We start from the raw sequence: 49724 nt of genomic DNA, 5'->3' as shown, positions 1-49724 counted from the left end.
GTTCAAGGATTATCGTACTTAATTTCGAATATTCCCGGTTAAGTTGACGATACCCTCAATGCCTGCCTTCACCACAAAAACTGGCTACGATTCGCAAGCTATGAACGATCGCCTTGCAGAAGAGTCACAACTTGATAGGAGTGCAACATAAAGCCTAGCTTTTATTACACCCTGTAGAAATCGTTAAAGCCTTCAAATTGCGGCGTTTCAGACATGGGTGCCTGGTCGGAGGGAACATCTGCGGCATTAGCCTTTCTCTCAGCCTGAAGATTGCGATCGACAGGAGCAATAGGGGTGAAAATCTGAGTTGCTTCTTCCTCTTCTACAGGACTGAGCCAAACGATGCGATCGCTGACCTGCAACATCAACTCATCGGTTTCCAGTTGAACAAAAAAGTTCTCCTGACTAAATGCGATCGTCCGAACCGCTTCCCACCCTTGCGACGTTAGGACGAGCAGTGGAGCTTGATCCTTTTTTTTGCTGTAATAAATGCGCCAAATCTTCCAGAGTTGTCTCACTTCTGTACTGTTTAGCTCATATCCAGGCGGAATCGGGCGACGCTCATATTCCACAAAGCCCTTTTCGTTCACACTGATGGGAATGTAGCGATGTTCGACTAGAATTCGATTGATTAGCTCTTGATAGGTAGAAGATTGGCGAACTAACACTGAGCGAATTTGACCGACAAGCTTCGCGGTTGCTAAAAGTCCGCCTTTCTTGGACAACAGTTGCGCCGTATCAAAAGCTGGCTCCACTCGTAGATTTTGATTAGCCAGTAGCGAGAGTTCTCCTTGAACAAACTTTTGAATTAATGCGATGTCATTATCTGGATTCATAAATTATTCCCGTTAGTCGCTAGTCCAGCTTGAGAGGCTGGTGATATTACGGTATAAAGCCGCTGATTGATATCCTTATTATTACTTAGATGCTTTGCAGCAATTTGTTGTTTCTAGGTATTTTCATTAAAGATTTTGTGTTGTTTGCAGCCAAAGCTTAGTCCCACTTCGACACCAGGGCATGTTACCTAGCTAGTACATTTACTTAAATGACAAATTTGATGAAGAATAGAAGAAGCGAATGAGAGGTGAATGAATGGGACAGTATGACCGCTTGATTCTAATGGCAGAAGATGAGCTGACGCAGTACAGCACCGATGCCCGCAAAATCGAGAAGCTACGGCGCAAAATTGGGCTTTCGGTGTCGGCGAAGGAACAACAGCAGGTGAAAGAGCAACTACTGGCTGAAATGCCGACCGATTCGTTTAATAAAATTGTAGAAACCCAACGTCAAAGCGTTGCCCTTCCGTTTTGGGGAATCGCCGGATTGGGGCTGCTGCTCGGTATTTCGTTTTCGCAACCAATCGATTTTGCAGCAACGATCGTAGGCGGCGCGATCGCAATCTACGTTCAAAGACTCGGCTGGAAGCTGCAAGCCAAACGACTCGTCATTCAGACGCTAGAAGACATCGAAGAACGAGTGCGTAAGCCAGACTGAACGACGAGACTCTCTATCGATCGCTAAGCGACGGCTTGTCCTAACTGAGTCAGGAATTGCAGTGCTTTTGCCACATATCTTGCACAGTCGTAAGGCGACGTTTCATAGAAGGATCGCCATGCAGAACCTTTAAATTCATCATACCGATCGGCGTGATCGGCATGATTTTCCAGCCAAGCGAGACGAACCGCGTGACCGACCAGAACGTCCATCACGATGTACTCTTCAACTTTAAAGTCTGGGTTTTGGGCTGAGATCGCGGCAAGTTCCATCAGCGCTTCGACATTAACTTGGCGATATTCTGGCGCTTGCATTTTGTTCAACAGGTGTTCCACTTTCAGCGCAAAATTCTTCTCTCCTGCTGTCATTTCAGTGATTAACGATTCACTATCTAATCTATTGCGTCGTTCGAGCTTGTCACCAATCACTAACCCTTTGCAATGATGAAGTAACTTCCATACACCCGGATAGAAATCTTTAGGGACACGATTGACGGCTCCTTCTAGTTGTCGTTTGCGTCGCCAATTTTGATTGGCGGGTTCAATCTCTGTTTGTTCATCTGAAACGACAACCCAATCGATGCCGCGATCGGGAAGTTTTACTTTCAGCGATTCTTGTTTAAATAACGCTTGATTCAAATCGGCGTATCCAACCAAAATTTCATGCAGTCGGGTTTTGATCTCAAATGGACTCAATCGCATCAACCGTTCGTAAGCTTCGTCTTGCGTCACGTCTAACTCACGGGCAAGATCGCTGGTCATGAGCAAGATCAGATAGCCAACCCGCAGGGTCAGCAAGCCTTTGAATAATTGGGGTTCGGCTTTAATGAGCAAACTGAGATAGACGAGGATTTCTTGAGTCAGGACGCGATCGCCATTATCTTCACGGCAAAAGTTGCGAATTTTTTCTAAAACTTCTGTGTGTGGCAACGGCTGCACAATTAGCGAAGCCTCGCTGTAGGCACGACCCACCGAAATTTGTTTCTGACGCACGAGAATGTCAGTGACGGCATCTGACAACCCGACATCCACTTTGTCGAGCAATCCTGCAACCCGACGAACAATGCTCCAGTAAGGCGAGCGTGCAGCGTTTCCTTTACTCGCTCTGGTATAGATTTCATTCAATAGATCGTGCACGGTTACAGGCGCACCCAAGTCTACCGTTGAGTCCAATCCTCTAAGACGGACTAGCGTGCTGAGAATTTCCACTTGTTCATAGAGGTTCTCTGACTCGCGCAGATTTTGAATTAGCAAGGGAAAATCCGCTTCGTAGTCTAGCCGAAACTCCTGCATAAAGTTCAACGGCTGCGTCTTCTGAGGATCGTGAGCTAGATAAAATTTTGAAATTCCAACTTCAGCCACAGAAGTCGATTCAAATTGGAAATCGTGAAGATAATCGATCCGCTCTGTACTGGCAGTGAGAATAAATTGTCGAAGTTGTCCTAACTGAACCGGGATGTCTCCACAGCGCCCTCCATGCAAATCTTGAACGAGATCTAAGAGCGCCTCTCGACCCAGTTCTAACATGTCTTTTGTGAGCAGCAGCGTTACCGTTGGTCTGCCCAAATGCTGCCAATGACGATGAATGTGCGCCATCTCGCTTTTGATGTTGGAAACCAAGAAGTGATAGTCCAACGTCAGATAAAACCGCTCAGGCTCCAGAAATGACGGCAGAAACACGATCGTTTCTCCCCGAACTTTATAGACGCGAGAGGTTGTTAAACTTCGCATTCGTCGCTGAGGACGACCCGTTAACCCAAGTTTGTCATTTCGCCCAATTTGCGTATAGGCGGCTGCGAGTTCTCTAGCGTGGCGAACTTGAATTGGTGCGACTTGTTCTAGCGTTTGCGTTTCTATATTATTTGCAGCAAGTCTTGCCTGTAATGCTTCATCTTCAGCAATCAGTACGACTTGTATTGTAGCTTTACGGCGTTGTCCTAGCCGCAGATGCCGTCCGCATGGATCAATATCGCCCACCGAAATTAGACTGTCTTGCAGCAGTTGAGCGAGAATATAAAGGCTCTGCGCCCATACAAGTGGAACGTTGTCGTTTGGGAGGCGCGTTTGAGTGTGAGGATGTTGTTTTTCGGCTGCGATCGCGCTCTCCGGCACGTAATATAATTCGGGCACCAAATCCAGTCCATCTCGATGCACCGTGATTTTAGCGAGACGATCGAGATAATCTTGCGCCTGAGTGCGGTCGCCCCGAAAAATTCCGTCTAATGCCAAATACGTAAAAAACAAAGGCCATTCGCACTCAATATGCTCAAACTGCTTCAACTCCCACGGTTCGTAGTGCAAGCGAGTGTGATCTTCTAGTACCGCTTGGTGTCCATCGCGGAGAAACCGTTTGCAGCCGTAGTTGCCTTGAAGTAAATCGATAATTTTAGTTCGGGTGCGATCGACGAGTTCAGTATCTTCGATCGCAAAGGCTGGAAACCCAATGACGCTGAGCAGCGCTGCGTCTACTTCTTTAGAGCTTGATTCTCGTGGCAGCAGTGAATCTAGCGTGACTCGGCAGCGGGCGATTTCATCGGGCAACACATGAATGACGGAAGCGCGATCGCCATGCACCCCATAAAGATCTAATCCATTCATGGCTTCCAGCGCTGCTTTCGCCATTCCAACGGAACTCCCGTTCAGTTCAGGGTTGCCGTGATTGATTTTGTTTCCCCGTTCCCATATTCCGTAATCGGGAGTGCGATAGGTTCTGCCAATGTAGTAGACAAGGTTCTGAATAAAATTAACTTCGTCGTTTGTATAGATGATTGATAGCCCAGAATTGATCATCTGTGCCAACATTAAGAGAAACAGTGAAGTGGCATCAAGCTGCAAATGTCCCCACTGATCGTCTGCTACCACAGTTGACCCGGTTGCAGTGTCGTATTTGGCATGAAGCGCATCCAAGGCGACTTGATTTTCTTTAAATTTTTCGACTTTATCGGCTTGCCGCATCATCGCAAATAACAAACCGCGCATCAGTTTAATAACGCTGTGTTCTAGCTCGTACGTGCGTCCTCGGTCGTCCCGTTTTCGGTACGCTAACGCCAAGCCCCAAACCGCCAAAATGCTATACACATTGTCTCTCACCCAAGCATCGGTATAATCGCCGTGAGCATTAACCGCCGTGCTGGCAGGCAGCAATCCTGAAATCGGATTTTGCCGGCTCAGGATCACAGAATGCACTTGCTGATAGTAGCGATCGAGCCGGTTCGCTACGTTTAAAGCTTGGTTGGTCATATTTCACCTCAAAGCGAGACGCTGAAGAACGCCTTAAACAGGTTGCCCCAAAAAATTGTCTTACGTCCAAATCTCAAAGTGCTTAGGTTTAGAATTGGTTAGGGTGGTGCATAAATATAAGAACTCTAGTTCAATCACTTGTGTAGTGGAGTTTAATAAGAACATTTCAAGTAGAGATTTTAGATTCTACCTTGAAGATGTCTGGCTTTAGCCTAGGACCGAAAATTGTAAACTGAAACTCATTGAATTTCAGAATAGATGCAGTGAATCAGCATGAAGAAAATCTGTGATCAAGATAACCCTAATTAAGTTCTGGTAGCACGAGTCGGTAGTGAGCTTCGATTTTGCCACTGTATGCGATCGCTGTTTGGCGCCTCACTTGATTTGATTAAATAATTCTTGTCTCTGGCTATTATAACCAGTGTTTACAATATTGTTGCTTATAAATCAACGTTCTATTTACCCAAACGTAGCTTACCTTATTAACAAAGCAACCTAGAATCAGTAACCCAATTGGCTCAGTCTTGTGAGATTTACCACTAAAGTCCAAAGACAACAAATCAATCGCGCCGTTGTTTAAACCACTGCTTAATTAGGTCATTGGAGCGAATTCTCCAATCGACGATCGACAGCAGCAGCAGTGGCACTCCGCCTACTTTTAAGCCCATCAGCACATGTAACACAAGAGCAATCACAATCGTTGCCCAAGCCAGCAGATGCAGTGAGTAGATGGGATGAAGTAAATCACCACTCAATAGCCAGTCTGCCTGCGTTCGGTTTCCGGTCGCGGTTCCTGCGGAGTTGCGCTTTGCGCTAATCGCAACGAGTGGCGCTAGGAGAAGCACAGTGTTTACCAGTCGGTGCAGGGTGTACCACCAAATCGGCTTCCCAACTTTGGTTAACTTCTCTAGAGAATTTCGTTGAATGAGGCGTTTGTTCCCGAAGGCTAGGCCGTAAAGCGCAAACGCTAGAACGATCGCAAATAAACCCCATCCAAGATTCGCGTGAATGCTAATAATCGTGTCAATCCTGGATAAAGGAAGTTTTCCAAAGCGGTAATCAAATGTGTTGTAGATTAGAAAACCCGATGCGATTAGCGCAAAGCGCAACTCCGCAGGAACCGCGGCAAAAACCAGCACTCCATTCGCGCTATGAAGAATTCGCAAAAATACTGGCTGATAGGGCTTAATGAGAGGCATCGTCGGGTAATTCTAAGCGGCTGATTTAGTTTAGCGTGTGGTTCTTCTAGAGCTAAGCATATTCGCTATTTGGAAGATATACAGAATACTGTCCAGAAAGAAATATATGCTGATTTAGTACAATCAGGGTACTTGCTCACAAAGCCAAACGAAACTTGAGGCGAAGCGCACAAGGTGCAAACTCTCTATTAGATTAATTTCTTAACGATCGCTGTCCCCACTTCACTGACCTATTTCTCATCTCACCAGAACGGATCAAAACATTACGTCCTACAGCTATCTCTAAAAAGTGCGGTAACGTGTTTAGAAATCTGAAAAAGATTTGTTTCCCACTGAGTAGATTTAGGTACCAAGTTTTAGGAGCAGTCACTATGACTACCGTTAAGGTAGGAATCAACGGATTTGGTCGGATTGGCCGATTGGTGTTTCGGGCAGGACTTGCCAATCCCAACATCGAATTTGTCGGCATCAACGATTTGGTTCCTCCAGACAATCTAGCTTACTTGCTGAAATACGACTCAACTCACGGCATATACAAGGGTAAAGTCGAAGCGAAAGCAGATGGCATCGTGGTGGATGATAAATTCATTCCTTGCATGGCTATCCGCAATCCGGCAGAGTTGCCGTGGGATCAATTGGGCGCAGATTATGTGGTCGAAGCAACGGGGTTTTTCACCGATTTTGAAGGGGCATCAAACCATGTCAAAGCCGGTGCAAAGCGTGTTGTGATTTCGGCTCCGACCAAAGATCCAGAGCATGTCAAAACGCTATTGATGGGCGTGAATCATCACGAATTTGATCCTGACACCCATACGATCGTATCCAACGCCAGCTGTACGACGAATTGCCTCGCGCCGATCGCGAAAGTTCTGAATGATAACTTTGGGCTGAGTGAAGGGTTGATGACCACGGTTCATGCGATGACAGCAACGCAACCCACGGTCGATGGCCCCAGCAAAAAAGACTGGCGCGGCGGACGCGGTGCATCGCAAAACATCATTCCTGCTGCAACAGGTGCCGCAAAAGCTGTGACATTGGTGCTGCCTGAACTGAAAGGCAGACTGACAGGCATGGCGTTTCGCGTTCCGACTCCCGATGTGTCTGTGGTGGATCTCACGTTCAAAACCGAGAAGGCGACGAGCTACAAAGATATCTGCGCCGCGATGAAGGAAGCCTCGGAATCCTCGCTAAAGGGCGTTTTGGGATATACAGAAGATGAGGTGGTTTCAACTGATTTCCAGGGCGATCTGCACTCTAGTATTTTTGATGCGGGCGCAGGGATGGAACTCAACTCCAATTTCTTCAAAGTCGTGTCATGGTATGACAATGAATGGGGTTACTCCAATCGAGTGATTGATCTGATGATGACGATCGCACAAAAAGACGGCATCTTGAACTAAGTAAATGCGCGATCGCTCTCGAAATGAAGGTGCGATCGCGCGTTTACAAACACGATCAGAAAAATTTTGGATAAGTAATTGAGCATCTAAACTCAAGCTCTAATCCGACAACCACCCGAACACTTCTCCGACTGTGAGACGAAACTCATTGGCAAAATCAGGCACAGGAATTTGCTGTTCTGCCACATCAAAAAATTGAGTCGGGCGATCAGCATGATAAACAAATACAATTTTTTCATATAGATCGATCATCCAACCGAGTTGAGTTCCCTGTTCAAGGCAGTGCAGAATGTTTTTAATGACTCTGGTTGGGCTTTGATCGGGAGATAAAATTTCAATTGTCCAATCAGGCGCAATTTCAAACGAGTTGGCAATTTCGCCGTTCTCATCACGCGGCAGCCTATCCCAAACGAATACTGTCACGTCTGGAACCGTTGAGCGCCCACCAAAGGTACATCGCAACTCAGGATAAGCTCGCGCAATGCGTTTCGGCTTTAACTTCAACTCCATTGCAACTGGTAAGATCCCGTTGAACTGTGCTGTGTTTTCCTTGTGGCATTGGCTTCTGGCTAATTCGACCATCAAAATATTCGCTGGCGGGTTTCGTTTCCGGCAACGCCAAAAATTCTTCTAACGTGAGAGATTTAGCGGGAGTCTGAACCATATCTATCGCCTCTCAAAGATTCTCTAGAACTCTACGTTATCATCTTCATCCGAGCCGCCAATCACCGAGAGCGGAAAGCGTTCTTTTAATGCAGGAATAACGGGACACGGTTTACGCTCGTCCAAATTCTCTGGTTTGCTCCAAGCGAAAGGAGCTTGTTTTGCCGCCGACATCCACAGCAATCGTTTGGCGCGAGTCATCGCGACGTAGAGCAAGCGAAATTCCTCTGCTGTTTTGAGATAGCCTGCGCGTTCCCAAGCTTCTTCCGTGCCGGGAATGGGGTAGTTGTGAACGATCGCTCGGATCTGCGATCTCGCTACTTCTGACAGGGTAAAATCTCCCAAAAACTGCATGAGCGGCGGCACGTAGAGCGATCCCGGAATCGTGTTTTCATGCAAAAACGGCAGAAACACATAATCCCAATCTAACCCTTTGGCTTTGTGCATTGTAATAATTGTGATCTGTGCGGGACGAATATAGCGATCGTCATCTTCCGCCTCAACGGGTTCAAACCGTTCGGAACTAACAATTTCGTTTAGCACCTCTAGCATTGCTCCTAGCGAACTCTGTTGAGTTTGCTGCATGATTCGCTCAGTCAATTTATCTGCTGTTGCTAATTCTGTTTGATCATAGTCAAGCGTGTAAGCGAGAAAGGGAATCAGTTGATAGAGCGGAAGTTCTATTCTGGCTCTCAGTAAATTGATGCAATAACGACTAGACTGTTGAACAGTCGGGGATTGTGGTGGATCGAGTGGAGAGGGATACAAAAACTGTTCGGGGAACAGAATCAGCGCGTTGAGATCTTGGTTAGGGATAAGTCGCCGTCCAACTAATACTGACAATGCTGCTTTGAGATTGTCGGACGAATGAGGACGATCGAGAAACTGCAAGAGAGACAGAATTTCGCCCGGAATGTGAGATTGGCGATCGCGCTGTCCGACTTCAAACACGCTCAATTTTTCGTCATACCACCGAGCAAGCTGTTGAGCGACAAATCGCCCTTGTTCGTTCGTTCTCACGAGCACCGCTACCGAGGTGTTGGGGTTTTGTTGAAAGAGCGCGATCGCCCTTTGCCCAATCATTTCCACGGTTTGATACACGTTATCTGGCGTGTGCAGTTCGAGTCCCAATCCTTCAGGAGCAGGATTAGCATCTTTTTGCGGATCGTTTGCGGAAACTGGATGGATCGCCTGTGGACGGAATGGTGCTTCTGCCTCGGTAGCAGAATCGGAAGGTTTGCCGTACTTACGATTAATCCAGGTGAGAACAAAATTTGCAGCGTTGATGATCGCGCGGCTGCTACGACCCGCTTGGTTCATTTCAGCGAGTCGATTTTCAGTGGCACAAGTTTGGCAGAAATCACGGAAGAAAACCGGATCGGCAGGCGTAAAGGTCGAGTTAATCGCTTGGTTTGGATCGCCAACGCGCACTAAGTTTTGAATAGAAGAATTCGTGGGATCAGCGGATAGAATTTCTAGTAATTTCGTTTGTAATGGACTTGAATCTTGAGCTTCATCTTCAAACACCGCAAAGACTTGAGTTTGCCAACGATGCTTTGGAGTTTCGTGAAGCGAATCGCGCACATTTGAATACTCTAATACTCGCAATGCTCCTAAAATCATCTCATCATAATCAATCAAATTTCTTGCTTTCAGTTGAGTTTGATATTGCTCATAGAGTCCTGCTGCGATCGCGAGAATTGAATACTCATCATCTACCTCGCAATTTCGCAAATCTTGCGGCGTCAATCCAGAACTCTTTGCTTCTCGAATCACTGTTGCGGCTAAATCGGGCAGCACTTCTGTTCGCAGAACTGATTGCCGTCGTAATCGCTCGGTTTCTTCTCCATCAAACTGTCTGCCTTCAAGCAACCGTTGATACAACGCTGGATTCAGGCCTAACCATTGCTCAACGCTAGTACGAATTAACCGATGTCCTTGAGTCGGCGTAATCAAGACTGCATCTGGATTTAAGCCCGATAGTTCTGGGTAGCTTCGGGCGATCGCCCATGCCAATCCATGCAGGGTGTGAACGACAAAGCCCCCTTGGGGCAGCGCTAATTCCTTTAGATGTTTGCGAATTTTGGCTTTGATGTTTGCGGCAGCAGATCGCGTGAAGGTGACGACGACTAATTGGTGGCGCGGATGCAGTTGATGACGCGCGATCGCAAAGGCGGCAGCAACAGCCATTCCGGTTGATTTTCCGGCTCCAGGCACGGCAGAGACAGCTAAGCGCCCGCTTTGCCAATCGGCAATCTCGCGCTGTCCAGGACGCAATGTGTTACGAAGCGATCGCAGCAGATCGTCGCGTCTAGTTGATGGAGCATCTGAGGTGAGCCAAGTATCAGCAGACATAAGCACAATAGATCACTTGCACTAATCCTACTAGACTTCCTGCAAAACTGTTTTAGCAGATGTAGCGACTGAATGGATGAAAACTAAGGTTGAGTGATTCTTGTAGGCTTAATTCATTGGAGAAAACTAGAAGCGTTATTATCTAGGAGAGCAGATTTCAGTGTTCAGCAGCGCTACTGATTTGCAAATCGCTCCCTATTTTTGTTGTGCCTTCACACTATGATTCAAGCTCTTGCACAATCGATTGCGTTTGATGAGTTTATCGCTTGGTATCCAGAAAACTCAGAGACTCGCTACGAATTGCATCGTGGGGTAATTGTTGAAATGCCAAAACCAAGAGGCAAACATTCTGATGTTGCAGGGTTCTTAAGCGGATCGCTGTTTGTTGAAATAGGGCGAATGAACCTTTCCTACTTCATTCCTAGAGAGTGCATCGTTAGAACAATTGATGGAGAATCGGGCTATGAACCCGATGTGATTGTGTTGGACAGACAGACGATCGCAGACGATCCGCAGTGGGAGAAAGAATCGGTTATTACCAAAGGGAAGTCTGCACGACTGATCATCGAAGTGGTTAGCACCAATTGGCGAGATGATTATGCCCACAAATTCACAGATTACGAAGCGCTAGAGATCCTTGAATATTGGCAGGTTGATTATTTGGGTTTAGGCGGTAGACGTTATATCGGCAATCCTAAGCAACCGACCCTCTCGGTTTGTGAACTAGTCGATGGAGAATATGAAATCCGTCAGTTTCGAGGCAGCGATCGTATCATTTCTCCAACATTCCCAGATCTGCAACTGACCGCAGAACAGGTTTTCGCGGCAGGACAATGAAATGGGCACCACGACTTTTTGATAGGTCAGGCTCAGATACCAACCTGATTAAAGTGCCAAGCCGCGCTTTTGCCTGCTGGTTGAAGCCGCTTTGCTATGCCGCCTAATGGACTAAGTCGAGCTCAGCCCTTTTTGGCTTAAAGTAGCTACATTCCGTCTTGACTAAATTCCGGCTTGACTAAGAATCATCTCTATTTCGTCTAAAGAACTTCCAATTGAAGGCGCGCGATCGCATTCGTCGCTGCTGACGATAGCGCAAGGCAGAAGCCTCTCGGCGGCGCCTACGATTGGCTCTGTCGGAAGGATCGCGAGTCATCGCTTCGGTTCCTTCTTCGTCGATGAGTTTCGGATCGGGTTCTGTTCTTTCGTCTTTGCTGAGCCACCAGTCTACAATCAAGCCGCTCGCTAAGCCGCCTAGCGCTCCTAACGCAATGCTGAGCAGCGCAGAATAACCACTCCAATATAGGCTAAGCAAAAACAAAAGCCAGATCTGCAACCCGGCTGAAAACCCTTTAGAGATGGGCTGTCTACGCACGATCGTTACCTTTGCGACTTTAGACAGGATACAGCGAATTTCAAGCCTCAGACAGGAGATTCGATGAGGGAAGAGGGATGAAAGATAATCTGCTTATCCATCCCTCATCCCTTATCCCTCCTTCCTAGCCGTATCGATCGTCTTCACCAACGGCTGTTCCTCATCAGTAAACGGCTCCATGTGTTGATTAGACAGAACATCAGTTGTTGCATCAGAGATGTCGCCTTGACGCTGTTGAACCCGTTGCTGCAATACCTCATCTGGCGCAGTGCAATGAAGAATTTCCAGGGAAATTTGATGGGTTTGAGCTGCTTGGATGACCTGCGATCGCGTGGCTTGGCGATCATATTTTCCATCCAAAATCACGGTATAGCCTTGAGCCGCTAACTTGATGCCGAGGTCAAGTAAGCGATCGTAGGTTTTCTGCGTCATCTCTGAACTGTAGAGCGACGCATCGCCTTTTGCATCTAGCTCAACGCCGCCTAAGTGCTTGCGAACCGCATCTGAACGAATCTGAATTGCTCCAGACTGACGGGCTAAGGTTCGAGCTGTAGTGCTTTTGCCTGAGCCAGAAAGCCCAGACATCATGACTAGCTTGCCTGTCTTCTGCTGCGTGTAGTGCCACGCGAGCTGATAGTAACGACTCGCCGTTTCCTTTGATTCTTGTTGTACAGCCTCTGGAATGCCCGGATCACCGAGCAAGAATGATGTGACTTTTGCCCGTACATACGCTTGACGGCTGAGGTAAAGCGGCAACACCTGCACGCCTTCCCAGTCCCCTGTTTGCTCAAGGTAGGCGTTGAGAAATAAATTACTCAAATCAGGACGGTTCCGAGCATCAAAATCCATAATGATGTACGCAATATCGAACATCACATCGACGAATCGGAAGGGTTCGTTAAATTCAATGCAATCGAATAGAAGAATTTTGTTGTGCCAAAAGCAAATGTTTCTGAGGTGAACATCACCATGACATTCGCGAATCCATTTGGTTTGAATTCGACTATCAAAGAGAGGTTTTTGCTCGGCGAATAGTTTGTCGGTGTATGCCTTCGTTTCGTCAAACTGTTGCTGCGTTTGAGCCACGCCAATGTAGTTGACGGTTTGATCGTAGTTCTCATCGATCGCTTGACGAATTTGCGCGACCTCTCCAAAGCTGAGGATGTAATCATTCGTGGGTGCCGCCTTGTGAAAATCTGCCAGGACTTTTGCGAGTTCTTCGAGGTGCTGCTCGCTCAGTTCGCCGCGATCGTACATCTCACTCAGCAGCGTCTCTTGCGGAAATTGCTGCATCTTCACGACGTACTCAACTGCTTCTCCCTCGCCATCCAAGACAAAATTCTCCCCGTCTTGAGCGATCGGCAACACATCTAAATACAACTCGGCTGCACCCCGTTGATTAAGCCGCAGTTCCTCATGGCAAAAGTGTTTGCGTTTCTCTAGGGTTGAGAAATCTAGAAAGCCATAGTTCATCGGCTTCTTGAGCTTGTAGACCAATTCACCTGTGAGCAACACATAAGAAATGTGAGTTTGCACCAGTTGAATCGGTTCAGTCACCACATGTGGATAAAACTGGGGGCGCAGCATGGACTGGACTAAAGGAGGCAGAGTTGAGGTTGTCATAGCGTTTCTTTCAGAGTTTGCGCCTTGAGCGCTAATCGCAATGGGTATTCCGGGCAAAGAGCTATCTAAAACGAAAAAGCCAGGGATTGCTCCCTGGTCTTCTATATATACACTGAATTTTTCACACAGCAGACTTATCCTGCGGGTGTGGCTGCCGCAGATTCTTCGGCTGCCGCAGATTCTTCTTCGGCAGCGTCGCTTACTGCTGCCGTGCTGACTCCCGCGATCATCACAACGACTCGATCTGACTCTCCGAGGGCTTCTACACCAGCGGGAAGCGTTAGCTCATTCACATGCAGCGCGTCTCCTACATTGAGTGCAGTCACATCCACATCAATCTTCTCAGGAATTTGCTCAGGGTCACATTTGACGGCTAATTCGGTGAGAACACTATTGAGTGTACCGCCATCGTTTTTAACGCCAGTCGCATCGCCCACAAAGTTGAGTGGAACCGTCACTTCAATCGAGCTTTGTGCCGCGATCGAGAAGAAACTGATGTGATACAAATGTCCTTTCCAAGGGTGCTTTTGCACTTCTCGCAAGAGCGCTTTGCCTTTCCAAGGCATATCTGGCACATTCACCTGAATCAAAGTGTTATTGACCGCCGCATCTCGGACGAGAAATCCGGCTTTCTTGGCATCGATCACAAGTTGAACCGATTCAGTCCCATTGTGACCATAGAGCGTCGCCGGAATTTGTCCACCTTGGCGCAGGGCGTTCGGCTTGCTGCCGTCAGGACGTTTTTGACATTCGATCGTAAGTGGCATGGTACTTCTGAAGTAGTAATTTAGATAGAACGGCGGTGTGGTCTTAGGCGTTTACAGCTTGCGGGGCGTCGTTAGGATATAACAGCGCCCGTTTTGGACCGTGAATCGGATCTTCCACAATAATGGTCTGATCGCGCTTCGCTCCGAGCGACACGATCGCGATCGGCACTTCCATTAATTCTGCCAGGAATTTGAGATAGTCGAGCGCTTGCTTGGGCAGATCATCAAGCGATCGACACTCATCGGTTGAGCGTTTCCATCCGGGCATAGTTTCGTAAATCGGCTTACACCGGGCAAATTTACGCGCATCGCTGGGGAAATCGTTGCAGCGCTGCCCATCAATTTCATAGGCAACACAAACGCGAACTTCATCCATCTCGTCTAGCACATCGAGTTTGGTGATGGCCAAACAATCCAACCCGTTGATCCGCACGGCGTAGCGCCCAATGACGGCATCAAACCAGCCGCAGCGTCGCTGACGACCCGTGGTGGTGCCAAATTCTGCGCCGCGATCGCACAGTTGAGCGCCCAGTTCTTCATGCAGTTCAGTCGGAAATGGGCCTTCTCCCACGCGGGTTGTGTAGGCTTTTGCCACGCCAATCACGCGATCGATCATCGTTGGACCGATGCCCGTTCCCACACAGGCTCCCCCCGCCACGGGATTAGAGGAGGTGACATAAGGATAGGTTCCGTGATCGAGATCAAGCAGCGTTCCTTGAGCGCCCTCAAACAAGATGTTCCGCTTGCGGCGGATCGCCTCGTAAATTTTGAGGGAGCTATCGACCACATGAGGACGCAGCCGCTCGGCATAGGCGAGGTACTCCTCTAACACCTCGTTGGCATCTAATGGCGGTAGCCCGTAGAGCTTTTCGAGAATGCCATTTTTGTGAGCGATCGCCCACTGCAATTGTTTTTTGAGGGAGTCCGAATTCATCAAATCGATGATGCGGATGCCGGTTCGCTCAGACTTATCAGCATAGGTCGGTCCAATCCCGCGCCCGGTCGTGCCAATTTTGTGGGTTCCGCGTTTTTCTTCGGAGGCAAGATCGATGACGCGGTGATAAGGCATCGTCACATGAGCCGTTTCAGAAATCATCAGGTTCTCGGTCGAAATACCCCACTGTTCTAATTGATCTAATTCTTGAATTAGAACTTTTGGATCAATGACAGTTCCGCAGCCAATAATGCATTCGGTATCGGGATATAAAATGCCTGATGGAATGAGGTGTAGCTTAAAGGTTTGATCCTTGACAACGACTGTATGCCCAGCATTCACACCTCCTTGGTAGCGGACGACGACATCTGCCGATTTGCTCAGCAGATCCGTAATCTTGCCTTTCCCTTCATCGCCCCACTGGGCACCAATTACAACTACGTTAGCCAAGGGTCTTTAGTGTAATAGAGTTTTCAACAAACTCCCATTATCTCATTAAATTGGCGAGTGTCAAATGGTCGAATTGGCGAGTGCCAAATAGTCAGGCGTCAGCCAAACTTTGGGGTGAGCAGGAGGTGTCTTTAGCAGCGCTTTCCAGAGGGGTAAGATGGGTGAAAACTGCGGCGGACCTGTGATAATTCGGTATTTGTGTAAGATCGAAATACTCTAGATTTTAAGATCTGTGCTTCAGATTTCAGGTTAATCTTAAAAATCTCTTTCCCTCCATTCCCCTCTTCGACACCATGCACACTTTTCTTCCCCTCGCGTATTTCAAGAATCAATTTGTGCCGTTTGAGCAGGCGAATCTGTCGATCGCGACTCATGCCCTGCACTACGGAACTGGGGCTTTTGGAGGATTGCGCGGCATTCCTGATCCGCAGACTCCCGATCAAATATTACTATTTCGGCTCGATCGACATTGTCAACGGTTGAGCAACAGTGCTAAGTTCCTGATGCTCGATTTGCCCGCCGATAAGATTCAAGCAATCATTACAGATTTTGTTAAAAAAAATCGACCTCAGACCTCGTTTTATATTCGTCCATTTGTTTACACATCGGATTTGGGAATTGCGCCTCGGTTACACAACATTGAAAAAGATTTCTTTGTGTATGGGTTGGAGTTGGGAGATTACTTATCGCCGGATGGGGTAACGTGTCGGATCAGTTCTTGGTCTCGTCAAGAGGATCGCAGTTTACCGTTGAGAGGAAAAATTAGCGGTGCTTACATTACGTCGTCATTAGCCAAAACAGAAGCGGTCGAATCGGGATTTGATGAAGCGATTTTACTAAACACTCAAGGTAAGGTGAGCGAAGCTTCTGGAATGAATGTGTTTTTAGTGAGAAACGGTGAGTTGATTACACCAGGATATGAACAAGATATTTTGGAAGGAATTACGCGAGATAGCATCTTAACTATCGCTAGAGATATCGGGATTAAAGTAGTTGAACGACCAGTTGATAAAACAGAGTTATATATTGCAGATGAAGTGTTTTTGAGTGGAACGGCAGCTAAGATTACTCCAGTAAAACGGATTGAGACATATACGTTACCTCAACAGCGACCAATTACAGATAAATTACGAGAAAAGTTGACCGCAATTACGGAAAATCAAGATCCGAAATACAAGGACTGGATTTTCGCCATTAATACTGGAAGCGATTCTGAGGCAACTGCGATGGGATAAATCACATGGGATAGATCACAATGCAGGGTAGCTGTACAGCACTACCCCGACTAAAGGTTAGCTTTTGTTGACAACTTGGCTACCGTGGCTTCGAGGATCGGCAGCGCTCTCTTGTGAAAGGGAAGATGAAAATTCTGAAGTCTGCCCCGTTGCTTGGGCATAAGGAAGCGTTGTTCCCTCCACTAAGGCAATTAGATTCTCTTCCAGAATTTTGTGAGGCTGCTCGCCGATCGCTTGCCCAATCGATTTTCCGTCATTACCCAAATACACAAAATGAGGAATTCCATCGATGCGATAGGAGAGAATTTCGGGCAACCATTTCTCGTTATCGACATTAAGCATGACAAAGTTAACGCGATTGCCATACTGCTCTTTTAGCGACTCGATTTCTGGAGCCATTGACTGACAACTCGTACACCAATCTGCATAAAACTCCATCAGGGTTGGTTTGCCGTTACTGAGAGCGGTTTCTAGAGGCACAGATTCTTTCGCCATTGCGCTTAGGGAAACGGCCGTTGTCTGAGTCTTGAAGCTGAGCGCAAAGATGACGGTCAGCACGATCGCAGCCAGCGCAATCAGAAAGTTTCTGATCCGCGCTCCATTCGTTGAATTGGCAGGTTCTGGAGTTGAAGAGGTCATAACTGAATTGTTAAGCAAACACTTTTAGTGTAACCATTGGCTGTTACGACTACAATCTCAGTAAGTGCAAGCTCAGTGAGTATAACTAAGCGATGAGTATAATTAGAGAGTGAAAAAACGAGTCACTCTTACATTTCCCAAGCGCTCTGTGCAGATGCCTGTCACCTATCGGCTGGCAAAAGATTTTAATGTCGCTGCAAATATTATTCGCGCCCAGGTTGCACCCAACCAAATCGGAAAATTAGTTGTAGAGTTGCTAGGCGATATTGATCAGCTAGATGCTGCGATCGACTGGATGCGATCGCAAGATATCAATGTCTCGTTTGCCAGTCGTGAACTCGTGATCGATGAAGAATCCTGCGTAGATTGTGGGCTATGTACGGGAGTGTGTCCGACGGAAGCGCTAACCCTCGATCCGCAGTCGTTTAAACTGACCTTCACGCGATCGCGCTGCATCGTGTGCGAGCAGTGCATTCCAACTTGCCCCGTTCAAGCCATCTCGACCAATTTTTAGGTGAACAGCGCCAGTTAATTCGAGAAGATCTGCAAGCTTGTTAAACAGTTTGAGAGACGCTCAAGCAGGCTGCTACGCCAAATCAAACTCTTTCAGTGCAGGTAGAAAATTCTTGTTCTCGTGATTGGAACGGCTTAATTTGATCAGGGCAAACCGCTGCAAAGGCGTTAGATTTTTCCATTGAGTCGCTTGAATCGTCAGCCCTAATTCTTGGGCTTGAGTCTGCACGCTCTGGGGTATGGTCGTCTCCAACCACTCGGGATGCGGATCAACGGGTAAATCGCTGGCTGTTTCTCCCGATCTCTGCTGAATGAGATCATGAAGATCCGAGCGATAGGTTTCAATTTCTGATGCTGTGCTGCACGGCATCTCTACTAACTGGTGGCGATCGCGCTCATTAAACTGATTCCATTGGTGTAGTTTTAGCTTCACACCGCACGTGTCTAGCTTGAATCGCACTTGCATTGGAATGCAACGCAAAGAATCAACAAAATCAGATTCAAATTGAAAGAATTCAGCCATTGTGTTTTTAATGGGGTTTTAGTTTAATGAATATTTTTAGGAGCAACTTTACGAACAATCCAATAACTAATCGACAGGGCAAGAATTGCACATGCAAGGGCAATGAGATCCAGCCCAGCTGTTTTTTCTAGATCCAGAATAATGATTTTACGGGCAACCGCAATCAGTGAGGTAACAATAACCAACTCTGCTTGCACTACGTGATGCTTCAGGTACGCCGTAATATTTTCTAAAATTTCAAGGGCAATTAAAACATTCAAAAACAAGCCAAAAATCGAGAAAAGCGTTCTGCCAAATTGACCAATCGGTGGCGAATAGAACAATTCCTTCACCATAAAGATGAGCAACTCGGACACTGACGCGAAAATAACTACCAGCATCGCAAGGGCTAAAACTTTAGAAACCCATCGTTCAATGTGGCTTGTGAACTTTAAAAAGCTGCTGTCTCCAAGACCGCTTCTAATATTTTGAGATAACCGCGTTAGCCGACGCATAGCAAACCATTTTGAACTGCTGCTGTGAGCATACTAGGTAGAAAGACTCATCGTAAAGAGATCTGCGGCAGTTAGGAGATGAAACTTCTGTGAGCGCACCATCGCTCTTTCTCTATAGCTAACCCGCTATCGCACAAGCGACGGCTCAAACTCCTGAACCTGAACTGCTATCCCAGGCGACATCGACACAATTTCCACAGCACAGGCTTTTAATTCGGGCTGTTTTGAATCGGGACATGAGACTGGATGCGTCAGAGCATTGGCTTCGGCTTGGTCTGCCCATAGCGCGCCCCAATGCATCGGCACAAAAACGGTTCCCGGCGTGATCGCTTTTGTGACCATCACCGGAAATTTTGCCTTGCCCCGCCGAGATCGCACTTCCACCCACTCATCAGGTTTCACACCCAATTTATCTGCATCTTTCGGATGAATTTCGATGAACGGATTGGGGTGCATTGCCCGAAGTTTTTCAACGCGTCCGGTGCGGGATTGGGTGTGCCAGTGTCCATAAAGTCTGCCTGTCGTCAGCACAAACGGATAGCGATCGTCGGGTGGTTCAGCCAACCCACGAGAATGATAAGCTCCAAAGCGGGCACGACCATCAGGCGTGTGGAACTGATGGTCGGTATAAAGCCGGGCGGCGACGGATACCTTTTGACCCGGACGGATTTGACCCGATAATCCAGCTTTTTCGGGTGAATCCGGCTCTTCAGTCACTAGCGTGCCCCACTGAGTTGGGCCATGCTCAAACAAATAGGTATGGCTCAGTTGGGACTGATCGCAGGGCCGTCCTTGGGTCAGCAGGGCATATTCGCGGTAGACTTCAGCCGAATAGTTGTAGGCAAACTGCTTTGAGAAGCCGAGCCGCCGACCCACTTCTGCAAAAATCATCCAGTCCGGTTTCGCTTCACCCGGAGGGGTGCGGAACTGAGAGCAGAGCGTCACGCGCCGCTCAGAATTGGTCATGACTCCCGTTTTTTCGCTCCATTGCGCGGCAGGCAGCAAGACGTGAGCATACTCCACCATTTCGGTTGGATAGTAGCAGTCTTGATAAATCGTGAAGGGCGATCGCTTCAATGCGGCTTTCGTGCGCTCTAGATCGGGCATACTCACCGCTGGGTTGGTTGCCGCTACCCACAGCAACCCGACTTCTCCTCTCTCAAGCCCCATGATCATTTCCCACGCGTTGCGCCCCGGATTGGGAGAAATTTTGCCAGGAGGTAGCCCCCAAAACTGCTCAACGTAATCCCGGTGCTGAGCATTCGTAACCGACCGATAGCCTGGCAGTAAGTGAGCTAAGCCGCCCGCTTCTCGTCCGCCCATCGCGTTTGGCTGACCTGTCAGCGAAAACGGACCTGCGCCCGGTTTACCAATCTGCCCAGTCATCAAGTGGAGATTAATAATTGAGCGAACTTTTGCTGTGCCTTCCGAAGATTGATTCACGCCCATCGACCACATGGACAACACTCGCTGAGCCTGTGCCCAGAAGCGAGCCGCTGTAGATAAATCGGCTTCCGAAATGCCACAGCGCTCGGCGACGACAGGTGGAGGATAGTGACGAATGACCTCAACAAATTGATCAAACCCGTTGGTGTGGTCATGGATGAAGGTACGGTCGAGGTCGTGCCAGCGCCAGAGCAGGTAAGCGATGCCATTGAGTAGATCGATGTCCGTTCCGGGCTTGATCGCTAAATGTAAGTCCGCGCCTTCTGCGGTTGCCGTGCGACGGGGATCAACGACGACGATTTTAACGTTACGGTTTTTCTTGTGATGCTTGCGTAATCGGTTGTAGAGGATGGGATGGCATTCTGCTGTATTTGTGCCGATCAGAAACGCGCAGTCGGTTTCGTCTAAATCGTCATAACAGCAGGGGGGACCGTCCGACCCAAAGCTTTGAAGGTACCCCGCTACCGCAGAAGACATGCAGAGTCGAGAGTTGGCGTCAAAATTGTTAGTGCCCAAACAGCCTTTGATCAGCTTTTGGGCGATGTAGTAATCTTCGGTTTGAAATTGCCCAGATCCATACATGCAAATGGCATCCGGCCCCTGAGTAAAGCGAACGACCTGAATGCGGCTGACGATGGTTGCGATCGCGGCTGCCCACGTCACCTGACGAAACGGCTGATCCAGCGAATCGCGCACCATGGGATAGCGCAATCGGTCTTTGTGCAGCGCCTCTGCGACCGTTGCCCCTTTTACACAGACCATACCCTGACTCGACGGGTGAGCGCGATCTCCTCTGATGTGCCAAATTGGGGTTCCGTCTTTATCTCGATTGATTGCCTTGCCAGGCTGAGCCGGAGGCAACACTTCTAAGCCGCAGCCAACCCCACAGTATGGACATAGAGTTTTGGTTGGTTGAGCCATGATCAAGACCTCTTAAGCGTAGATTTAGTCACACCCGCCTTTTGACTGAGCGTGTAGTGTCTGACAGGGAATGGTGTTGAGTAATGTCACACCATCCAGTTCGGAATAGATATAAATTTCTATCCAAGCGTCGGACAGGGCTTCAAACAAGATGCGCTGCTTTGGAAAAACAACTCGCTCTAGTTTTAGGCCTGAAGACCCCGAAGTTTTTGCAATCTGAAGCTGATTGGTGGAGTTGGTGTAGTAACAAAGAATTCGGTTGACAACTGATGAGGTGACGACCGATAAGGGGGCTGTTTCGGAAGAAGCCATTTGTACGGATTCCATCGCGACGGTGGATAAGCAGAATTCAACAGGAAATATATCGGGTTGGCGTTCCAATAGACTGTGCGAACCCCGAAATCGCACCGAACCAGTATTGACTTGCTAAAAAACGGCAAATCTCAAATCCTGCCTGCAAGCAGCTTGATCTAACAGATCACGACAGGCTCTATTGTTGATCTAGAAGGGATGCAAAACTGTGCTTCTAGATACTTCACTTTACCTTTGAGCGGAAAACCGTTCTAAATTAACCGGAGGCGTTGCCGCCGCTTGCCCGTTACTCTACTTCGGTTAAGGCAAATCGACCATACAAGAAATCTAGTGCCTGATTTCGCAACGTGTAGTACTGCGGGTCTTCTATTAACTGAGTACGATTGCGGGGTCGGTCAAATGGGACATTCATGATTTCGCCAATTTTAGCCGCAGGGCCATTGGTCATCATCACGATACGATCGGCCAGAAATAGCGCTTCGTCAATATCGTGGGTGATCATCAGCACAGTGACTTTGTGCTGTCTCCAAATGTTGAGCAGTTCTTCTTGGAGTTCCTCTTTGGTAATGGCGTCAAGAGCGCCAAATGGTTCGTCTAGCACTAAGACTTGCGGATAGATGGCGAGGGCACGTGCGATCGAAACGCGCTGTTTCATCCCGCCAGACAGTTGCCCAGGCTTTTTATTTGCCGCTTCATCCAGCCCAACCATGGTGAGATGAGTGCGGACAATCTCGGTTTTTTCTGCTTTCGATTTTTCGGGATACACCGAGTTCACAGCCAGATAAACATTCTCATACGCTGTTTTCCAGGGCAAGAGTGAGTAGTTTTGAAACACAACCATGCGATCGGGGCCAGGACGGGTGACGCGCTTACCTTGCAGACGCACTTCGCCGCTGGTCGGCTCGCGGAAGCCAGACACCATGTCGAGCAACGTCGATTTGCCACAGCCCGAGTGCCCGATGACGCAAACAAATTCGCCTTCATTCACCGTGAGGCTAATGTCATCTAGCACCACGTTGTCGCCTTTTGGTGTGGAATAGATTTTTGAGACACCATCGATCTCAAGGAAGGAAGGGGTTTCGACCAACTGAGATTGGGAGTCGGGAGTAGAGAGGATTTGCATAGCGAAAAGGGCTGGGGTGAAGATCAATCGAACGGAGAGTAATGCTATAGTCCACAATTCGGGAATGGGCCAATTGATAGGAGAGCGATGCATCCGAACCACTGCCAGATGCACGCTCAAGTTATACCGCGATCGCGAGACTGCTCTCGCTAACGCTATCGATAATAATCTCTTCGATGCGAATGTCTCGGCAAATATCAAGGCTATTGAGATAGCCAATCGGATCGTCAGGGTTAAACACCTTGCCATCGAACAACTCAAACGACGTGCGGTTGCCTTCATTGTCCGGCAGCCCTAGTTCTCTTGCCGCTCGGCCATAGAGATCCACTCGACGCACCCGGTCTAGCACTTCAATCCAGTTGCGCGGGAAGGCGGTGATGTTCCACCGGGCAAGCTGAGTCAAAATCCACAGTCCCTCTGCCCGTCCAGGACAGTTGGCATTGTCAATATGGAACTGATTGAAGCGCAGCAGGGTTTCGGGGGCTTCACCCATGCCGCGATCGTACGGGTCAATAAAGCCGGGACGTGCGTATTCTGCTGATGGACCCATGTACTGAGGGCGTGCCAATAAGCCGAGAATTTCTTCCCGGTTGCGGCGATCGTCGCAGTATTCACACGCTTCGAGCAGGGCTTTCACGAGGGCATTGTGAGTTTCAGGATGCTGATTTGTCCAGTCTTCTCGTACGCCTAGCACTTTTTCCGGGTGGGATGCCCAAATCTCGAGATCGGTCGCGATCGCGTAGCCCAAGCCGTCCCGAATCGCGCGGGAGTTCCACGGCTCTCCCACACAATAGCCATCGATATTTCCGGCACTGAGGTTTGCGACCATTTGTGGCGGCGGGACGATCGTCATGGTTAAATCGTGATCGGGATCAATGCCTGCCGATGCCAACCAATAGCGCAACATCAAGTTGTGCATCGAAGTCGGATGAACGGTTGCCATCGTGTAGACCTGATCTGGGACGCCTTTAAGTAACGATTTAAAGGCGCTTAAGGAGCGGACGCCGCGATCTAGAAGTTCTTTTTTTAGCGTGATCGCGTTGCCGTTGCGGGAGATCACGAGTGCTGTGACAACTGGCAGTTGAGGATTATCGCCATAGCCCAGCGTCATGGAGAGCGGCATTCCTGCCAGCATGTGCGCCGCGTCTAATCGCTTGGTTCTGATCCCATCGGCGATCGCGTTCCAACTCGGTTCGCGGCTGAGGGTCACTTCTTCTAACCCGTGCTTGGCAAAGAAGCCTTTTTCTTTGGCGACCACGAGGGGTGCACAGTCGGTGAGCGGTACGAATCCAATGTTGAGATTGACTTTTTCCAGGCCATGGCGCGCGATCGCCACCACTTCTTTGCGCTTGCGCTTTTTGTCCCGCTTCTGCTGATTGAGGAAATAAATCATTTCATTTCTCAATCCGTAGTAGCTCGGATGGTTCACCACTTCTAAGCGATGGCGCGGACGCGGAATCGGCACATTTAGAATTTGTCCAACGTGAGATTCGGGACCGTTAGTGAGCATCACGATTCGATCTGAAAGCAGCAAGGCTTCGTCTACATCGTGCGTTACCATCACACAAGTGACGTGGCTCTCCTCACAGATTTTCATTAACTGTTGCTGCAAGTTCCCCCGAGTCAGGGCGTCGAGTGCGCCAAACGGTTCGTCGAGCAACAAGAGCTTCGGACGAATGGCAAGGGCACGCGCGATCGCGACTCGTTGTTTCATGCCACCAGAGAGTTCGCGGGGCTTCTTGTCAGCGGCTAAGCGCAACCCCACCATATCGATATGATGCTCAATCAGGCTCTGGCGTTCGTCTTTTGGTAAATCTTTGAGGACTTTATCAACCGCAAGCGCAATGTTTTCGCGGACGGTTTTCCACGGCAGTAGCGAATAGTTTTGAAACACCATCATCCGGTCAGGCCCTGGTTCGGTTACTTGCCGCCCGTCGAGAATGATCCCGCCTTGGGTCGGTTTGTCGAGTCCTGCCAGAATATTGAGCAGCGTGGACTTACCGCAACCCGAGTGACCAATCAGCGTCACAAATTCTCCCTTCTGAACTTTGAGTTCGATATTCTTGAGGGCGATGTAGCTGCCGCCATCTTTAAGTGGAAAGGTGCGATCGATATGATCAATTTCAACAAAGAAAGACATGGAACTGCGGTGTGAAGGACAAGAGTAACGGGACAGAACAAGCCATTAGCGCAGAGCGCAACTCCAACGGAAACGCGGGACTAGTGATCAGAGCTAATGCGAGACCCAATCCATCCGACAAGCCGATCGAGTGCGAGACCCACCAAACCGACGTACAGCACGCAAATGACAATTTCGCTCATGCTATTTTCGTTGCCCGCGTTGTAAGCATCCCAAATCTTAAACCCGATGCCGCCTTCTGCCTTCAACATTTCAGCCGCCACAATTGCCAACCACGCTAAGCCAATTCCAATCCTTAATCCTCCAAATACGTAAGGAACGGTCGAGGGCATCAAGATGCTGAAAAAGTACTCTTTTCCAGACAGACGCAGCACTTTCGCGACGTTGTTGTAGTCCTGGGGGATTTGCTGCACGCCTACCGCAGTGTTGATCAAAATGGGCCAGATAGCAGTAATAAAAATTACAAAAATAGTGGCTGGATCGCTACTTTGAAAAATTCCTAACGCGATCGGGAGCCATGCCAAGGGCGGAACTGTCCGCAAGACTTGAATAATCGGGTCGAGTCCGCGCCGCATAAACGAGTTCAAGCCGATGAATGCCCCGATTGAAATGCCAGCGATCGCGGCTAACGAATACCCAAAGGCGACTCGCTGCAAACTAATCAAAATCTGCAATCCCAAGCCTTTATCGGTGCCACCATTGTCATAGAACGGATCGAGAATGAGCGTCCAGGTTTGAGCAATGACTTTGAGCGGCCCTGGCATTTTAGAATCTGGAGCAAGGCAGAGCAGTTGCCAGATTCCGAGCGCTACTGTTAAGCAAATCACGATCGGAATCAAAGACTTCGCGACGTTAGATGCTTTCTGTGAAAACGGAGAGGACTTTCTGAGCCGAGCCGATGGGCTAATGGTAGTCATGAGAAAAATTCCTAAAGCGGTGGGTTCAAACTAGACGGAAGACAACAGAAAGCAGAGTTGAGATTGGCAGCAAGCTTAATCCGCTCGCTTGCATAAATTAGGCTTTCTTGAACTTGAGGCTATCTAGATATGTTTTTGGATTGGTTGGATCAAAGGTGACCCCATCGAAGAACGTCTCGATCCCGCGCGAATCGTTTTTAGGAATCTCTGCATCTGCCACGCCGATCGCCTTCGCGGCTTCCTTCCACAAATCAGACCGATTGACTTTATCGACCAAGGCTTTAGCGTCGGTATCACCCGGCAGATAGCCCCAGCGAATGTTTTCAGTCACAAACCAGAGATCATGGCTCTTGTAAGGGTACGACGCATTATCGCGCCAGAATTTCATCAGGAGATCGCTTTGTTCTAGCTTGCGACCATTGCCAAAGTCAAAATTCCCCTTCATGCGCTCAACAATGTCAGAGGCAGGCGCTTTGATGTACTTATCTGCCGAGACAATTTTTGCCATCTCTTCTTTGTTTTCGTCTTTCGCGCACCACTGCTGCGCTTCTTGCACGGCCATCAAGATCGCTTTCGCCGCTTTCGGATTTTTATCGACCCAATCGGCTCGCATCGACAGGGCTTTCTCGGGGTGATTCTTCCACATTTCGCCGGTTGTAAACGCGTTGAATCCAAGGTTTCTGGAGATTAAACGCTGATGCCACGGCTCTCCCACACAGAACGCATCCATCGTTTTCGTTTCCATGTTGGCGACCATTTGTGGCGGCGGAATCACCACAATGTCTACATCGTTGATGGGGTCGATGCCATTTGCGGCTAGCCAATAGCGCATCCATAAGTCGTGTGTGCCTCCCGGAAAGGTGACGGCGCACTTAAACTTCTGATTTGCCGCTTTGCGCTCGTCTACCTTTGCCTTCAGCTTTTCAGCTTTGGTCGTAATGTCGAGATCTCTAAAATCGTTGGAGAGGGAAATGCCCTGACCGTTGGTATTGAGCCGCGCCAAGAGGTACATCGGTACAGGAGTGCCGCCTTTGGTAATCTTGCCGGTCGTTAGCAGAAACGGCATCGGCGTCAGAATGTGTGCGCCATCAATCCCACCGTTACCGCTACCCAGTTCAAGGTTGTCGCGCGTGACGGCCCAAGACGTTTGCTTTGCAACATTCACGTCGGTCATGCCGTATTTGGCAAACATGCCTTTCTCTTTGGCGATCGCGAGCGGAGAGCAGTCGGTAAGGGCAATAAATCCCAGCGTTGCTTTAGTGGTTTCTGGAGTATCGGCTGTGCCGGAATTCACCGCTGGAAGCGCACTTGGATTCGACCCACTGCTGGACGCACTTTTGTTCAGACCTGTGCTGCAACCGTTTACCAACAATGCGCCCGTTGCGCTTGCGCCTGCGGTAATAATGAATTTCCGTCTTGAGAAGTTAGTCATTTCGTCCTAATCGATTGGGTAAGAGTGAATTCTTAGAGAGACATCGGCAAGCGCACTTGCTAATTACTGAAACAATCGGATGGATTAGTTCAGAGAAACCAGTCAGATTGAACAAGTACACCTGAATGGTATTAAGTAAATGACGCGAAATTAGATGATATTTACATTGCTTAAAATATGATTTAAGCAATGTAAATATCATGCATCTAATCGAACTTGACCAACAGGGCGAGCAATACAGGTGAGGATCTGACCCGTCTCGCGATCGTGGTCATTCAATGCATCGGGATCGCCGTCATAACTGACTTCACCCGAAAGCAATTTTGTTTTGCAGGTTCCGCACGAACCAGACCGACAACTGCTGTCGATTGCCACTCCCGCTTGCTCTGCAATTTCTAAAATTAAGTTGTCCTGTGTACAGGCGATGCTCTGATTGGACTGCGCGAAGTTCACCATTGCGGGAGCCGCGTTTCCTTTGGAGTTGCGCTCTGCGCTAATCGCTGCTAGAGGAGGTGAGGTGATTGCTGCTATGGGAGGAGCAGATTCACGGACGAGGGTTGCTGTCGCCGGACCAGAGCCATTCATTGATGCCGTTGCCTTAGTCGGAAGGTTCATCGCGGTTGGCATTTCGGCTCGGGGCTGTGCTCCAAATTCCTGAATTAAAATATCCCGTAGAATTGGCTTGAGATCCTCGCAGGCAATGCCTTTCTGAACACACGTGCCAAGGTGGGCATCTTTACCAACCTTGCCACCCCGATAGAGATCGACGCCCTCCACGGTCTTGCCATCTTTCCGAACTTTCGTGCCCATCAAGCCGATGTCGGCCACCTGAGGCTGACCGCAAGAATTAGGGCAGCCCGTCCAGTGAATTCGGACCGGACGAGAACAATAGAGTTCGCGCTCGATTTCGTTGATTAGCGCCACGGCGCGATTTTTGGTTTCAATTAGCGCAAAGTTGCAGAACTGAGCGCCTGTGCAGGATACCAGTGCCCGCGCTAGGTTTTCCGGCTGAACCGGAAAGCGCGATCGCACCAGGGGTTCTCTCGACAATGCGGCAACGCGAGAATCGGGGACATTGGGAATAATCACATTCTGCTCAACCGTGAGGCGAATTTCGCCACTGCCATACACTTCTGCAATACGAGCGAGGTCAAACATGTCTTGTGCAAACAGCCGGCCCACCGGAACATGCAGCCCGACGTAGTTGAGACCCGGTTGCTTTTGAGCATGAATGCCAATGTGATCGCGCTTATCCCACAAAAATTCATCTTTCGGAGCCGCCGTTTGCAGCATGCCGCCAAACTGTTGTTCGACCTCCCGGCGAAACTTCTCCATGCCCCACTCGTCAATCAGCCACATCAAGCGAGATTTCTGTCGGTTGGCGCGTAAGCCATGATTGCGGTAGACAATTAAGATGGCTTCGCTCAGCGCCACGACATCGCGGGCATCCACCCAAGCGTCAAGCGGGACCGCCGCCTCACACCGTTTTGCCGAGAAGAATCCTCCCACGACCACGTTGAAGCCTAGCGTTCTATTTTTATAGGCAGGAATAAAGGCAATGTCATTGATTTCAGCGTGAACCGAGTTGTCGCGGCAGCCAGCGATCGCAATGTTAAATTTGCGCGGCAGATTCGTAAAGCTCGGATTGCCACGACCGTTATTTGTGATCATGTCCTGCACTTTCCGCACTAGGCCCCGCGTGTCAATTAACTCATCGGCATCGATGCCTGCTACTGGAGAGCCAGTAATATTACGAACATTGTCCATGCCAGATTGAACGCTCGTGAGTCCCATCTGCTCAAACTTGCGGAAAATATCAGACAAATCCTCGATCCGAATGCCGCGCAGTTGGATATTCTGACGAGTGGTAATATCTCCATACCCATTCTCACCGTAGCGTTGCAGCGTCTCTGCCAGAATGCGCATTTGTCCACTCGTGAGAATGCCATTGGGCATCCGCATTCGCAGCATAAATTTGCCAGGAGTCACCGGGCGAAAGAACACTCCCAACCACTTGAGGCGGTGGTCGCGATCGGTGCCATCCATCGCTTCCCAGCCAATGTGAGCAAAATGCTCCAGTTCAGCCTTTACCGCAAGACCGTCTTTTTCGGCTTTGATCTTCTCAAACTTATTGAGGGTCGCTGCGGCTGAAATCGTGTCTGTCATGGGTTAAGCCTTGTAATAAACCGTGTCTGAGACAAACCGAAAATTGCGAGACCGAGTGCAAAACTTGGGAAATTCGTCGTGCGGCGGATTGACAATCTTCATGCCATTCAAGTTAGGCGAGATCAAAAGTGGAATTCGTATCACCAATTACAAAGTTTTGCTAACTATTGCTTCTTTGCATTACTCTGATGCAAAGTTTGCATTAGCAATCGAGAGCCATAAAATTGAGGTCAAGATGGAGGGCGGCTTTGACGAAGTTGCGCTACATAAGCATTGATTGAGCATTGATTGAGCATTGATATAGAAAAAATTCTGCAATTTTTGGGAGAACACATGGATCGTCGCAAGTTCTTATCTTGGGCTGGAGCCGGTTGGCTCAGTAGTCGGTTGCCCATTCTGGCGACTCTCACCCATCTTGTGTCTTGCTCAAACAACAATCAGGCTAAAACCTCGACTCGTCCTGATGAATTTGTCCCTGTCGGCGAGATCGAGGAGTTAGACAAATCAGGTCAATTGTTGGTCGAGCAATCTGCGATCGGTCCGGTTTCTGTCGTTCGTAGTCCAACTGATCCACAGGCATTAGCAGCGGTGAACCCAACCTGTACGCACCAAGGCTGCCTTGTGCAGTGGAAGAGCGAACGGAAGACCTTTGTCTGCCCATGTCATAATTCTGGGTTTGCGGCGGATGGCAAAGTGTTAGAAGGCCCAGCAACAAAGCCGTTGCCTACGTACGCCGCAAAGCTAGAAGGAAAATCAGTATTAGTAAAAGGGAGTTGACCCCATAGATAGATTTTCTCTCAATCCTCTTAAAACACCGTTAGATTAACGTTTTTGAGATTTGATTTTATGTCTACTACAACTGAAAACTCTCGCGCTATGAGCGACCTAGAGTACGATTTGATTACTGTTTTGAAGAACAAATCAGAAGCAGTCAAAGCTTACGATACTTATATCCAAGACGCTCAGGGCATGGATTCTCAACCCTGTGTTGAGCTATTTCGTAAGCTAAAAGAAAATGAGATGCAGACGGCTCAAGAAGTTCGCTCGCATCTGCAAGAAGTTATGCAAAAAGGCAAAATGTAATTCCCATTCTCTCAATTAGACTCCCTCTAGAAAGCATCCTATCTGTAGGGTGCTTTTTTGCATAATGCCATCTCCAGATTCACGTCCTTAAAAAACCTTTAAACAAACCTTTGGTCATACCTGCTTCAACTTCAGTAAAGTGGATGCTCTAACTTGAGCCGGTCAAACTCATCGAATCGCCCCGCTTGGCGCATGGCAAATTGGGGCTGGATGTGGCAAAGTGATTTCAGTAAATGCGTCGATTTTCTGAACTTGGCGTTTTCTGAACTTGATATAGTACTGTCAAATTTGGATTGATGGGTCTGGAAAGGGATGCTTGCGGCAACGCTCCGCAAACGGGGATGAAAGAATAATTATCCTAACTTCATCCCTCAATCCTTGTGTGACGAAGCAATAGTTCAGTCACTCTTCAAGTTGCAAAAACCTTCAAGTTGCAAAAACGCTGTGCTGTTATGAGGCAACTTAATTAGCAGTCTACTCTAGGCAATCTACTCCAGACAATCTACTGTGCAGATGAGTTACCAAGAGCTTTTAGACCAAGCGCAGCACGCATCTCAGATTGGAGATTGGGCACTACTAAGCCAATGCTTGCAACAACTGCTGCTGGGCGAAGAAACACCCACTGCCCGATGTTCCCGCTTCACCGATTCTCAAACCGCTAGTCTTCTTGACCTGGTGTTTCAAGTTCTGAGGTTTGGTAGCTTTCCAGAGCGCTGGGAGATTGTCAAGCTGTTTCCGACATTTGGCATGGATGCTGATGATTCGCAGTTTCCGAAGGTAATCGCGCCTCTCATTGATCTTCTTCAAGACGAAGACGCTGATCCTGACGCGCAATGGTTTGCAGTTCGCGCTTTGGGTGAGTTTAACCATTCACAGGTCATTATCGCTCTCATTGAAGTGCTAAAAACCTCTGACAACGAGGAACTCAAGGAGATGGCTGTGACCGCGCTTGCTCAGATTGGAAAACCGACCATTCCAGTGTTGGTGGAGTTGCTGAGTGACGATTCGACTCGTTTATTCGCCGTTCAAACCTTGGGACACATTCGCCACTCTGAAACCATTCCAGTCTTGCTAAGTGTGGTGAATGATGCGGACGCGCAAGTTAGAGCGATCGCAGTCGAATCTCTGGGCAGTTTCCATTCGCCGCAGATTACAAACGCATTAGTCCAAGCGCTGAGCGATCGCGCGACTCCCGTTCGACGAGCCGCCGTGTCTGCTTTAGGATTTTGTACTCCCGATGATATGGGTGACATAGACGTGGTGGCCCATCTGCATCCTCTGTTGCGAGATTTGAATATCGAGGTATGTTGTCAAAGCGCGATCGCGCTGAGCCGAATCGGAACGGTAGAAGCAATCGAAGCGCTATCTGATGTCTTGCGATCGCCTCACACCCCGGAACGCTTATCGATTGAGATTACTCGTGCGCTGGTTTGGACTAACCAACCAGAAGCCTTAAACCAGATTCATCAAGCATTAAGCGGGCTGGCGCTGCGGGATGGAGTCCGGCTCGAGATGGTAACAGCATTAGGACGCCTTGACGATGCTGTTCTCAAAGGTTTAGCAACGCAAATCTTACTTGATGTCTTAAATCAGGATTCTAGTTTTGCCAAGTCTGCGACGGTGCGACAAGCGATCGCGCTGTCCTTGGGGCAGCTCGGCGATCAGTGTGCCATCAATCCGCTCATTCATCTCCTTGCTGATCCTGATGTTGGCGTTCGACTGCATGTTATTTCTGCGCTCAAGATGCTCGATCCAACAGTGGCCCATCAAGCATTAGCAGATCTTTCTAAAACAGAACTGCCAGCAGAATTGAGGGAAGGGGTTGCGATCGCGCTTCAAGAATGGAACATTAATTCCGCTTAAATGAAGATTGGATGTACAATTAACGCCACTTCAAAGGAAATGGCACTGCCAAGTTTCAACGAATTGCAGCGAGTGAATCAGTAATGCCCGACAAATCACAAACTGCAAATCGTCCTGTATCTATTCTTACTAAAGTGTGAATCTAAATCCGTTACAGTCACTGAAAAGGTGATCTTCATAACACATGCGATTAGAGCAGGTGCAGGCGTTTTTAGCCGTGGCGGATACGGGCAGCTTTCAGCAAGCCGCTCGAACGTGCAACGTGACCCAATCCACAATCAGTCGTCAGGTCCAAGGACTGGAAACTGAATTAGGATTGCCACTGTTGCACCGCACCGCTCAAGCAAAATTAACCATTGCGGGAGAGCAGTTTCTGCCGCGCGCCCGCCGAATCTGGCAAGAGTGGCAAAGTGCCAACCGCGAACTCGAAGAGCTCCGCCTTGGTAAGCAGCCCGAATTGTGCATTGCTGCCATTCATTCAGTCTGCGCGTTTCATTTACCACCTATCCTGCAACGCTTCTGTCAAGAACATCCAGAAGTTCAACTGCGCGTCACCTCGTTGGGTAGCGATCGCGCCCTCAAAGTCCTCAAAGATGGCTTGGTCGATGTTGCGATCGTCATGAACAATCGCTTTCTGACAACCAGTCCAGACCTAGTGGTGGATCAGCTTTACGACGAACCCGTCCGCGTGTTGATGTCAGCCGATCACCCCCTCACCCAGTTTGCTCAAGTACCGTGGTCAGAACTGGTGAAGTATCCCCAAGTGGTCTTCAAAGACGGCTACGGAATGCAGCGCTTAGTTCAAGAACAATTTCAACGGCAAGGCGCAGACCTCAAAGCGGTGCTCGAACTCAATACCCTCGATGCCTTTCGTGGAATTGTCAGACAAGGAGAACTGATTGCCTTACTTCCCCAAGGGGCGATTCAGGATGTCCAGCACGACCCCACCTTGGCCATGCGTCCAACCAGCGATCCCTCACTGATTCGGCAGGTCGTTCTCGTCACAACGCACGATCGGCTGTTAATTCCACCGATTCGCCGCTTTAGAGCGCTTGTGCAAGATGTGATGGCAGCCCAAGGCTTTCTGTCAGAAAACTATCAAACCTTGTCATCAACTGCTCTTGCAGAACTTTAGGGAGCGGCCTGATCCGCTATACTGACGGATCCTATATTTGTACTGTTGGCAGAGCAATCGGCTCTGCTAAACTTCCAAGGATCGCGGGGCGAACTATGAGCCAGGCATTTCGAGAACTACTTAAAAAAGTCGGGAGTGGCCCCCACACCAGCGAAGACTTAACCCGTGCCGAATCGGCTGCTGCCACTCGCATGATGCTGCTACAAGAAGCCACTCCCGCTCAAATTGGTGCGTTTATGATTGCTCACCGGATCAAGCGCCCGACCGGAGAAGAATTGGCAGGAATGCTAGATGCCTATGAAGAATTAGGACCTAGACTTCAACCGATTGAGTCTGCCTATCCTGTGACCGTGATGTGCATTCCTTATGATGGGCGATCGCGCACCGCTCCGACCAGCCCGCTGACGGCTCTCGTCTTAGCCGCCGCAGGCGTTCCCGTAGTTCAGCATGGCGGCGATCGTATGCCCACGAAAGAAGGTGTGCCCCTGATTGACCTCTGGCAGGGCTTGGGCGTCCGGTGGGAACAGTTGACCTTAGAGCAAGTTCACCAAGTGCTCCAAACCGTTCAACTCGGCTTTGTCTACCTGCCAACGCATTTTCCGTTAGCTCAAGGCTTGGTGACTTATCGAGAGGAACTTGGCAAACGTCCTCCCTTTGCAACGCTAGAACTGATGTGGTCTCCCTACGCTGGTGATGCTCATTTGGTATGTGGATTTGTGCATCCACCCACTGAGAAGATGTTCCAAGATGCCTTTGCAATGCGCGGAACAGAACGCTTCACTACAGTGAAAGGATTAGAAGGCAGTTGTGATTTACCACGCGATCGCACGGCTATTATTGGCGACAAAAAGCCTCACTCTGAGTTCGAGCGCCTGCACTTAGTGCCTCGCGAGTCTGGTTTCGCCGCGAAAGAACTGCCGCTCACGCCAACTCCCGACTTGATTTCTCAAATAATCTCTGTCCTTCAGGGCGATCCCTCAGACTTTCAACAGGCTACTCTTTGGAACAGCGGATTCTACCTTTGGCAGTGCGGCGTTTGCCCTAATTTAGAAACCGGTTTCTCCACAGCAGCAGACCTATTGAGCCAAGGTATCGTGGCTCAGAAACTTAAGCAAGTAACTGAAATGGTAGATGCAACGGGGGCAGCTGTCAGCCGTTAAGACTCAATCATTAGACAATTGAGGCGTACTAGGTTCAGGGATAGATTTTTCGGTAGTCCTAAACAAGCGTGTTCCTTAGGACTACCAGATTTGTTAAGTCCGATGCGCTTTGATTCCTAATCAACATGATGCTGCGATCGCGGTTCGAGATGCGCTGCGATCGTAAGTGTTACCTATAGAACCCATTTGAGAGCTGATTTATAAAGAGAAGCTAAAAAGCGTCTGGCTGAACCCGAAGCAGATTTTAGAGTAGAGCAAGTTGAACGGTTGCTCTGCTGATGGCTCGTCTGCCTGAAATCACTAATCCTACACGCAAGCCCTACCCCAGCGACCTCAGGGCTGATTTATCGGCAGTAGAAAAAGGAGAATAAAGGAGTTGTTCTTGATCTGACTTGTCATGAGCTTGATTGAACAATTAAACAAAAAATTGCCTGACTCTTAAAAGCCCCCAGAGTCAGGCAGTCTACCTGTAAGGACGCCTTGTTATCGAAAAAACTAAACAAACTTAGTTGCCCCCTAGTTGTTTAGCTCTGTCCGAATGCGTTCCTCAGATTTGAATCTAGTATGGAATACATACGGATATTTCCCCTCACAGAAAGTACTCGTTTTTACATCAATTTTGAATTCAACACGTAGAAGAATTCCGTAAATTCTCTCCCTGCACTTGCTAAAACACCCGTTCAAGTGGGTTCAAATCTAGCTTAACGAAAACTCCTGAGCTAAAGCAGATAAAATTAAGATAGACCGACTCAGTTCGTTGTACCGAAGCAAGCCGCAACTCATGCTAATTCCCCTTAGCCGCAAAAAATTTGAAGATCTAATTCCGCTTGTCGCGACAGGCGCTCAATATAAGTACTGTTGGGGAAAGTTTCCAGATTTTCTAAGACGAATTCTCGTGTCCATCTCAGCCCTCGCGTCTATTCTTTTAATTCGAGCGGTTTTTGGCTCTGGAGAATATCAGGACAGCTTACAAAGCGTAACGTTCTTCATCGGATTGTTTGCCTTGGTGTATTGGTTATGGAGTCCAGTCTTGCAAGCGAGCTTACGGAACTTCGCTTACCGGCGCTATAAATTTTCTGGTTTTTTGCAGGGAGAGGTGTTAGATGTTTACCTCAGTGACGAATTAATTAGCACTGAAGAGAATGTCAACAGCCGAGGAGAGTTGGTGGTAGTTGAAAACCGAGAGCGCCGAATTAATCTAGAAGTTGGGGATGAATCAGGATTTACAACTTTGCTACAGGTTCCGCTTCGGCAAGAGCATCAAGCCATTTTGCCGGGAGACGCTGCCGAACTGCTAGTCGTCTCGAATCGCCCAGATTTAGGGCGAATTGCAAAAGTTTCAGACATCTTTATTCCTAGCAGTGGAATTTGGGTCAGCGACTATCCCTATCTGCGACGCGATGAGTTTGAAGCAGTGAGCCGCCAGTTAGAAGCGGCTGGATACGTTGAGTCTGAGGATGACGGCGAGTTGCCAAGAAGACCGTTTTACACCGACGCACCTCGACGTTCTTCTCGCACTGAAGTACCTCGACGTTCCTCTCGCTTAGCCTATGATCAGTCTGACAATCAATATGATGAAGCTCCGAGAAGAGGAGCCTCTTCTCGGTCATTTAAGCCATCTGAAGACTCTATCCGCGCCGACTCTCAAGCACGGCCTAGAAAGCGCATTCCAAAAACTGGTGCAAACGGAAACGATCTGTATCGCCGAGCCGATCCTCGCGATTAGCATTAGGCGCAACTACCGTCTGAAATGATGACTCTTTGTCGTCTTTATCAACACCAAAGAATCATTGCTTAAAACCGACAAACCAGAATAGGCGAAGTCTTACCACCCGGTTATGATAAATGCGAGCAGTTCCGTCGCTAATTACTCGCTAATCAATTGCGCTGGACCTAACAGCGAGATGTAAGCTGTCTCAAAACAACGAAGTGCAGCGCTTTGAGCGGTTTCAGCCGTGACAGCCGCAACTTCTTCCTGAAAGCGCGTATCAAACTCTACACCGAGTTCAAGCGTCTCGTACCAACCAAAGATTTGCGCTAATTGGGAATTTGTTTGTTTACCCAATGCATATTGTCCAAGCAGTTTATTCTTGGCGGTTTGTAGTTCTTCTGACGTGAGAGGAGTGGTTCGGAGGCGCTCTATCTCAGTTTTGAGTCCGTCGAGCGCGATCGCAGTATTGACTGGAGCCGTTCCCATATACGTGACAAAATGCGATGTGTTGAGCCGAGTGGGATAGAAGGCAGACACTTCATAGGCCAATCCTCGCTTTTCTCGCAACTCAACAAATAAGCGACTCGATAATCCGTTGCCCAAATACGTATTCAATAGCTTTAGGGCAGCGTAATCGGTCATCGTTCCATGCGCTTGCAGGGAAGGAGCTAAGTAGCCCAACATCACAATGGACTGCTGCGTTTCTTGAGGCGTTGTCACCCGATGTTCAGTCGGTGAGGTTCCGTTTAACTGCCCCGCGATCGCCGGAAAATTTAGAATCGGGCGCTGTTTTGACCCAGCGCTCCAGTCGCCAAAGCTTTCTTCTACCAGTGCAACGGCTTCATCTGGAGTGATTCGACCAGCAATGCTGATGACCAAATTATCAGGGCGAAAATGAGTTTCATAGTACTCTTGCAAATCTTGGCGGGTCAGTTGAGACACCGTTTCTTCGGTTCCTAAGCCCGACAGCGCATAGGGATGTTGACCATACATCGCTTGACGCAACCGATCGAAGGCAACGGTAAACGGCTGTTCTTGCTGGGAACGAATGGCTTGTAGCGTGAGCCGCTGTTCTAACCCGACTTCGGCTTCTGGAAAGGTGGGCGATCGCATCAGCTCTGCCGCCAGCGACAGCATGTCTGCAAAGTCGGACGACACTGTTTTTAAGCTGAGCAAGAAGTAATCTGATGCCGCATCCGTTCCCAGACTTGCGCCAATTGATTCGACTCGTTCTGCAATATCTAACGAGGAAAGCCGCTCTGTTCCTTTCGTTAAAACGGCTGAAAGGAGGTTAGAGAGCCCAGCTTTTTCTCGCGATTCCCAACGAGTCCCGGCTTTGAGAAACAGCCGCGCCGCAATAATGTCGGCAGACGGATTTTCAATCACGAGTACCGTGATGCCATTGTTCAAAATGCGACGATGAATGGTGCGATTTTGAGGAAGCGCAATAGTTGAAGTCACGGTAAGAAAATCCTTGGCGCGGGAGCTGCCTGAAACACACCTCATTCTAACGGCTCAGGTGCAGAGTTGCGAACTACAAAGGTTTAACGACGACTGCCGCATAGCGGTAGGGCGAAAGATACTGACTTGCCAGGTTTTGTAGATCTTCAGTGGTAAACTCTTGGATCCATTGAGGATAGGCGATCGCAGTCTCTAAATCTGCCAAGGTGTGATAGTAGCCGTAGAGTCCAGCAATTTGGCTGGGCGTTTCGGTCGAGAAGGCATGATCGCTGCAAAGCAAGCGTTTGCTGCGCTCTAATTCCGATTCGTTAATTCGAGCGGTAATGAGGTGAGAGAAGCGATCGCAGATCAGCGCTTCGACGCGCTCCAGATTTTCGGCATCTAGCCAAGCCGTGATCGTAAATAAGCTCGACTCTTGCTGTAAGGAAAACCCACTACTCACTTCTTGTACTAACTGACGCTCTTCGCGGAGTTCTTGCACGAGCCGCGATGTTCGCCCTTCCGCTAAGGTGGCAGATAGCAGATCCAATCCGCACGCATCTTTGATCGGATCGAGATGGTGTTCGGGTGAAAAGCGGTTCCACGGCAGAACATCATCGCGCTTTTCCTGCACGAGAGGATCGATGCCGGGGCCCATCCATGCCATCATCAGCCGAGCTTGTTCTAGTCGAGGCAAGCGCAACTCTTGCCGCCGAATGTCGGTCATGGGCGGTTCTGCTTCAGCCTCGTGCTGGGGGCAATCGCCCGGAGATGGAAAATCTCGGAATGATCGCTCGACTAAGGCAATCGCCTCGTCTTGATCCAGATCGCCGACCAGCACAACCGTCATATTTTCCGGTTGATAGTGGGCGCGATGAAACGATCGCATTTCAGCCGGCGATCGCTCCTTCAGCAGTTCCTCAGTGCCCAAGATTGGACGCCCGTAAGGATGGCGTTGATAGACACCTTCAATTAATGCCTGAAATGCAAGACAGTCAGGACTGTCATAGGTTTGATAAATTTCCTCAAAGACCACCTCGCGCTCGCGCACAAATTCCTCATCGGGAATCGCGGCATGGAGCAGCAATTCTGCTAAATAGGGCAATGTATCTACTAAATCTTGAGCGGCAAGAGTCATGAAATAGTGGGCATAGTCGTAGCTGGTTGCCGCATTTGTCATGCCGCCTCGACCCTCGATCGCATAGTCAAACTGCCCAGGCAGAATGCGATCGGTTCCCTTAAAGATCATGTGTTCAAGAAAGTGCGCCATCCCCGACCACTGATCAATTTCGCGAATCGAGCCTGCTTTGACCCACACATCGACAGCAGCAACTCCGCATCCTGGAATATGTTGATGAATCAGCGTTAGTTTGTTGGCCAGCTTGAGGGGAGTTGCTGGTAACGAAAGGGTTGATTGGGGCGTTCTAATAAAATTCAAGGTAAGTGTTGACCTGAATTAGGGAAGTACAACTGGGACTAAGTAAGGTTGAACTAAGAACCAATAATTTGGCGGGAAGTCTTCATGTTATCTCGCTATCTTTACGACTGCAAATTAAGGTCGCTTGTGCATTCCAAGCAGCCTAAATTAGTCAAAAGAAAAATCTGCGACGACAACTTGTGTACTCAATTCTTAACTCTCATCTTCGCATTAAGACAAGGTTAAATCATCGCTCGAAAGGTATTCTTGATAAAACGCAAACTTCAGTAGAGTGTTGCACACAGAGCTTGTCTAATAATAACAATTTAATAAAAATTCCCCCGCTAAATCTAGCGAGGGATCAAAAAAGATAGGGTACCGCAATGCCGTCTTGCCTCAGTTTTTGACCTGGTAAAAACCAGGTGGGTACCGAACGCCTGACTTTAAGTTTCTGGGTACAAGCCCAGTCTACTGCCGTCAGACCTTATTGGCTCCCGAAAGTGACAAAGCATAGATCATAAAACATTATTGGCAGTCACCAACACCGCAGTACAACCTTCGATCATTCTAACCGGATAACTTTCAAAGTGGTAGCTTTAGCCAAACTTTTTCTAGCTGAACTGCTCAGGCACCTCGTACCAGATGGCTTCGATTGTTTCGGTTAAGGTTAGGGCCTGGTGGTGCAGTTCAGCAGCAGAGGGGGCTTCGAGTAAAACGGTCACATGACCAAGCTTCCGCCCGGGACGGGACTGGGACTTACCGTACCAATGCACAACCGACTTTGGAATCGCGGCAAGGCGCTGACGTTTCTCGGAATAGTCGTTCTGGGCAGTTTCATAGCCCAGCAGATTCACCATTACGGCTCCGCCAGACTTCAGAGCAGGATTGCCTAACGCTAGATCGCTAACAGCGCGCAACTGTTGCTCAAATTGGGAGGTAACGCAAGCATCGAGCGTGAAGTGCCCTGAGTTGTGAGTTCGAGGCGCAATTTCGTTTACTAGAACTTGTTGATCTGCTGTAAGAAAGAATTCAATCCCAAAAATTCCCACCGCTTCCAGACGGCTCAAAATGGTTCGGGCAATGGCTTCAACGTCAGCTGCAACCGATTGGGGAATATCCGCAGGCGCAATTACCCAATGACAGACTTGATGCTTCTGATGGGTTTCGACAATGGGATAGACCACAATTTCTCCCGTCTGCGATCGCGCGGCGATCGCGGCAAGCTCTCGCTCGAACGGAATGAATTCTTCCACTAAAAGCGGACAAGATTTAAGCGTTTGAAGGATGGCTTCCCAGTCTGTTTGGTTTCTGACAATAAAGGTTCCTTGACCATCGTATCCATGACGACGCGTTTTGAGAACAATGGGAAACTGAGGGGATGAGTAGTCTTCAAGCCGCCAAAATTGCGGCGTCGGCAGGTTGCACTCCCGCAGAAAACAGCGCTGATTGTACTTATCCAGCAACGGTTTGAGTGTTTCTAAACGGGGACGAAAATCGATGTCTTGATGACCCAGTGCCTCTAGATTAACGAACTCATTTTCAAAGGTGACGACATCAGTTTGGGCAGCGAGTTGAGCCGTTGCGGTGGCATCATCGACGGGTGCAAAGATCGTTTCGTGCGCGATCGCAACCGCTGGATCATCCTGGCTAGGCGTCTGCACCACCAATTCGATCCCCAATTTCTTGGCGGCGTCTGCCATCATCCACGCCAGTTGTCCGCCCCCAATCACGCCAACTCGTTTAACCGCCAATTGATCAACGCGCCCACGCTTATTAAGTACACCTTCATCCGTCATCCCTCATCCCTCATTCTCAAGGACACCCTAACGATTCTCGTGTCTCCACTCCTGTTTTAGAATTCACGCCTATTGCCACTTTACAGAGTTCTTTCGCCTGAGCGCGATCGAGAATCGCATCTGAAAAATCTGCACCTGCGATGTTAACATCCTGAAACTCACTGCGTAGCAAAATCGCATCGCTGAGATTGGCGTTGCTCAAGTCAACCCGAATAAAGAAAATTTGGTCGAGCATGGCCTGAGTCAGGGTTGCGCCGCTCAGATTTGTGTCGGTCATGGTTGAAGCGCTCATTGCCGCGCCTGTGAGATCGGCATTAGAAAAATTGACCCGATTCAGGTTGGCGTTGGCAAACTCTGCCAGTCTCAAGATTTGCCCGGAGAAATCTTGTCCTCGTAATTCAGCATTGCCGTAGGAAACTGGAGGGCGATACTGCTCGGAGTAGCGTTTTCCAACTGGTGCGGGATCAGCCCATGCAGAAGTCATCAAGAGACAACCCATCATGATCCAGGCCAGAACACATCCTGCAAGTTGTCTGAACGCCATACCGTTACCTACGAGCAACACATTTCAGCTTATCGTATCGAGCTTGAGGGCGTTCACCTCCCAAAGCCGAGATAACCGCGTGGCGTAATCATACGATCGCAGTACATCTGCGTACTCTGATTGCCAATGAGAACTGTTGTCAGCATATCAATGGGTTCATCTAGCAGCTTTTCTAAAGTGGTGAAGCGGATCTCTTCATCTGGGCGATAGGCAGAGCGAACGAGAGCAACGGGAGTGGCGCGATCGCGATGCTGAAGAAAAATTTGCTGCGCGATCGCAATTTGTCCTGTGCGAGTTTGAGATTTGGGATTGTACAGCGCCGTCACAAAATCGGCTTGTGCTGCCGCCGTCAGTCGTTTTTCAATCACCTCCCAAGGCGTCAGCAAGTCGCTGAGACTGATGGCACAAAAATCGTGCATTAACGGTGCACCGACTCGCGCGGCTGTTGCTTGCAGTGCCGTAATGCCTGGAAACACTTGAACGTCAGGCGTTCCCGTCCACTCTTGGGCGCGGAGTTCTTCTAGCACCAAGCCTGCCATGCCGTAAATGCCACAATCGCCGGAAGAAATGACCGCCACCGTCAAGCCCCAGTTAGCGAGCTGGATCGCGCGTTCGGCTCGCTGTCGTTCTTGAGTGATCGGCAAGGCTTCGACGATCTGACCGGGACGCAGAATTGGAGCGACCAGATCGACATAGAGGGAATAGCCGATCACGACATCAGCGTGCGCGATCGCGCTTTGAGCCGCAGGCGTAATTTGAGCAAGTTCTCCAGGTCCAATCCCGACTAGCCAAAGTTTTCCGGTGCGTCCGGTGTATTCTTGCGGCGATTGAGCGACTGCGATTGTCACTGCGCCCGGTTGTCCGGCTTGCCGAACGATCTGTTTTGGGATCAGAAGCGGCGGATGGGGAGCAGATGGGAGATTGGGATCAAGGAGTTTTGTCTCCGCTCCATTCGTCACAAAATTCGCTGCCAATAGTGCGGCGGCCTCTGCTACGCTCGGCGTTCCAACTTCCGCCTCAACCACGTCGGACGGAGTTGGAACGCTGACTGTCCGGAGGTCTTCAGCCGAAAAGCATTTCAGGGGCAATGCGCGATCCTTCGGAGCTTGGCGGGGCCAATCGCGGCAAAAATCGAGCAATCCCGCTTCATCGGCTTTGAGATCGATCGTCGCAATGCCTGCGATTGCGCCTTCTGCCAAATGATGCGCCGCAAACACCTCTTGAATCGCTTGCTCGATCAACGCTTTTGATGTGCCTCGCTCACAGCCGATCCCCACCCACAGCACTCTTGGATGCCACTGCACCTTGCTCGAATCGGGCGCAAATCGCCGTTGAATCGCACTAATCCAAACTCGCGCGGTCGGCTCAAGACCCTCTTCTCGAACGGTTGCTGTGAATTCAGGAAAGCCAAATTGAAATGAATGATGCTTCGGTAAGTGCGATTGCCACAGCGTAGACCCTGTTTCCTGAATCACCTGTACCGGATCTTGACGCGCGATCGCAGCGCTCACTCCCGTCCAGTCTCCCTCTCCTTTCGTCCAGCCATAGGGCAGCCCTAAAGCATCGATTCCAGGTAACCCCAGCCGATTGGATGCTCCTGTTAGAACTGGGGTTGCACCGATCTGGAGGGCGATCAGTTGAGTGAGTCGATCCGCCCCTCCTTGATGCCCACCGCACAAGCTAATCACAAACTTTCCAGCTTCATCAACCACCACCACCGCTGGATCAGTCTCTTTGTTCTGAAGCAACGGCGCAATCAGCCGCACCACTGCCCCGGTAGTTAAACAAAACACTAAACTTTTCTGCTGATCCCAAAGCTGAGCTAGATGATCTTGCAGGGGTTTCTGGTAAACTTGAATACACGGACTTTCAGAAGTTACAGAAGCAGGCACCCAGAGAGTGGTCTGCAACAATTCTGTTAGGACTTGTAAGCGCTTTGCTCCGAGGGGAGTTGTTGCGATCGCGGCAAGTGGAAGAAATTCTTCAAACAAGGATGGTTCGAGGCTTTGTAAAGAACATTGAAAATCTTGACCCGCTCGGTTAGAGTCGGTGATGGTCAAGGCAAAATGATTCAGGGTGCGCTGACTGTGAACAAATCGCGTTTAGTGGAAATAGATCATGCGAGTCTCCAATCGTCACACCCTTCCCGTTGTACTGACATTAGCTGTAGGTGTGGTTGCTGCTGGGTGCGATGAAGCCCCTGATCTGGTCAGCGCTTATGCAGCCGATGATCGCTATGATGTTGGCTTAACCGATCCAGCCTACTACATTAACTTAGGTCAAGAATTGCGCAGCAGCAATAAGCCTGATGACGCCATTGAAGCGTACCGCAAAGCGATCCAAATTGATCTTAAAAGTGCCGCTGCCTATCATGGATTAGGGGAGGTCTTGTCTCAACAGCATCGCTCTGAAGAAGCGATCGCGTCGTACCGCCGTGCGATCCAAATCAATCCTCAAGATGCCAGCGCCTACCATGGCATGGGAAATGCCCTTGCTGATCAAAAGCGCACCGAAGAAGCGATCGCGTCTTACCGCCGTGCCATTCAAGTAAATCCGAAAGACGGAACCGCTTACGCTGGGTTGGGAAATGCGTTGATGGAGCAGCGTAAGATCTCAGAGGCGATCGCGGCCTACGAACAAGCGTTGGCAGTAGCCGACAAACCCAAACAGAACGTCAATGCTCGTACCTTGGCGCTGCTTGGATTGGGGCGGGCACTCTATGCGCAGGAAAAATGGGACGATGCGATCGCGCTATACCGCCGCGCGATTGAACTCAGCCCAACTTACACCTGGACTTACATTTATTTAGGGCATGCCCTAGTCGAGCAGAAACAATTCCAAGAAGCCAACCAGAATTATCAGCAAGCTCTCAAGCTTCCGAATGCGAAAAAGCTGAAGTTAGGAGACAGTCATGCCCTAGCGCATAACGGTTTAGGAATGGTGCTGCAACGCCAAGGTAAACTTCAACCTGCGATCCAGCACTATGAGCAAGCCATTAGTCTAGATCTGAGTTACGAGACCGGACACAAAAATCTTAAAGGTGCAAGGCAGATGCTCACGAATCAAGCTCAGCAAGGCATTGTCCCAAAGCGAGCGTGATCTTGCTATTAAATGTGAAAACAAAAATCGTTCGATCAAGGGGCGATCGAACGATTCAAAAGCTAAATTTTAGCGTGTTCTAGCTAGAAAGGTTTGACTTAGGAAGACTGGCAGCGCTCTTAGCTAAATCTTCCGCAAGTTTCGAGAAAGCTGCTTTTTCAGGGGAAGCTTGCGCGGCAATCGGCGCTTTTGTCCGCCCTAATGCCTGCTGCAACATCGGTGTTTTGAGAACCGAATCATTCGCCAAGGTGAACAGAGGATTCGAGAGAATTCCTGCGATCGACGTTGCAATCAAGGCGGCAACTAAGCCAACCTGCAACGGACGCATTCCTGGCAGCGTCCAGTTGCTCGGTGGGTAGTTCTTCACCGAGTCAGACATCTCTTGCGGCTCTTTCACCACCATCATCTTGACCACGCGGATGTAGTAGTAAATCGAAATTACGCTCGTCACTAGACCTAAAATCACCAACGGATACGCACCGGCTTGCCAACCTGCCCAGAACAAATACAGCTTGCCGAAGAACCCGGCAAGGGGAGGAATGCCGCCTAGCGAGAGCAGGCATACGCTGAGCGCCAGCGTTAGTAAGGGATCTTTCTGATATAAACCAGAGTATTCGCTGATTTGGTCGGTTCCAGTTCTCAGCGAGAACAAGATCACGCAGGTAAACGCGCCCAAGTTCATAAACAGGTAAACCATCAGGTAGAACACCATGCTGGAGTAGCCCGCATTCGTACCCAAAATTAACCCGATCATCACAAAGCCCGCTTGCCCGATTGACGAGTACGCCAGCAGTCGCTTCATGCTCGTCTGTGCCAGCGCAACTACGTTGCCCAGCACCATACTGAGAACGGCCAACGCCGTCATGACAAACTGCCATTCCTCACTCACGAGCGGGAAGGCCGTGACGAGCAATCGAATCGCTAGAGCAAATCCAGCGGCTTTTGATCCCACGGACAGAAACGCTACGACTGGCGTTGGTGACCCTTCGTAGACATCCGGTGTCCACTGGTGGAAGGGAACCGCCGCAATTTTGAACGCAATCCCCGCGATCGCAAACACCAGCGCGATCACTAGCCCGATGGATTTATCCAAGCCAGCCGCCGCGATACCCGCTGAAATTGCACTGAGTCTGGTTTCTCCGCCCGACAAGCCGTACAGCAGCGACGCGCCGTACAAGAAGATTGCCGAACTCGATGCCCCAATCAACAAATACTTTAGCGCTGCCTCATTTGAGCGAGGATCGCGCTTTGTATAGCCCGTCAATAAATAAGAGGAAATACTGAGCGTCTCTAACGAAACATATACAGCAACTAGCTCATCCGAGCCAGACAGAAACATCCCGCCTAGGGTGGCGGTGAGCAGAATCGTAATAAATTCTGCTAGAGAGGTGCCTGACTGAGTGACATAGCGAATCGACATGAGAATCGTTGTTGCTGCCGATAGAGCAATGATCCCCCGGAACACAACGCTGAGCGCATCGCCGTTAAATTCACCAATAAAGCTAATTGGGTTAGCGATATCCCATTGATAGAAGAGCGCTCCAACTGAGGCCAGCAGACCCGCGATCGCAATGTAGGGCGTCCACTGCATCGACGCTTGGCGTCCGATAATCAAATCGACCACCACAACCGTCATCAAGGTAACGATTACGATCGCCTCTGGTACGATCGTGCCAGCATTTAACTGAGCAGCAAGAGAAGCAAAATCCATAAAACGAAATCCAACTAAGCAGAGTTAACGAAACTTTATGATGAACGCATCTAAAGTTCTGTAGATCTGACGGTCATAGGTCTTCATAACGGATTTTAGCGTGCAACCTCGTTTAGTTCCCGTTAAATGTCAAATCCCTTCTTTAGAGCTTAACCAATAGACTCTTCTAGCGTTATGGTCTAAAGTCTAGGTCTTGAGAACTCATTTAAGGCTCTATGAATCAAAATCTGAATTTATCTAGATGGTGAATCCGTTTCATTCCTTGGGTATGGTTATAAGTTAAGAGAGGGGTAGCCATGACTCATCTTTCTAGCCCGTTGAATGATCATCTGTGTGATCATCGGCTGCTCACCCAACCTACGCTGCTGGTCTTGACCCTTAGATTGGTTATCCGAACTCCACGATTATTCAGATTTGGTGCTATTGATGAGATAGACCTCTGAGCCTTTCCTTCTGTCGAACTGCGAATTTCTTCAACGAGACCCATGTCAACTCTTGTTATCGTCGAATCTCCAACCAAAGCAAAGACTATCCGCAACTACTTGCCGCGCGGCTATCGGGTAGAGGCGTCGATGGGACATGTGCGTGATTTGCCGCAATCGACGGGTGACGTTCCCGCCTCCATTACCGACAAGAAAGTGCGGGAGCTTGGGGTAAACGTTGAGGCGAACTTTGAGCCAATTTATCTAGTCCCCAAAGACAAGGCCAAGGTTGTCAAAACGCTGAAAGACGCGCTTAAGGACGCTGATGAACTGGTTCTCGCAACTGACGAAGACCGCGAGGGGGAGAGTATTAGCTGGCACTTATTGCAGCTTCTCAAGCCAAAAGTGCCTGTTAAGCGCATGGTCTTTCACGAAATTACAGAAGAGGCGATTCAGGAGGCGATTCAGAATTGCCGTCAGGTCGATGAGCGGCTGGTGCGAGCGCAGGAGACGCGGCGCATTCTCGATCGCTTGGTGGGCTACACTCTCTCGCCCCTCCTCTGGAAAAAGATTGCGTACGGTCTATCAGCAGGACGGGTGCAGTCCGTCGCCGTTCGCGTGCTGGTGAATCGCGAACGAGAACGCCGCGCCTTCCGTAAAGGGAGTTATTGGGATCTCAAAGCGCTGCTTGCCGTTGAAACTGACACTAAAAGTAAAGCTAATAGCGAATTTGAAGCGAAGCTCGTTACATTGGCAGGTCGCAAACTGGCAACCGGAGCCGATTTTGATGAATCCACCGGACAGGTTGCAGCGGGTCGAAACGTCGTGTTGCTTAGCGAAGCGGAAGCGCGATTGCTGCAAGAGCGCCTAAGGGACAAACAGTGGACGGTAACAGACCTAGAAGAACGTCCCGTGACGCGCAAACCTTCGCCGCCGTTTACTACTTCAACGCTGCAACAGGAGTCGAACCGTAAACTTGGCTTGTCGGCTCGCGACACGATGCGGACGGCGCAAAGCTTGTATGAGCAGGGCTACATCACCTACATGCGAACCGACTCGGTGCATTTGTCGGGTCAAGCGATCGCGGCGGCTCGTAGTTGTGTCGAAGCCATGTATGGCGCACCTTACCTGAGTCCTCAGCCTCGCCAATATACAACCAAGAGCAAAGGCGCACAGGAAGCGCACGAAGCCATTCGCCCCTCTGGAAGCACCTTCCGGACTCCCCGCGAAACGGGTTTGAAAGGACGAGAGTTTCAACTCTACGATCTGATCTGGAAGCGCACGGTGGCAACCCAGATGGCTGAAGCGCGTCAAACGCAAATCACGGTGCAAATTGGGGTAGAAGATGCAGGCTTCCGCGCCAGCGGCAAGCGCATTGACTTCCCCGGATTTTTCCGAGCGTATGTCGAAGGATCAGATGATCCGAATGCCGCAATCGAAGATCAAGAAGTGATTCTGCCCGCGATGCGATCGGGGGATCATCCCGAATGTCGAAATTTGGATGCGATCGGGCATGAAACCCAACCGCCGGCACGATTTACTGAAGCATCTTTGGTGAAGACGTTGGAGAGCGAGGGCATTGGGCGACCGAGTACCTACGCCAGCATTATTAGCACCATCATTGACAAAGGCTATGCTCAACTAGTTGGAAGTGCCTTGATTCCAACCTTTACCGCATTTGCCGTTACGGATCTGCTCGAAAAACACTTCCCGGATATTGTCGATCCAAAATTTACCTCCAAGATGGAGCAAAAACTGGACGATATTGCCGATGGAGATATTGATTGGCTGCCGTACCTGCGAGAGTTTTATCTCGGCAATACAGGACTCGAAACTCAGGTGCGCGATCGGGAAAGCAACATCGATCCCAAAGACGCCCGCACTATCCACCTCAACGATCTAGAAGCCAAGATCCGCATTAGCAAGACTGGCGCTTACATCGAATCCGAAAGCGGCAACATTAACCTTCCTAAAGATCTGCCGCCTGCCGATCTCAATGCCGAGAAGGTTGAGGTCTTGCTGAAAGGGCCTAGTAAACTTGGGCTACATACTGAGACCGGGGAGCCGATTTACGTCAAGCTAGGTCCTTACGGACATTACATTCAGCTTGGCGACAAAACGGACGAGAACCCGAAGCCTAAAAACGTGTCTTTGCCGAAAGGCGTGAATCCAGAGCACGTCACGATGGAGCAAGCGCTGGGGTTGCTGTCCTTACCTCGCACGCTGGGGATGCACCCAGAGACAGGCAGAAAGGTTCAAGCCGCGATCGGTCCTTATGGCCCCTACGTTGTCCATGATGTGGGTAAAGACGAGGAAACGGGAAAACCGAAGAAAGACTATCGATCGCTCAAAGCAGGCGACAATGTCATCACCATTACCTTTGAGCGTGCCTTGGAAATGCTGGCAGAACCGAAAGCGGCACGGGGCAAGCGGGGAACTGCAAAACCGCTTCGTGAGCTAGGCGGACACCCAGAGGACGGTGAACCCGTTAATGTTTACGATGGTCCCTACGGTGCATACATCAAGCACGGCAAAGTGAATGCGTCTGTCCCCGAAGGGCAGACCGTTGAGTCGTTGACGATGGATATGGCGGTGGAAGCGTTGTCCGCCAAAGCAGGTACGAAGAGCAAAGGGCGTAAGTCGTCTAAAACCTCTACCAAATCGACCTCGGCTAAGTCGGGCGAAACGAAGACGACTGCGAAGAAGTCCGGCACGACCAAAACGGCGGCGAAGACTACGGCTAAAAAATCAACTGCTAAAAAATCGACGACCAAAACGGCGGCTGCAAAGAAGACAACTAGTACTCGAAAAAAGGTTCAAACGCCTGAGTGAATCTGGGTCTAACTAGTCTTGGGAGCTTACCTCGAAGAAGGAGCGTTAGTTCTACTAACTTGTGACGTTAAAAAAACCTAGTTTCATCCGGGCAAAACCTAGGTTCTGTTGACATTTGAGATAATAGCAACAGAACCTCTCCCTACTCTCAATG

General features: G+C 49.4%; 40 protein-coding genes and 1 other RNA gene. 14 read left to right on the top strand and 27 right to left on the bottom strand.

Features of this window, described 5'->3' with window-relative positions; all coding sequences use genetic code 11:
• Positions 1-164: 164 nt before the first annotated feature.
• Complete coding sequence (locus AC5I6P_RS05350; protein WP_495692724.1) at positions 165-836, bottom strand: hypothetical protein; 672 nt, start codon at positions 834-836, stop codon at positions 165-167.
• A 256-nt stretch (positions 837-1092) separates the two neighbouring features.
• Here AC5I6P_RS05350 and AC5I6P_RS05345 point away from each other — a divergent pair, with 256 nt between their 5' ends.
• Entirely contained in the window at positions 1093-1494 is a 402-nt protein-coding gene (locus AC5I6P_RS05345) for a hypothetical protein (protein ID WP_495692723.1), read from the top strand.
• Between the two features lie 23 nt (positions 1495-1517).
• On the opposite strand, the gene AC5I6P_RS05340 is transcribed toward AC5I6P_RS05345, so the two are convergent.
• Both AC5I6P_RS05340 and AC5I6P_RS05335 read right to left on the bottom strand, forming a co-directional pair.
• The gene (locus tag AC5I6P_RS05340) at positions 1518-4733 is read right to left on the bottom strand and encodes a phosphorylase b kinase regulatory subunit alpha/beta (RefSeq protein ID WP_495692722.1); all 3216 of its coding nucleotides are present in this window, start codon (positions 4731-4733) and stop codon (positions 1518-1520) included.
• A gap of 560 nt (positions 4734-5293) precedes the next feature.
• Positions 5294-5932 (bottom strand): cytochrome b/b6 domain-containing protein, encoded by a 639-nt coding sequence (locus tag AC5I6P_RS05335; protein ID WP_495692721.1) that lies wholly within the window; start codon positions 5930-5932, stop codon positions 5294-5296.
• Between the two features lie 371 nt (positions 5933-6303).
• Between AC5I6P_RS05335 and gap the strand changes: the two genes are divergently transcribed.
• Positions 6304-7332, top strand: coding sequence for a type I glyceraldehyde-3-phosphate dehydrogenase (gene gap / locus AC5I6P_RS05330; protein ID WP_495692720.1), 1029 nt, complete (start codon positions 6304-6306; stop codon positions 7330-7332).
• A gap of 99 nt (positions 7333-7431) precedes the next feature.
• On the opposite strand, the gene AC5I6P_RS05325 is transcribed toward gap, so the two are convergent.
• Genes AC5I6P_RS05325 through AC5I6P_RS05315 form a run of 3 tightly spaced genes read right to left on the bottom strand, consistent with a single transcriptional unit; the run spans position 7432 to position 10350 of the window.
• A complete protein-coding gene (locus AC5I6P_RS05325) occupies positions 7432-7842 on the bottom strand; it encodes a Uma2 family endonuclease (protein WP_495692719.1) in 411 nt (136 codons plus the stop codon).
• Positions 7796-7996: a Uma2 family endonuclease gene (locus AC5I6P_RS05320; RefSeq protein WP_495692718.1), complete on the bottom strand. Its 201-nt coding sequence runs from the start codon at positions 7994-7996 to the stop codon at positions 7796-7798. Before AC5I6P_RS05320 ends, AC5I6P_RS05325 begins: the two co-directional genes overlap by 47 nt.
• A gap of 23 nt (positions 7997-8019) precedes the next feature.
• Positions 8020-10350, bottom strand: coding sequence for an ATP-dependent helicase (locus tag AC5I6P_RS05315; protein WP_495692717.1), 2331 nt, complete (start codon positions 10348-10350; stop codon positions 8020-8022).
• 219 nt (positions 10351-10569) lie between these two features.
• Here AC5I6P_RS05315 and AC5I6P_RS05310 point away from each other — a divergent pair, with 219 nt between their 5' ends.
• On the top strand, positions 10570-11187 hold the full coding sequence (locus tag AC5I6P_RS05310) for a Uma2 family endonuclease (RefSeq protein ID WP_495692716.1): 618 nt from the start codon (positions 10570-10572) through the stop codon (positions 11185-11187).
• A 178-nt stretch (positions 11188-11365) separates the two neighbouring features.
• Here the strand turns inward: AC5I6P_RS05310 and AC5I6P_RS05305 are convergent, their stop codons facing one another.
• From AC5I6P_RS05305 to AC5I6P_RS05290, 4 genes are all read right to left on the bottom strand, one after another.
• On the bottom strand, positions 11366-11722 hold the full coding sequence (locus AC5I6P_RS05305; protein WP_495692715.1) for a hypothetical protein: 357 nt from the start codon (positions 11720-11722) through the stop codon (positions 11366-11368).
• A gap of 111 nt (positions 11723-11833) precedes the next feature.
• Positions 11834-13345: a bifunctional aminoglycoside phosphotransferase/ATP-binding protein gene (locus tag AC5I6P_RS05300; protein WP_495692714.1), complete on the bottom strand. Its 1512-nt coding sequence runs from the start codon at positions 13343-13345 to the stop codon at positions 11834-11836.
• A gap of 134 nt (positions 13346-13479) precedes the next feature.
• On the bottom strand, positions 13480-14112 hold the full coding sequence (locus AC5I6P_RS05295) for a 50S ribosomal protein L25/general stress protein Ctc (RefSeq protein WP_495692713.1): 633 nt from the start codon (positions 14110-14112) through the stop codon (positions 13480-13482).
• 43 nt (positions 14113-14155) lie between these two features.
• Positions 14156-15496 (bottom strand): adenylosuccinate synthase, encoded by a 1341-nt coding sequence (locus AC5I6P_RS05290; RefSeq protein ID WP_495692712.1) that lies wholly within the window; start codon positions 15494-15496, stop codon positions 14156-14158.
• 293 nt (positions 15497-15789) lie between these two features.
• On the opposite strand from AC5I6P_RS05290, the gene AC5I6P_RS05285 reads away from it, so the two are divergent.
• Complete coding sequence (locus tag AC5I6P_RS05285) at positions 15790-16731, top strand: branched-chain amino acid transaminase (protein ID WP_495692711.1); 942 nt, start codon at positions 15790-15792, stop codon at positions 16729-16731.
• Positions 16732-16788: 57 nt separating this feature from the next.
• On the opposite strand, the gene AC5I6P_RS05280 is transcribed toward AC5I6P_RS05285, so the two are convergent.
• Positions 16789-17370 (bottom strand): thioredoxin family protein, encoded by a 582-nt coding sequence (locus AC5I6P_RS05280; RefSeq protein WP_495692710.1) that lies wholly within the window; start codon positions 17368-17370, stop codon positions 16789-16791.
• Between the two features lie 109 nt (positions 17371-17479).
• Between AC5I6P_RS05280 and AC5I6P_RS05275 the strand changes: the two genes are divergently transcribed.
• Positions 17480-17884 carry an NIL domain-containing protein gene (locus tag AC5I6P_RS05275; RefSeq protein WP_495692709.1) on the top strand — a complete coding sequence of 135 codons (405 nt, stop codon included), beginning with the start codon at positions 17480-17482 and terminating at the stop codon, positions 17882-17884.
• Positions 17885-17956: 72 nt separating this feature from the next.
• Here AC5I6P_RS05275 and AC5I6P_RS05270 read toward each other — a convergent pair whose 3' ends face one another.
• The 9 genes from AC5I6P_RS05270 to AC5I6P_RS05230 form a co-directional block, all read right to left on the bottom strand.
• Positions 17957-18406, bottom strand: a complete 450-nt coding sequence (locus AC5I6P_RS05270) for a nitrate reductase associated protein (protein ID WP_495692708.1) — start codon at positions 18404-18406, stop codon at positions 17957-17959.
• Positions 18407-18429: 23 nt separating this feature from the next.
• Complete coding sequence (locus tag AC5I6P_RS05265) at positions 18430-18900, bottom strand: phosphate-starvation-inducible PsiE family protein (protein ID WP_495692707.1); 471 nt, start codon at positions 18898-18900, stop codon at positions 18430-18432.
• A gap of 126 nt (positions 18901-19026) precedes the next feature.
• Positions 19027-21267 carry a molybdopterin oxidoreductase family protein gene (locus AC5I6P_RS05260; protein ID WP_495692706.1) on the bottom strand — a complete coding sequence of 747 codons (2241 nt, stop codon included), beginning with the start codon at positions 21265-21267 and terminating at the stop codon, positions 19027-19029.
• A gap of 24 nt (positions 21268-21291) precedes the next feature.
• Entirely contained in the window at positions 21292-21579 is a 288-nt protein-coding gene (locus AC5I6P_RS05255) for a DUF1830 domain-containing protein (protein ID WP_495692705.1), read from the bottom strand.
• 286 nt (positions 21580-21865) lie between these two features.
• Positions 21866-22702 carry a nitrate ABC transporter ATP-binding protein gene (locus AC5I6P_RS05250; protein WP_495692704.1) on the bottom strand — a complete coding sequence of 279 codons (837 nt, stop codon included), beginning with the start codon at positions 22700-22702 and terminating at the stop codon, positions 21866-21868.
• A 121-nt stretch (positions 22703-22823) separates the two neighbouring features.
• Positions 22824-24842: an ABC transporter ATP-binding/substrate-binding protein gene (locus AC5I6P_RS05245; RefSeq protein ID WP_495692703.1), complete on the bottom strand. Its 2019-nt coding sequence runs from the start codon at positions 24840-24842 to the stop codon at positions 22824-22826.
• Between the two features lie 80 nt (positions 24843-24922).
• A complete protein-coding gene (gene ntrB, locus AC5I6P_RS05240; protein WP_495692702.1) occupies positions 24923-25759 on the bottom strand; it encodes a nitrate ABC transporter permease in 837 nt (278 codons plus the stop codon).
• A 97-nt stretch (positions 25760-25856) separates the two neighbouring features.
• Positions 25857-27191, bottom strand: a complete 1335-nt coding sequence (locus AC5I6P_RS05235) for a CmpA/NrtA family ABC transporter substrate-binding protein (protein WP_495692701.1) — start codon at positions 27189-27191, stop codon at positions 25857-25859.
• Positions 27192-27389: 198 nt separating this feature from the next.
• Positions 27390-29357: a ferredoxin--nitrite reductase gene (locus AC5I6P_RS05230; protein ID WP_495692700.1), complete on the bottom strand. Its 1968-nt coding sequence runs from the start codon at positions 29355-29357 to the stop codon at positions 27390-27392.
• A 22-nt stretch (positions 29358-29379) separates the two neighbouring features.
• Between AC5I6P_RS05230 and AC5I6P_RS05225 the strand changes: the two genes are divergently transcribed.
• The 7 genes from AC5I6P_RS05225 (at position 29380) to AC5I6P_RS05195 (ending at position 36324) form a co-directional block, all read left to right on the top strand.
• Positions 29380-29634, top strand: coding sequence for a hypothetical protein (locus tag AC5I6P_RS05225; RefSeq protein WP_495692699.1), 255 nt, complete (start codon positions 29380-29382; stop codon positions 29632-29634).
• Positions 29635-29690: 56 nt separating this feature from the next.
• The gene (locus AC5I6P_RS05220) at positions 29691-30134 is read left to right on the top strand and encodes a QcrA and Rieske domain-containing protein (RefSeq protein ID WP_495692698.1); all 444 of its coding nucleotides are present in this window, start codon (positions 29691-29693) and stop codon (positions 30132-30134) included.
• A 69-nt stretch (positions 30135-30203) separates the two neighbouring features.
• Positions 30204-30440, top strand: coding sequence for a hypothetical protein (locus tag AC5I6P_RS05215; protein WP_495692697.1), 237 nt, complete (start codon positions 30204-30206; stop codon positions 30438-30440).
• 513 nt (positions 30441-30953) lie between these two features.
• Positions 30954-32303 carry a HEAT repeat domain-containing protein gene (locus AC5I6P_RS05210; RefSeq protein WP_495692696.1) on the top strand — a complete coding sequence of 450 codons (1350 nt, stop codon included), beginning with the start codon at positions 30954-30956 and terminating at the stop codon, positions 32301-32303.
• A 184-nt stretch (positions 32304-32487) separates the two neighbouring features.
• Entirely contained in the window at positions 32488-33438 is a 951-nt protein-coding gene (locus AC5I6P_RS05205) for a LysR family transcriptional regulator (protein ID WP_495692695.1), read from the top strand.
• A 95-nt stretch (positions 33439-33533) separates the two neighbouring features.
• A complete protein-coding gene (locus AC5I6P_RS05200; protein ID WP_495692694.1) occupies positions 33534-34598 on the top strand; it encodes an anthranilate phosphoribosyltransferase family protein in 1065 nt (354 codons plus the stop codon).
• Positions 34599-35379: 781 nt separating this feature from the next.
• Positions 35380-36324 carry a DUF8619 family protein gene (locus AC5I6P_RS05195; RefSeq protein WP_495692693.1) on the top strand — a complete coding sequence of 315 codons (945 nt, stop codon included), beginning with the start codon at positions 35380-35382 and terminating at the stop codon, positions 36322-36324.
• Between the two features lie 141 nt (positions 36325-36465).
• Here AC5I6P_RS05195 and AC5I6P_RS05190 read toward each other — a convergent pair whose 3' ends face one another.
• The 6 genes from AC5I6P_RS05190 to cobJ form a co-directional block, all read right to left on the bottom strand.
• Positions 36466-37770: a M16 family metallopeptidase gene (locus AC5I6P_RS05190; RefSeq protein WP_495692692.1), complete on the bottom strand. Its 1305-nt coding sequence runs from the start codon at positions 37768-37770 to the stop codon at positions 36466-36468.
• Positions 37771-37843: 73 nt separating this feature from the next.
• Positions 37844-39187, bottom strand: a complete 1344-nt coding sequence (locus tag AC5I6P_RS05185; RefSeq protein ID WP_495692691.1) for a M16 family metallopeptidase — start codon at positions 39185-39187, stop codon at positions 37844-37846.
• Positions 39188-39537: 350 nt separating this feature from the next.
• Positions 39538-39722, bottom strand: a non-coding RNA gene (ssrS, locus tag AC5I6P_RS05180) — 6S RNA.
• A 55-nt stretch (positions 39723-39777) separates the two neighbouring features.
• On the bottom strand, positions 39778-40962 hold the full coding sequence (locus AC5I6P_RS05175; protein ID WP_495692690.1) for a 5-(carboxyamino)imidazole ribonucleotide synthase: 1185 nt from the start codon (positions 40960-40962) through the stop codon (positions 39778-39780).
• A gap of 16 nt (positions 40963-40978) precedes the next feature.
• Positions 40979-41506, bottom strand: coding sequence for a pentapeptide repeat-containing protein (locus tag AC5I6P_RS05170; RefSeq protein WP_495692689.1), 528 nt, complete (start codon positions 41504-41506; stop codon positions 40979-40981).
• 53 nt (positions 41507-41559) lie between these two features.
• Complete coding sequence (gene cobJ, locus AC5I6P_RS05165) at positions 41560-43566, bottom strand: precorrin-3B C(17)-methyltransferase (protein ID WP_495692688.1); 2007 nt, start codon at positions 43564-43566, stop codon at positions 41560-41562.
• A gap of 58 nt (positions 43567-43624) precedes the next feature.
• Between cobJ and AC5I6P_RS05160 the strand changes: the two genes are divergently transcribed.
• Positions 43625-44605, top strand: coding sequence for a tetratricopeptide repeat protein (locus AC5I6P_RS05160; RefSeq protein WP_495692687.1), 981 nt, complete (start codon positions 43625-43627; stop codon positions 44603-44605).
• Between the two features lie 79 nt (positions 44606-44684).
• Here the strand turns inward: AC5I6P_RS05160 and AC5I6P_RS05155 are convergent, their stop codons facing one another.
• Entirely contained in the window at positions 44685-46316 is a 1632-nt protein-coding gene (locus AC5I6P_RS05155) for an NAD(P)H-quinone oxidoreductase subunit N (protein ID WP_495692686.1), read from the bottom strand.
• A gap of 485 nt (positions 46317-46801) precedes the next feature.
• Between AC5I6P_RS05155 and topA the strand changes: the two genes are divergently transcribed.
• Positions 46802-49570 (top strand): type I DNA topoisomerase, encoded by a 2769-nt coding sequence (gene topA, locus AC5I6P_RS05150; protein WP_495692685.1) that lies wholly within the window; start codon positions 46802-46804, stop codon positions 49568-49570.
• The last annotated feature ends 154 nt before the right edge of the window (positions 49571-49724 follow it).

The sequence above is a fragment of the Myxacorys sp. genome (assembly GCF_059501405.1).
Note: the sequence above shows the minus strand (reverse complement) of the source record. Positions and strands in the feature narration are given on the sequence as shown.

Excerpts from the sequence above, each read along its gene's own strand:
- AC5I6P_RS05175 (WP_495692690.1), bottom strand. The coding sequence starts at position 40,962 with ATGACGGATGAAGGTGTACTTAATAAGCGTGGGCGCGTTGATCAATTG.
- AC5I6P_RS05265 (WP_495692707.1), bottom strand. The coding sequence starts at position 18,900 with ATGCGTCGGCTAACGCGGTTATCTCAAAATATTAGAAGCGGTCTTGGA.
- AC5I6P_RS05255 (WP_495692705.1), bottom strand. The coding sequence starts at position 21,579 with ATGGCTTCTTCCGAAACAGCCCCCTTATCGGTCGTCACCTCATCAGTT.
- topA (WP_495692685.1), top strand. The coding sequence starts at position 46,802 with ATGTCAACTCTTGTTATCGTCGAATCTCCAACCAAAGCAAAGACTATC.
- AC5I6P_RS05270 (WP_495692708.1), bottom strand. The coding sequence starts at position 18,406 with ATGGCTGAATTCTTTCAATTTGAATCTGATTTTGTTGATTCTTTGCGT.
- AC5I6P_RS05300 (WP_495692714.1), bottom strand. The coding sequence starts at position 13,345 with ATGACAACCTCAACTCTGCCTCCTTTAGTCCAGTCCATGCTGCGCCCC.
- AC5I6P_RS05345 (WP_495692723.1), top strand. The coding sequence starts at position 1,093 with ATGGGACAGTATGACCGCTTGATTCTAATGGCAGAAGATGAGCTGACG.
- AC5I6P_RS05285 (WP_495692711.1), top strand. The coding sequence starts at position 15,790 with ATGCACACTTTTCTTCCCCTCGCGTATTTCAAGAATCAATTTGTGCCG.
- ntrB (WP_495692702.1), bottom strand. The coding sequence starts at position 25,759 with ATGACTACCATTAGCCCATCGGCTCGGCTCAGAAAGTCCTCTCCGTTT.
- AC5I6P_RS05235 (WP_495692701.1), bottom strand. The coding sequence starts at position 27,191 with ATGACTAACTTCTCAAGACGGAAATTCATTATTACCGCAGGCGCAAGC.
- AC5I6P_RS05230 (WP_495692700.1), bottom strand. The coding sequence starts at position 29,357 with ATGACAGACACGATTTCAGCCGCAGCGACCCTCAATAAGTTTGAGAAG.
- AC5I6P_RS05200 (WP_495692694.1), top strand. The coding sequence starts at position 33,534 with ATGAGCCAGGCATTTCGAGAACTACTTAAAAAAGTCGGGAGTGGCCCC.
- AC5I6P_RS05315 (WP_495692717.1), bottom strand. The coding sequence starts at position 10,350 with ATGTCTGCTGATACTTGGCTCACCTCAGATGCTCCATCAACTAGACGC.
- AC5I6P_RS05325 (WP_495692719.1), bottom strand. The coding sequence starts at position 7,842 with ATGGAGTTGAAGTTAAAGCCGAAACGCATTGCGCGAGCTTATCCTGAG.
- AC5I6P_RS05215 (WP_495692697.1), top strand. The coding sequence starts at position 30,204 with ATGTCTACTACAACTGAAAACTCTCGCGCTATGAGCGACCTAGAGTAC.
- gap (WP_495692720.1), top strand. The coding sequence starts at position 6,304 with ATGACTACCGTTAAGGTAGGAATCAACGGATTTGGTCGGATTGGCCGA.
- AC5I6P_RS05335 (WP_495692721.1), bottom strand. The coding sequence starts at position 5,932 with ATGCCTCTCATTAAGCCCTATCAGCCAGTATTTTTGCGAATTCTTCAT.
- AC5I6P_RS05320 (WP_495692718.1), bottom strand. The coding sequence starts at position 7,996 with ATGGTTCAGACTCCCGCTAAATCTCTCACGTTAGAAGAATTTTTGGCG.
- AC5I6P_RS05195 (WP_495692693.1), top strand. The coding sequence starts at position 35,380 with ATGCTAATTCCCCTTAGCCGCAAAAAATTTGAAGATCTAATTCCGCTT.
- AC5I6P_RS05350 (WP_495692724.1), bottom strand. The coding sequence starts at position 836 with ATGAATCCAGATAATGACATCGCATTAATTCAAAAGTTTGTTCAAGGA.
- AC5I6P_RS05220 (WP_495692698.1), top strand. The coding sequence starts at position 29,691 with ATGGATCGTCGCAAGTTCTTATCTTGGGCTGGAGCCGGTTGGCTCAGT.
- AC5I6P_RS05340 (WP_495692722.1), bottom strand. The coding sequence starts at position 4,733 with ATGACCAACCAAGCTTTAAACGTAGCGAACCGGCTCGATCGCTACTAT.
- AC5I6P_RS05170 (WP_495692689.1), bottom strand. The coding sequence starts at position 41,506 with ATGGCGTTCAGACAACTTGCAGGATGTGTTCTGGCCTGGATCATGATG.
- AC5I6P_RS05210 (WP_495692696.1), top strand. The coding sequence starts at position 30,954 with ATGAGTTACCAAGAGCTTTTAGACCAAGCGCAGCACGCATCTCAGATT.
- AC5I6P_RS05295 (WP_495692713.1), bottom strand. The coding sequence starts at position 14,112 with ATGCCACTTACGATCGAATGTCAAAAACGTCCTGACGGCAGCAAGCCG.
- AC5I6P_RS05280 (WP_495692710.1), bottom strand. The coding sequence starts at position 17,370 with ATGACCTCTTCAACTCCAGAACCTGCCAATTCAACGAATGGAGCGCGG.
- AC5I6P_RS05260 (WP_495692706.1), bottom strand. The coding sequence starts at position 21,267 with ATGGCTCAACCAACCAAAACTCTATGTCCATACTGTGGGGTTGGCTGC.
- AC5I6P_RS05310 (WP_495692716.1), top strand. The coding sequence starts at position 10,570 with ATGATTCAAGCTCTTGCACAATCGATTGCGTTTGATGAGTTTATCGCT.
- AC5I6P_RS05155 (WP_495692686.1), bottom strand. The coding sequence starts at position 46,316 with ATGGATTTTGCTTCTCTTGCTGCTCAGTTAAATGCTGGCACGATCGTA.
- AC5I6P_RS05160 (WP_495692687.1), top strand. The coding sequence starts at position 43,625 with ATGCGAGTCTCCAATCGTCACACCCTTCCCGTTGTACTGACATTAGCT.
- AC5I6P_RS05245 (WP_495692703.1), bottom strand. The coding sequence starts at position 24,842 with ATGTCTTTCTTTGTTGAAATTGATCATATCGATCGCACCTTTCCACTT.
- AC5I6P_RS05250 (WP_495692704.1), bottom strand. The coding sequence starts at position 22,702 with ATGCAAATCCTCTCTACTCCCGACTCCCAATCTCAGTTGGTCGAAACC.
- AC5I6P_RS05205 (WP_495692695.1), top strand. The coding sequence starts at position 32,488 with ATGCGATTAGAGCAGGTGCAGGCGTTTTTAGCCGTGGCGGATACGGGC.